Here is a 40,751-nt window from a genome sequence, read left to right as displayed (position 1 = left end):
TATCCTGATTGAATAGAGCATTAGCCATATCTTTGGTAAAATCATTCATGAAGGAATCTCTTTTCTAGTATGTTTTTCGTTCAAATCAATCATACGGGAAAAGGATTCCTTTTTCTAATATTCAGGGAAATAAAATTAAGGAAATATTCATCCTTACACAAACTATTTTACGGTCTCTCTTTGTGGCTTTTTTTAGGAATACTGTTATATTTATTATATAGCAGTATTTTTTGTTTTATAAAAAAGAGGAAAAAGGATGTTAAAAGAAGGAACATATAGTGCCAGTGCACGCGGCATGGCAGGCTTTGTAGGTGTGACATTAACTGTAGCTGATAATAAAATTTCAACTGTAGATTTAGATTTATCTACGGAAACGCCGCAGTATGGTCAAAAAGCAGAAAAAACATTAAAGCAGGAAATTTTGGATAAACAATCTGCTGATATCGACGCTGTTACTGGTGCAACATTTACTTCCAATGGGGTTAAAGAGGCTACAAGCGAAGCCTTAAAACAGGCAAAGTAGGAGATAACTGTGCACGTTACTACATATTTCATCATTGCTGTAATTATTCTAGTAGTATTTTTGTTATTCAGATCAGAGCACAAGTTTGAATTCTTAAAGGCTGCAATTTTATTTGTCATTCAGCTGTGTTGTTCAACAATTAATTTCTTAATTTTCATGGTAATTGCGTATTTGATCATGAGTCAATGGGACCATGTTAATTTGGGAAACTTGTTTTTGCTGTTAGCAGCATTTGTTGTACTTTCAGGTGTTTTTGTTTATTGGGGGATGCGACTGGCTAGCAAAATTTTTAAGTTTTCGACAACTACACTCACTTTGGTAGAATATTATATTCAGTGGTCGTTAATATATGTTACAGTTTATCAAGCGATATTTAGTAACATAAAACATATTACTTCAATTACAAACTTCATCAGAGTAGGTAATTTTTTAGATCCAAATTTGTTTGTAGTTGTGATACTGCCATCATTCATTTCAGTTTGGATTGCGGTAATTCTTTACAAAAAGTCAATTAAGGCAATATAAAAAAGAGGCGTGAGCCTCTTTTTTGTTATTTTCTTTCTAAAATTTCATCCATCTTTTGGAAGAAGAGATCCTTATTGGCTTTAGTAACAAGGGTTACTTCTCTTCCTTTAGGATCCCGTACAAAGCTTCCTGCACTTAACCCATCAGTGATGACTCTTGCTTTAGCCGTTTCGGTTTCAACAACTTCTGGATATAGTGCGCTGATTGTAGTTAGCACATCCCAAAGGTAGAGTTCGGCTGATGGTATAGATACGATTAGACTATAGCCTTGTCCTATCAAGTCCATTGCAGGATATTTGCGTAAACTTGCCCAGTGCTGGCGCAACTCATCGTTAAGTGGTAATTCTTCCGTACTTTCTAATCCGACCATCTGAATTGGAATATTTGATTCAAATACGCGTTTAACTGCGTATGGATCCCAAAACGAGTTCCATTCTTGACTACCGTCAGCGTTAACCATAGCAACGTTGCCGTGCCCATCAAGAGAACCACCCATCCAATAAAGTTTTTCAATGTTTTTCTCAATGTCGGGATCGACATCTAAAGCGCGAGCTAGGTCAGTTAACGGACCTGTCATAACTAAAGCGATAGGCTCGTCTGCTTCTTTAATTTTTTCGACCATGTCTAAATGAGCAGGAAGCTTTGCCTGTTGCGTATCAATCTTGCCACTTTCATTGAGCATGGGAAGATAATTAAATGAATAAGTTGCCATCCGCCACTCGTGAGGAAATTGGTTGACTGCACGTGAGTTGGAACGAGCAATAGTCAAATCATCACCACGTAAGTTAAAAAGATCGGTCATTTTGCGACATGCTTCAACACTAGGATCAATGTAGCCGTCTGCATCAATTGCACCAACGCCTAAAAGTTTGATATCTGGTGCTTGTAGTAAGAGCAGATAAGATACTAAATCATCGATATTACCATCATGGTTAAAATAAATTTGTTTCATTGTTTATGCCTTTCTTAATATAGATACTTTTATTCTACCAAGATTTTAGTTGAAATGATCGGGAAGATGATTATTTTTACGATAAGCGTCTCTAGAATTTGGAGACCTCTTTTTGTGCTAAAATAAAAAAATGAATATTGAAACATTAAAAAAAGAATTTAGCGCTCGGGCAAATGAAGAAAAGGCCAATCATCTTGTTGGTTACATGCGAAATCAATTTCTATTCTATGGCCTACAAACACCAGAACGTAGGGCGATTTCTCATAATTTTTTGAAAGATGAAAAGAAGAAAAAAGAAGTTGACTGGAAGTTGCTAGACCAGGCATGGGATGAAGAACAACGCGAATTGCAATATTTTGCCTGTGATTATTTATTGGCAATGAAAAAGTATATTGTTTTTGATGATTTAGCTAAAATTGAGCGTTTTGTTAGAACAAAGCAATGGTGGGATACGATTGACTCATTAATCAAAATTTATGGCTATGTTGGCTTAACGGATAATCGAGTAGACGATCTAATGCTCAAGTGGTCGCAAGATCCAGATTTCTGGGTAAGAAGGGTCGCGATTGAGCATCAATTATTGCGTAAAAAGAAAATGAACACCGCGTTATTACAAAAAATTATTGAAAATAATCTTGATAGTCAGGAGTTTTTTATCAATAAGGCAATTGGCTGGGCTTTGCGTGATTACTCTAAGACCAATCCAGATTGGGTGCGTAACTTCATTGAACTGCATCGAGAGCATTTAGCTAAATTGAGTATTAAAGAAGGCAGTAAATATTTATAAAATAAAAAACTGATATTCAATGATTAAAGTCTGAATATCAGTTTTTTGCTATTAATAGTTTAATTAATCTAAGTCTTGACCGTTAGATTCGATAACTTTCTTGTACCAGAAGAATGAGTCCTTACGTGAACGAGCCAATGTACCTTCACCAGCATCGTTTTTATCAACGTAGATAAAGCCGTAGCGCTTATCCATTTGACCAGTACCTGCAGAAACAAGGTCAATACAGCCCCATGGTAAGTAGCCCATTAAGTTAACTCCATCGAGTTCAACTGCCTTTTCCATTTCTGAAATATGGTTTCTTAAGTAGTCAATTCTGTAGTCATCGTGAATTGACCCATCAGTTTCAACTTTATCGTAAGCTCCAAGACCATTTTCAACGATGAATAATGGTTTGTGATAACGGTCTTGCAATTGATTTAATGCAATTCTTAAGCCTTCTGGGTCAATTTCCCAGCCCCAATCGCTACGCTTTAAGGTTGGATTCTTAGCAACAGCTTTAGCCAAATCAGTTAATTCATCAGGTTTAACTTTTTCGCTAGAAACGGTAGTAGTCTGATAGTAGGAGAAGCCAACGTAGTCAACGGTGCCTTCCTTTAGGACAATTTTATCTTCATCAGTTATATCAGGACGATAGCCATTTCGTTCAATGTAGGCTTCAACTGCATTTGGATATTCACCAAAAACATGTACATCTGAGAACCAGTCACGGCGTTGCTACCATTTATCAGCTAAAAGGACATCATCACTTGATGGAGTGAGCGGACGTACAGGTGAGTAGTTAATCATACAACCGATTTGGAAATCAGGATTAATCTTGTGACCAATCTTAACAGCTAAGGCTGAAGCAACCAATTCATAGTGACCTGCTTGATACATGGCGGCTTCTTTATCTCTGTCAGTCATGCCATCTTTGAACAAAATGCCTGAGTTAGTAGCCATCAAGAAATCATTATTGAATGCAGACTGATTATCAATTTCGTTAAAGGTCATCCAGTACTTAACTTTATTCTTGTAGCGTTTGAAGCAAACTTCTGCAAAACGAACGAAGAAATCGATTACTTTTCGGTTGGTAAAACCACCATAGTTTTTAGCTAAATTAAAAGGCATTTCAAAGTGGGAGAGGGTAATAACGGGTTCAATGCCGTATTCATGACAAGTATCAAATAAATCGTCATAGAACTTTAAACCTTCCTCGTTAGGTTCGGCTTCATCACCATTAGGAAAGATTCTTGTCCAGGCAATTGAAGTTCTAAAAGCCTTGAAGCCCATTTCAGCCATTAATTTAATGTCTTCTTTGTAGTGATGATAAAAATCAATGGCTGAGTGATTAGGATAATTCTTGCCTTCAAGAACACCGTCAGTAATTTCACGTGGCCTAGTAGCTGAACCAACGGTCATTACATCAGCAACAGAAGTACCTTTTCCTCCTTCTTTCCAAGCACCTTCAAGTTGGTGGGCAGCAACTGCACCACCCCATAAAAAGTTTTTAGGCATTTTTGCTGAATACATTAAATTTTTCCTCACTTTCTTGTATGTAATTGGAAACGCTTACGAGAGCCATTTTGCCATAATTGATTTTTTTAATCAAGTAACACTTATTTGCCATTAACTGTTAAATCACCACGGTCATAGCGATTACGTGACTCAGAAATTTCAAAAGGTCGTCCGTCTTCAAGGAATGCCTTTTGCTGAATACATAAAACAGGATCATCATTTTTACATTCAAGATACTTCATATCATATGCATCAGATTTTTCAGCTGTAATAATGCGATCTGCTCGGCCGATCTTAAGCCCAAGATCATTTTGAATATAAGAGTAGATTGACTTGTGCAAAATATCTAGGGTGATACCGGGGATGCGGCTAACTGGCATAACGGTATATTCTAATTTAGCTGGCTTTTTATTTAAAATTCGTTGTCTAATAATATCGTAAACTTCGTCATCTTTTTCTAAACAAAGAGCTTTTCGTTCACTAATACTAGGTTTGCGAATGTTAAAGGCAATCACATTACTGGTTATTGCGAGAGCATTATTGACATGACGAGTAAAGCCGGTATGCTCATTGACATCAGAATTAAGAAAAATGTCGGGAATAGACTTGCTTGTAATAAAGGTCCCATGTCCCTTGACAGTCCGTATTAATTTTTTATTTTGTAAAATCTTTAAGGCGTGAACGATTGTGACCCGACTAGTTTGATATTTTTGGGCCAGTTCAAATTGTTCAGGTAGTTTTCTTGTATATTTTTTCTCAATAATATCTTCCCGGATTTAAAATTGAAGTGCAACACTAAGTGTTAAACAAAAAGGCCATGAAGACCTAAACTTGAAGTGACGAAAAATCAAGAAAGGAAGATCTTCATGACCAATTCAAATTCTAGCATTTCTAAACAATATCATCAATTAACTAGCGTACAACGTGGTCAGATTCAGGCAATGCTGGATTCTGGCATAACTTCCCGTACTGTCATCGCTCAAGAAGTTGGCTGTCATAAATCGACAATCAGTCGCGAAATCAAACGCGGAAGCGTCCTGCAAAGAGACAGCAGCTATGTCTTGTATGAGCACTATTACGCTGATACTGCACAAATTTATCATGAAAAGCGCCGCAGAAACTGCTATAAGCGTAATCCACTGCAACACTATGCCGTCTTTTTCAGAATGCTAAGCAGACGCTTTAAAGCCAAATTTGATGCCACCAGCATCGATGAATTTGTCGGTGAATTTCACAGGATTATGCCAAATTATCCATGTCCTAGCACGCCCACTGTCTATCGTTATATTGATCAAGGATTGCTGGATATAAGCAATATCGACCTGCCAATGAAGCTTAAAAGACGCAGAAACAAACGCCATCATAGTCATGGTGGCCATGCTCCGCATAAAAAGAATCTTGGCAATTCGATTGAACAGCGGCCTAAAGAAGTTGAAAACAGAAAAGTTCCCCTGCACTGGGAAGGCGATTTGGTTAAAGGTGTCAGACGTAAAAATCAACCTGCCTTAATGACACTGACTGAAAGAACCACTCGTTTTGAGGTTGTTATCAAAATTCCTGACTATCGGGCCAGTACTTGTCAAAGACTGCTTCAAAAGGAGATTGACAGACATCCTGCCTGGTTTAAATCAATCACGTTTGACAATGGCTCTGAGTTTGCGGATATGACCAAGATCAAGGGCTGCCAGATTTACTTTGCTCACCCATATTCTCCATGGGAAAGGGGCACCAATGAGAACTGCAATGGTCTTTTGCGTCAATTCTTCCCTAAGGGCAAGAGCATGAAAGACAAGTCAAAAGCTTATGTTCAACAGGCAACTGATGCCATTAACCACAAATATCGCCGAATCCTCCAATATCACACAGCAGAGGAACTCTTCAAGCAATATATTTCTTCATAGCCTAACTGTTGCACTTAATTTGACAATTCAGGTCAATAATATCTTTTTCTATATCATTGGCAATGTCTTGATAGCGACTCAAGATTCTGCCTCCTTTCTATTGTAAAGGAATAAATTACATATACATTCTAACAGTATTCATTTATTAATTGAAAGCGTTTGCTAAAAAATAATTTATTTTTTATGTTAAAGCATACGTATGCAAAGGACTTTGCTTAACATGCTGAGGATATGTATTTGAAAATGCTTACAAAGGGTATATAATATTGGCTGTCAGGAGATAAAAGTATATATCTTTTGCTTGAGATGATTATATAAGCATGGTAAGACTAAGCCGTGCATGTATAATTTTTTGTTTACAAATCAATGAAAGCGTTTTATAATAATTGGTATAGATCAATAAAAGCTAATTAAACTATAAAATAAAAATTTCAGGAGGAAATTTATTATGGCTGAACAAACTATCATGTTAAATTGTAGTGCTGGTATGAGTACTTCACTCTTAGTAACTAAGATGCAAGCTGCTGCTAAGGAACAAGGTATTGATGCAGAAATCTTTGCTTGCCCAGCATCAGAAGCTGATGACAAGATGGCACAACAAGAAATCGATTGTGTACTTCTTGGGCCTCAAGTAAGTTACATGAAGGGTGACTTCGAAAACAAGGTTAAAGGTAAGGGTAAAGACGGTAAGGACATTCCTTTAGACGTAATTAATATGCAAGATTACGGCATGATGAATGGTGCTAACGTTTTGGCACAAGCTGAAAAATTGATCAAAGGTGAATAATTAATTAGCTAAAATAGCTAAGGAAAGTGAGACAGATTTTATGGCAGAAGAAAAGAAAACTCCAGAACAAAAAGAACAAGAAACTTTAATGGCTGCTATGGGTTTAATTGCCAATGGTGGTAATGCAAAGAGTTTAGCCTTTGAAGCAATTCGCTTGGCTAAAAAAGGCGATATTGCAGGTGCTCGTGAAAAGTTGAAGGAAAGTGACAAATCACTTCTTGAAGCTCACAATTCACAAACTGGCATGTTAACTAAAGAAGCGCAAGGCGACCACATGCATGTAACTTTGTTGGTAGTTCACTCTCAAGATCACTTGATGAATGCTATCACTTTTAGAGATTTAGCTGGAGAAATGGTTGATCTTTACGAAAAGCTGTATGAATCTGGCTCTCTTAAAAAAGAAGATAAGTAATCGCTGAAAATGAAAATAACTCCTGCGAATGCGGGAGTTATTTTTTTCGATAATTTTTGCCTGATTTGTGCTTAAATATAATTATTAGGCAAGAAATGAGACGAAGAAAGACCATAACTACAACACAATTAGAAGTAGTTATGGTCTTTTTGCTGCTGAGATGGCGATTTTAAGCTGCAATATTAGCTAAAACATTGTCACCCATTCGTCTTAATTCTTTCTTTGCGCCCATCTTTAATTGGAAATTGTAAAACATAGTTTGGAGTTTGCCGTGTTTCTCGCGGTCAAAGCTAAGCATGTCTTCAGAAAAGGTGATTTTTACGCCTTGATCGTTATCCTCAGTGACATATTTAATCACTAATTCCATTCGATCTGTCTTAAAATGAGCCCCATAGACCTTGTTTCTTTCGTAATCGGTTAATTCTACTTGGGCACCATCCACCTCGTATTTAGTACCTTTAGCAAGCGTTACCGGCATGTCATTACCACGAGCTTTTTTAATAGCAGGAATTAATTGTTCTTCAAGGTAATCAAAGAAGTCCTTAGCCTTGAAGTTGAATTGTTTAGTAATTGTAATCATACTTTTCCTTCTCTCATCTATATTACTTATGCTTTCATCATATCTTTTTAGAAAAATAGAGTCTAGCACTTTTTAGCTAGGCTCTACTTATAAATAAAAGTTTTAGTCTAAATCCTCACCATTTGAGGTGATAACTTTTTTATACCAGTAGAATGAATCTTTAGGATAACGCTTGAGTGAGCCATTGCCACGGTCATCACGATCAACATAGACAAAACCATAACGTTTCTTCATCTCACCAGTCCCATTTGAGACAAGATCGATTGCTGACCAGGTAGTGTATCCCATCAAATCGACACCATCAATTGTGACAGCATCCCGCATTGATTTGATCTGGTCTCGTAAGTAATCAATACGATAGTTATCATGAATTGATCCATCTTTTTCAAGGGTGTCAGCAGAACCTAAACCATTTTCTACTACCCATAGAGGCTTGTGGTAACGATCCCAGAGCTCATTTAGGCCGATTCGTAAAACATCTGGATCAGTTGCCCAGCCCCAAGCATTACTCTCAAGATATGGGTTAACTACACCACCAGCAGAAACATTACCGTTAGCTTTAGCATCAGCTTCATGAGTGGTTAAAACGTTTGAAGTATAGCAAGAAAAACTTAAGAAATCTGCTGGATATTTAGCGATTAATTCATAATCTTCTGGTGTATCATTAAGCTTAATCCCATCACGTTCATATTTCTTAAGACGATAGTTAGGGTAGCGGCCGCCAGTTTGAACATCACTGTAGAAGAGCATCTCTTGCTTGGCTTCCATCACTTTAAGTTGATCAGCAGGATCACAAGTGTAAGGGTAGTAGGCAGAATAAGCTAGCATTTGGCCAACACGGTTGTTGGGGTCAATTTCATGGGCTAATTTAACTACCTTAGCGCTAGCTAAGAATTGATTGTGAGCACCTTGAGCACGATTTTGTTCGCTACCATCGATTAAACCGCCACCCATATAAGGAGCCATGTCCATGGCGTTGATTTCGTTAAAAGTAAGCCAATATCTAACTTTGCCTTTGTAGTGCTTCATCACGATATCAGAGTAGTGAACGAAAGCATCGATTAAATGGCGATCTTTCCAGCCACCGTAGCGGGTAATTAAAGAAAGAGGTGTCTCATAGTGGGATAAAGTTACCAGTGGTTCAATGCCATACTTAGCACATTCATCAAATACTTTATCGTAAAAGGCTAATCCGTCTTCATTAGGTTGTTCGTCATCACCATTTGGCAAAATTCTGGACCAGTTCATTGATAGCCTGAAAACATCAAAGCCCATGTCGGCCATTAATTTAATATCTTCTTGATAGTGGTGATAAAAGTCCGTTCCTTGGTGGCTAGGGTAGTAGTAACCGTCTAAAATAGTTGGAACAGCACCTTCAGGCAGTTTGAAGTCTTTGCCCCAAACTAGGGGAGTAGCACCTGTTTCGCCATTTGGCTTTTTCCAAGTAACCTTACGTGGTTCAGTTGCTGAACCATTAGTTAAAACGTCAACGGCATTTAATCCTTTACCGCCTTCATCATATCCACCTTCATATTGGTTGGCAGCAGTAGCGCCGCCCCAAGTAAATTCTTTTGTAAATGACATATATTACCTCTAAAAACGATTATTATCTAACAATACATAATCACGGGTATCGTAACGATTCTTGCTGACAGAATATTCGACAGGTTGACCATTAGTAAGCCAAATAATCTGTTCTAATTCAAGAATAGGATCATCTTTTTTGGCATTTAAATATTTTTGATCATATTCGTCTGCTTTATTAGCACGAATCTTACGATAAGCGTGTCCAAATTTTAAATTAAGATTCTTATGGATGTAATCATAAATTGATTTATGCAAAATGTTTTCATCAAGATCAGGAATTAATTTAACCGGCATGTAAGTATGCTCAAGGGTAAGTGGTTTATCATTATAAAGTCTTAAACGAACAATATTATAAATCGGTTCTGTTTTTTTGATTTCAAGATTTCTTTGCATTTGTTCATCAGGAAACTCTACAGAGAAATGAATAATTTGACTCTTAATGGCATCTTTACCCATTTGATTTCTTAAACCAATGAATGCGTTAGCTGGAGCATCAACTTTTTCCTTAATTGGAATTTCTCCAGTAACGAAGGTGCCAAGTCCGGATTGTTTATAAACCAGACCCTGTCGTTCAAGACCATCAAATGCTTTTTTGACAGTTAAGCGACTGACATTAAATTCTTGAGCAAATGTCTCTTGATCGGGAAGAGGCTCTTGCTTATTGTAGATGCCTTGTTTAATTCTTTTTCTTAATTCATTTGCTACTTCTAGATATTTTGCCTTTGCCATGTTTTTCCATTCTATTTCTATATTAGATTTATATTTTTATTATATAGCAAAGTCTATACTTTAGTAAAAAAGAGACATTATTTTACTATTTTTATAGCCTAACAACGTCTCTTTTTATGAATTATTTCAAATCTTTAATACCTTGATCAATTGCATCATCACAGTCAATAGGGAGTCGTAAAACCATTTGACCATCGATTTCAATTCCTTTAGGGATTTGGATAACACCAGGGAAGTGATATCCATGATGAGCTTTGGTTTCATCATCTAAGTATACAGATACTTGACCATCGGCTTTGACGCCAATTTTATAATGATGACCGTCACGATCAAATTCATTTACAATTTTTTCTTCATTATTCAATTTTAAATACCTCTTTTATTATTTAGTTTCGTTTGCTTGTTCACGTTTAAGTAAGATATTGTCATACTTCTTAGCAAATGGCCAATAGATCAAAGTAGAAATTACTAGAGTACATGCTTGCCAAATGGCCATCTTCCAACCTCCGATTAGGAATCCGGAAATAACAGCTGGCGTAGTCCAAGGTGCAGCCATACCATTTAATGGTGGAACAATACCAAATCTGATTACGCAGTAAGTAGAGATAGCTACGACAATTGGAGTTAAGAAGAATGGAATTGCAAGGAATGGGTTCATAACGATAGGCATACCGAAGAGGAATGGTTCGTTAATGTTGAAGATACCAGGTACTAATTCCAATTTACCTAATGATTTCATTTGTGCTGATTTAGCAGCAATTAAGATGAAGATAACTAAACCGATAGTAATACCAGAACCGGTTAAGTTAATAAAGTTGTTGTAGAATTCGTTAGTAACAACGTGAGCACCGTTGGCAATAGTTAATTTGCCGGCTCTGTATAATTGAGCGTTGTCAAATGAGTTTGCTTGAAGAAGTGAACCAGCAATGGAACCAACAATCAAACCACCGTGAACACCGAAGAACCAGAAGAATGGCACTAAGAAAGCGATAACAACTGCACCACCAAATGAATCTGATACACCTTGTAATGGTGATTGAATGGTTTTGTATACCCATTGTAAGAAGTCAGTGTGTGCAAAGTTATTAAATGCACCGAAGATAAGCATAGTAACAATTAAGATTACACCAGCTGGAATCATAGCAGTAAATTGGTTAGATACTGCAGGTGGAACTTGCTTAGGAAGCTTAATAGTCCAACCAGCTTTCATCATTGCTGAGTAAGCCCAACCAACAATCAAACCTACGATAATGGCAGCGATCATACCGTCACCACCAAGCCAATTGATGTTGATAACACCAGTTACAGGAGCTTCCAAAAATGTTTGTAAAGCATGAGGTAACTTATCAATATTTTCAGCAACCACCTTGCCGCTCATTTGACCGTTATTGATACCGGAAGTTAAAGCGGCTTTTAATGGGCTGTCGATTGCTAAAGTTTGGAGCATTAAGAAGGAAGCACATGCAGTAAGCCCACCAGCTAATGGTTCATAGCCTTCATTTTTAACATAAATATAAGCAATACCAATTGAGCCCCAAAGTGCCATAACGTTAAAAGTTGTGGTGTAGGCTTGATTGAAAATTGCCCCCAACCAGAAGCATTAATTGCATTAGCCACTGCTGGAATAGGGATGTTGGATAAAATTAAGAAAATAGAACCAACAATAATGAATGGCAAAGTATAGATCATACCATTCTGTAAAGCAACAATAGCTTTAGTATTAACAAATTTCATAATGGGTGGCAGAATTTTGCTGTTCACAAAATTACTGAACCCAGATTGTTTTTGATCAGTCATTATAATTCATCTCCATTATCTTTAAGTACCTTTTGAAACCAATAGAATGATTTCTTAGGCACACGTTTTAAATCTTTTAAATCGTGGTTTGATCTGTTGACGTAAATAGCACCGTAGCGCTTTTCCATATCAGCATGAGAGCTTGGAATATCGATTAAGCCCCAGCCGAGATAGCCAAGAACCTTAGCACCATCATCAAAAATGGCATCCTTCATGGCTTTAATGTGATCGCGATGATATGCAATTCTCTCATCATCTTCGATCATATTCTTGCCATCCCATGTTTCTTTAAGACCAATCCCATTTTCAATAGGGAAAATAGGAATACGGTAGTAGTTATACATGGTAGTGATTGCATTTCTGAAGCCAAGTGGATCGATTGCCCAGCCCCAATCGTTAGTTTTTACGTATTTGGCTTCTACGCCGCCTTGGTTAAGGTAGCGGTTAGGAGCCTCACCGGCAGGAATTTTGTCACTTGATAATACCCATGATGAGTAATATGAAAAGGCAAGGAAGTCAGCTTTAGCTTTTTTCATAATTTCTTTGTCTTCATCAGTGATATCCATGTTGATGTGATGGTTCTTGGCATATTGCATTACTTCTGGTGAGTAACCACGACCAGTATCAGCATCATAAATATTGAAGTTTAAAAATTCTTGAACTTGTTTGGCAGACCAAATATCTTTAGGTTTGCTGGTAGCTGGATAAATTTGTTGGTAGGCAAGCATACCGCCAATTTTTACATCAGAATAATTTTCGTGGATGTAATTAGCTAATTGAATGTGACACATCATCGTATGGTGGAAGATGGTGTACATATCATCTAAGCTCTTTTCACCATGTTCATAACCTGAAATATTGAAAACTTCATCTTGGAAGTAAAGGTTATGTTCATTGAAAACGATCCAATACTTTACCCGGTCACCGAAGTGATCAATCATCTTTTTACCAAAGCGAACGAACGCGTCAACTACATGCGGTGACATAAAGCCATTGTATTTCTTAGCTAAATTCAGTGGCATGTCGAAATGGTAAAGACAAATCATTGGTTCAATGCCACGTTTAAGCATCGCATTGATTAAACGATCATAAAAGTCGATACCTTTTTCGTTGAAGTCGCCGTCGCCATCAGGACATACACGTGACCATGAAATTTGAATTCGATACATGTTCAGGTGCATATCTTTCATTAAGTCGAGGTCTTCATCGTATCTATGATATTCATCAATTGCTACATGCCAATCAGTTGTTTTGTCAGTAGCAGGGCGAACATCATAAACGGAGAGACCTTTGCCATCTTCATTCCAAGCACCTTCAGTTTGCATACTTGAAACTGAGTTACCCCAGAAAAAGGTGGATGGCAATTTGCGCTTTTCAGTCATCTATTTCCTCTCTTCCTCTGTAAGCACTTTCATTTATCTACATAAATAAGTATATCAGATTAATAATGAAAATAAAGATCTAATTAGTTAAAAATCTATACTTTTACTTTACATAAAGAAAAAAGCCCATTTATATAGGCTTGTAGAAAGATTATTTTAGATAAAATAACAATTATAGTTTGATTAATTTTGATGCTTTTGCTCGAAATTAGCAACTGCTCCACGCAAGTTGGCATCGCTTTTTAGTGAACAGAGGGCAATGACAGGCTTTAAGGTATGTAAGTCTGAATTTGCTTCAATTTGATCAATTTCTTTGTTTAGGAGAGGAATTAACTCAGGGTTGTTAGAAATGCCACCACCTAGAACTATTTTTTCAGGATCAAAGCTGTGTTGAATATTGTAGATGGCAACTGCCAGGGAATGAATTAGAGTAGAGCGGACATCGCTTGCAACGGGATCATCTTGATCAGCTAAGGCAAAAACGGTTTTACCATCAAGATTTTTACCGGTTCTTTCATTATAATGGTTAGCCATTGTAACCGGAGAAGCAAGTTCGCTTAAAGTATGTGTTCCCATTAGCATGTAGCCAAATTCACCGCCAAAAAGATGAGCCCCGTGCCAAACTTTTTGATTAATAATTAAGGCTCCACCAATTCCGGTACCGATAACAAAAAAGGCCATTGAATTGCAACCTTTTCCAGCACCAGCAGCTAATTCACCTAAGGCAGCAGAGTTAGCATCATTTTCGATAGATACAGGTAATTCAAATCTTTTTTCTAATTCGTCAACAATCTTAAAATTATGGATGTAAGGCAAGGCAGATGAGCCACCAATGATTCCAGTCTTTTGATCAACGGCACCGGGTGAGGAGATAGCTACTCCTTCGATTTTAGTATCTTGTTTGATTTTATTAATTTCTGCTGTTAAAACATCATAAAAGCCATTTAAATCCTTAGGAGTATCAACTGCATGGTTATTTTGTAATTTGCCATCTTTCCAAGTTGCGAGTTTAATCGTTGTACCACCAATATCAATTGCTGCTAAATTCATTATGTATTCACCTCATAAAAATCTATACTTTTTACCACCATCATAATTATTCATGAAAACGTTGTCAATAAAATCTTGAATGCTAAAATAGGCATGTAAAGTAAAAACGGAGGCATATATGGTTAATTCAATTTTTACAAATCGGAGAGCTGTTAGAAACTTTAGCAGTGAATAGACGATGAGATTAAGAGTCTAATTGCTGCTTTTCAAACGACTCCTTGTGGAATGCATCAGACAGATGTAATGAGCTTGGTGGTTGTTAAAGATGAAGCATTGCGCGACAAGATTGAGACGAAGACCGATAATGCGTGTTATCATGCCCCAGTATTATTTATAATTAATACTAAAAAAGACAGCATGTTTGGCGAGCGGTATGCATCCTGTGGTGCAGAGAACATTATGCTTGAGGCGACAGACTTAGATCTTGGCTCAGTTTATGTAATGGGCGGCGCAGCTAGATTAAATGATGACAGCGAATTGCAGAAGGAGCTGGGGATTGATCCTGCCTTTCAGACGAGTGTCATCGTGCCGGTTGGCAAGATTGGAGAAAAACCGGAAGCAACGGATCGTTCAAATCGTTATCAAGTTACAATTTATTAATTAAAAAGAGCTAATGTGAAAATTAGCTCTTTTTTTGTTTAAACAGCGGTTAAAGAGGGAGGTTTTGTGTGATAATAGACATAAGAAATAACAAATGGAGCTATTTATGAATAGAAAAATTTTTGTAGGTATTGCTGCAGTCACTTTAGCTGTGACTTTGACGGGTTGTAGTCAAGTACATTTTGGTAAAGATGCAGTGACGATTGGTGAAGTAAAACAAAATAAGAAAACAGTAAACGTAAAAAAGGCTAAATCTGCCAAGGTACAGTCTTCAAGTTCCAAGAAGATTAAGCCTAAAAAAGACTCGAAAAAGAAAATCAAAGAGAATAAGAAAAATAAGACTAAAAAGTCGGCTGTTGTAATTTGGAATACAGCTAAGACAGCCAAGTTAAAGACTGCAGTCAATAACTGGGGTAAAAAGTCCGGTCAGACCTATCAGTTTTATGATGGGAAAAAGAATTTAAAGACCAAAAAGGGTGCAACTTATCCTGGAGTGCTAGCAACTAATCGGTTTGTTTTGAATGAAAAGTCAATTAAGATAGGCTACAGTCCAACGGGCAAGGCAAAATATGATTATAATGTGCTGGCAATAGCTAATGATGACTTTAAATCTTGGCACAATACTTACTTATTCTGCCTTAAAACTAACAAACCAATTATCTTGCTTGATCAATCTAAGAATGGTAATCCAATTATAGTTAAAGTAGTCAAAGATACATCTTTGAATAAAATCTTTAGTCAATTAGTAAAATAAAGATTAAATGAGTAAGCAAAAAAGCATGAGAAAATTAATTCTCATGCTTTTTTTGAAATTGTACTCGGTTAACTCGAAATTAATCGTGATCAACATCGTCTGGGAAGAAGGCAAGACGTTCACCATCGCCAAGTTCTTCTTCGATTTCAAGTAAGCGGTTGTACTTTTCAACACGTTCTGAACGAGCTGGAGCACCGGTCTTAAGTTGACCACCGTTAACAGCAACAGCTAAGTCAGCGATAAAGGTGTCACCAGTTTCACCTGAACGGTGAGAAATCATAGTGTTGTAACCGTTCTTACGTGAAAGACGGATAGTTTCAAGGGTTTCAGTAACAGTACCGATTTGGTTCAACTTGATAAGTGAAGCGTTACCAGCACCTTCCTTGATAGCCTTAGTCAAAAGTGCAGGGTTAGTACAAATGAAGTCGTCAAGAACGATTTGGATACGGTCCTTGTGGCTCTTAGTGAACTTAACCATACCGTCAACATCGTTTTCGTCGTATGGGTCTTCCATAGAAATTAATTCTGGGAATTCGTCCAAAAGCTTGTCGTAGTAATCTGCTAATTCTTCATCAGTAAGAACCTTACCTTCAAGGTGGTACTTGTGATCATCCTTGTTGTAGAAGTATGAAGCAGCACAGTCACATGCAATAGCGATATCTTCACCTGGCTTGTAACCAGCCTTGATGATTGATTCGTGAAGAGCCTTCAAAGCTTCTTCTGAGTTCTTCATGTTAGGAGCGAAACCACCTTCGTCACCTAAACCAGTTTCGTAACCCATGTCTTCAAGAACCTTCTTCAAGGTGTGGTATACGTTAACGATCTTTTCGAAACCGTCACGGAATGAAGTCTTAGCAACTGGAGTGATCATGAATTCTTGAATGTCGATACCGTTGTCAGCGTGTTCACCACCGTTGATAACGTTGTGGAAAGTTTGTGGCATTTCAAGATCAGTACCGCCAAGGTATCTGTACAATGGAAGGTGAGCATCGTTAGCAGCTGCAACTGCAACAGCCATAGATACACCTAAGATAGCGTTGGCACCAAGACGACCCTTGTTTGGAGTACCGTCTAAGTCAATCATGGTCTTGTCAATCTTTGGTTGGTTGTATGGGTCCATACCCTTAAGAGCATCGTTAATTTCAGTGTTAACGTTGTTAACAGCCTTTGAAACACCCTTACCACCAAGACGTGAACCACCGTCACGTAATTCAACAGCTTCGTTTTCACCAGTTGAAGCACCTGATGGAACTTCAGCCTTACCTACGACACCGTTTGAAAGAGTAACGTGAACTTCAACAGTTGGGTTACCACGTGAGTCGAAAATTTCAAGTGCGTGTACATTTTCAATAACTGATTTGAGCATTAATAAACCTCCTCAAAAATTATGGTATGTTTTTCATACCATACGGAACAATTTTTGCTCCGCTTTACATCTCAAATTTTAGCCTAACTTTGTGACGGTGTAAACATATGAAAGCGGTTTACATTTTAAAAATTAGTAAAGCAGCCTAAAAAACTCTATATCAAAGGACTATAATATATGTATTAAAATAAATACAAAAAATAAGGAATCTAAAATGGAAAATATTAAATTAATTGTTGACTCAAGTGCCAATATGAATAATGATCCGGCGCGTAATTTGGAAGTAGTGCCTCTGACAATTTCTTTTGGTGGTAAGGACTACCTTGATAATCAAGATTTGAATATGAAGGAATTTTTGTCCAATATGAACCAAAATAATGTGGCAGGCAAAACAACTTGTCCAAGTATTCAAGCATGGCTTGACGCACTTGAAGGAACAGAAAAAGCGATTATCGTCACAATGACCAGCGGGATGAGTGGCACTTTTTCTTCAGCCCTTCAGGCAAAAGCAATGTATGAGGAAAAACATCCCTTGAGTAAAATTATAGTAGTTGATTCAAGAAGTGCGGGACCTGAGCTAGCAATCATAGTCCATGGTATTGAGAAAATGCTGCAAGGTGAAATGCGCTTTGTAGATCTAGAAGAAGCAATTGCTAAGTTTAGAATGCAGACTCATTTGCTTTTTGTTTTGCAATCACTACATAATTTATCTTTAAACGGTCGTGTTTCACCAGCTGTAGCCAAAATCGCAGGTTTGCTCAAAATCAACTTGATCGGAACAGCAAGTAAAGAAGGAAAACTTGAGCCACTTACTAAGGCTCGTGGAATGAAAAAGGCCATCCGTGAAATTATCAAGTATATGAAGGAAGATAATTATCACGGTGGCGAAGTGATAATCGATCATTGCGAAAATGAAAAAGATGCAGAAATAATTAAAAATAAAATATTGGAGGAATACCCTGAAGCTCAAATTACTATTCGTCCAATGCATGGTTTATGTAGTTTCTATGCTGAAGAAGGCGGCATTATGGTAGGCTTTCATGAATAAAAAAAGGATCACGCTCAAGTGCTGAACGTGATCCTTTTTAAATCGCTAAAAATAGTTGCTGCGAAATACTGAAACAAACGATTGCTAAACTAGTAGCACCAAGAACATCAGAAGGATAGTGGGCCTTTAAACTTAAACGAGAGAAAATTACCATTGCCCAAATAGCTACTACGGCAATAACAAATCCGGTTCCAAGATCTTTGGCAAATAGTTGTAGTACGATTAAGCCCATGGTTGTGGCACCTAAAACATGACCGCTGGGAAAGCTATAGCCATCTTCTTTATCGGAATGTAATAATGGTCGCTTGCGCCGAATAAGTTTTTTTAGAATAATACCAGAAATGTCAGCAAATCCTAGAGTTCCTAATACCCAAAGAGCGGTTAGATTTCGTTCTTCGTTTAAAAGTAGGCCTGCTAATAATACATCCCAAACGACCATTAGTTTAGGATCATTAATAAAAGCGATAACCTGCCAGCTGTAGCCATCATGACGTTTGACCAATTGGTGGTGAAGCCAGTGATCAAATAGATTGAAACGACGTGAATTTTTGATATTAAAAATAAGCCAGAGCAAAACTGCCGCAGACAGTAGCAGTACAAAATAATTATTCATTAATAAAAAAATCCCCAATTACTATATAAGTACAATCTATTTTAACCGGAAAAACAAAAATAATGCTAATCTTTAAATAAAATTAACATTATTTTTCAATTATTTAGTTTTGGTGATTAAATGTTGGTTTAGTTAACATATCATACTTGATTAATTCCTTAGCATCGAGGTCTTCTTTGTTTATGTCAACGACATTAATTTGCTGATTAGTATAAGTAGTGTAATAGAAAATCCCCTTGTCAAGGTTGGTACCATCAGAGTAAATAGTGTATTCAAATGAATTAGGGCCAACTTGATCAAGTCCTTTTTGTTGTTCAACAGAATGCAAAATATGGAAGTAATTGTCTACGTTTTCTTCCTCACTTTTACCAACAGGAGCGTTGAACTTGTTAAAAGCTACACGAACAAAGCGCGATTCTGAATCCATCCCACCTGGCAAATTGCGTGAACCAAGCCCACGGCTGTAGCCATTCATATTGACCTCTTTTGAAAAGTTGTTCTTAGGCATTGCAGGTGAAACATCAGCATAATTATTTAAATTAAATAATTGACATGAAAACTGAGGATTGTTAGTCAGGCAACCGACAGGATTATCATAAACGTGCATTCCATCTTTATCGGTTTCAACGACAATTGAAACACCTGTCTTATCGGCAATTAACCAATGAAGTGGGGATGCCTGCATCTTGTCAGAGAAATTAAGGTTAACAATGTTGATCTTTTTAAGTAATACCTTAGCATCCGCTACAGTTGCGCATTGACCCAGAATCCAGGGAATAAATTCAAATGAAGCAATGTTGTCTTTATTGGCAACTTCATCATAGTAGGTAGCATTGTCAGGGTAGTTAAGTCCTGCCATGCCTAAACCTTTTTCATTAGCTGCGTCAAAGTAGAGCGGATAATTACCAGCATCAAGTGCAATACCAACCATAGCATAATGATGCTTCATTTCAGGCATCTTGCGGAAGTTGAAAGTATAATTGCGTGGGGTAACTACAACTTGTTGGCCGAAAGTAATCTCAAGATCGAGGTTACGTCCAAAATAGTGATCTTGTGGACTGAAAATAATTGAAGTACACATAATATATAATCTCTTTTCTATATCTTCAAATAATGTGCTATTAGCAAGTATAGCATTTAAATATTAAAAAATGACTAAGATAAAAAAGACCAAGCACTGCACTTGGTCTTTTCCACATATTGACAAAAGGAGTGTACAGGATTTGAACCTGCGCGCCAAGGAAAACTTGGTTCGCCGGATTTCGAGTCCGGTGCATTACCACTCTGCCAACACTCCGTAACAAAAGTATTATAACCTACTTAACTAAATAATGCCAAAATATTTTATTTTTAGTTAATGTGAATTTATTAACAATTTACCTTGTCAAAAATAGAAAATAATAGTATACTTATTACTATCATCATAAAGGGAGTTGTGTTTGTCAAATTAAACAGATCACATATGGAGGGATTTTTGTTGACAAACATAATTAAAACTAAATCATTCTGGTTAGCTACGGCGATGACCTTATTTTGTTCTGTAGCAGGAATTTTCTTGGCTAAATTGCCATACGTAAACTTAATCGGGGCATTGGTAATTGCATTGTTATTAGGGATTGCATTGCAAATAACGCCTCAGAGCGTACAAGCTGAAGCGAAAGCTGGCATGGGTTTTATTTCCAACAAGTTTTTAAGATTAGGGATTATCTTGTTAGGATTTAGACTCAATTTGACTAAGTTGGCTGATGCAGGAGTTAAGACTATACTGGTTGCGGCGCTGGCAGTTAGTGGAACAATTGTGCTTACTTATTGGCTTAGCCGTAAGTTTGGTGCTGAAGATGAGTTAGCTATTTTGTCGGCTTGTGGTTGTGGAGTTTGTGGTGCAGCTGCCGTTATGGGCGTGTCACCACAAATTGAGACAAGCGATGAAGAAAGAAAAAGAGAAAACGAAGTTCTAGCGGTGGCCGTTGTTTGTGTCATGGGAACGGTGTTTACATTACTTGAAATCGTGCTCAAACCGCTTCTTGGCTTAACTGATACACAATATGGAGTAGTAGCGGGTGGATCTTTACACGAAATTGCTCATGCGGTTGCAGCGGGAAGTGCTTTTGGTGAAGTCAGTTTGGATAGCGCTCTAATTATGAAGTTATCTCGTGTATTACTTTTAGCACCGGTTGCTTTAATTGTGGGCTATTGGTACCAAAAGCGTTTGGTTACGGAAAGTGAAGCAGAACATATTAGAGCACCGAAGAAATTACCAATTCCTTGGTTCTTGGGTGGATTTATCTTAACTAGTATTATTGGTACATTTTTACCAATGTCTGCGCGGACTTTAGACTTCTTAGTGCAAGCAGCATATGTCTTTTTAGGGATGGCAATGGCTGCATTGGGAATTTCCGTTAACTTCAAGGTAATCTTTAAGCGTGGCGGTTCAGTCTTTGGGGCTGCCGCAGTTAGCTCAACTTGTTTGTTGGTATTCATGATTATTATGAGTAAAATTTTCTTTTAAACTTACTTAAAAATGTGCTTGTTCGGGCACATTTTTTATTACATAAAACATATAATTTGATGAAAGCGATAACAAAATATATAATAGTTATATAAAGCAAGTTACTAATTGAAAGAGGGCTAATTTATGAAGTATCCTAAAACCAAAGAAATATTAAATCAAGCTGTTGCTGATACTACTCAATTAATGATGGTTGTCCGCCAACAACATTGGTATATGCGTGGACCTGAATTTTTAAAATTGCACCCATATTTAGACGAGGTAATGGATGAACTTGATGAACAACGTGACTTGATCTCTGAAAGATTGATTACCATTGATGGGTCACCATATTCAAGCTTACAGGAAGTGCTTGATCATACTAAGATCGAAGCTCATCCTGGCGAATGGGGAATTTCAACTAGAGAAAGATTTGCGACTATCATTGCTGGTTATCGTTATTTGGAGCACCTTTATGAAGAAGGGATCAAGGTAAGTGACGAGGAAGGCGACTATGGCTCAAATGATATCTTAACGTCATGCCATACAGATATTGAAAAGAGAATCTGGATGATGCAAGCTCAAATCGGCAAGGCCCCTAAGATTGATGAATAAAATATAGATTAAATGAATGCGTCCACATCCTACTTGGGAAGGGGATGCATTTTTGTTATAATCGAAAACTATAGAATATAAGGGGATTTTTTTGCAAATAAGAACTGCTACTGTTCAAGATTTAAGCCAAATTTGTGCTTTTTACAAACAAGTTTGTCTTGATCAAAAAACGGATGATTATAGTCCCGACTGGCATTGGGGTGTTTACCCGAGTGAAGAAGGATTAAAGCAGCAAATTAATAATGCGACTGTAATTATAGCTACCGACAATGATAAGGTTATTGAACTTTGTCGATCATGTTAATAAAAATGCAACTAAGGAGCACGATCAAAAATTCTTAAAACAATTGTTAGAAGAGTCTGGAAAAACATTTGATGATTTAGTAGCCTTAACAAATTCGCAAGTAAGTATTTTTTCTGATAGTCCAATTATTATTGCTAATTTCACTAATGGCGCACATTTAGCAGAAATGCTGGCTAATTATATTAAAGAACATGGCGGCGGGTTTTATTTGAACAGTCGGGTTACAAAAATAATAGATGATGGAACCAAAGTATCAGGGTTGCAAGTGAGAAATTCAGCAGGTGAATTTACTATTAGTGCTAAAGCTGTAGTAATTGCCACAGGCAGTGCTTCTTATGAAAAGGATGATCTTCTTAATAAGGTCACACCATCTGTTGCTAAGGTTCATGTCTTTAACGAAGCTAGTCCTGCCAATACTGGTGATGGTTATAGTTTACTGAAAGCTGTTAATGCAGAGTTTTCAAATAATGATGTTTATAAGAATGGAACGATTGATTTTGCCCCACAATTATTTATCACTTGGAATACTGTACCTGATTATTCAAAAACAATGTTAATTGATGAGAATGGCAAACGTTTTTCTAATGAGGCACCATGTAATTTCTTGAATTTAACAACGGAAATGTACAAGCATGGAAGTGAAAAGTATTATTTGATTTATGATGGCAAAAAAATGGATTCATCATTTAAGGAAAAACTAGATAAAGTAGAAGAAAATCCCCAAGTATATGTACATGCCAATTCAATTGTTGAACTAGCTAATAAATTGAAGATTGATGCAAATAGTCTAAAAGATACTTTTGTAAAATATCAAAATGCTACTGAGACAGGTAAGGATGAATTTGGCAAAGACAAAACGCATCTTGAAAAGTTTACTGGCAATGACTTTTATGCAGTATATGCAATGCTAGGGTCATGGGAAACAATTAACATGAAAACGAAAAGTGGAGCAACGAAGCGAGCAATTAAACTGCACCAATTTGGTAGAATATCCAATAGAAGATAGCTGTAGATATGATCAAAGATCATAAACACAACTGCTAAAGTTTTTAATTGATTGCCGTCTAGGCTGAATGCTTTTTTATTCAAAATCATCATCCTTTTTATGTAATTGATAATAATCATTATACTGTATTATGTGTCTGTTACAATGCTCTTGGCTAAAAGATTTAATGATTTCACTTATCCTGTGTTTATTTGATAAAAAGAAAAAGTCAATTTTTATTTTTCTTTCGCAGTGATACAAGAAAGCATAAAATTAAGATGTGAATTAAAAGTATTAGAAGGGACATTTTATGCTAAAGAATATTATTTTTGATTTCGGTAATGTCATCATGAATTACAATCCTGATGAAATCCTCAATCATTATGAACTGACTCCACAAGAACATGATTTATTGAGAAAAACGATTTTTGAATCAAAAGAATGGTCTGAAATTGATGCAGGAAAAATCGATGAAAAAGAAGCAATGGAGATTTTCATTGGTCGCGTACCTGTGGAGTTAAAAAATAAGGTAAGGCAAATTATGCTTACTTGGCCACAAAATGTTGATTTTTATGAATCAGTTTTTCATTTTATTAATGAGCTAAGAGAAGATGGTTATAAAATCTACGCCTTGTCTAATACAGGGATGGAATTTGCTAACTTTGTTAAAAATTCTTCGATGGGTGATTATTTTGATGGTTTTGTCTTTTCTGCTCAGGAAAAAATGATGAAGCCTGATAAGCAGATTTATCAATGTTTGTTAAAACGATATGATTTAAAGCCAGAAGAATGTTTATTTGTTGATGATTTGGGAAATAATACCAAAGCTGCAAGTGAATTAGGGATACAGGCGTTCACGTTTAAAATTGATCGTTTAGACGAATTGAAAAAGAAAATTTTAGGATAAAGGATAGACGACTTAAGTTAAAACTTAAGTTGTCTATTTTTGCATTTCAGCCGCAAATTCTGACCACTTAGTAAATTACGGTTGAAAAATAGTAATATGATAGTAAACTTAAAGAAAAATAAGAACAATAACTAAAAGGTAAAAATGAGGAGAAAGAAAATGTTTTTTGACAAAAATGAAGACAATGAAGTGAAAATTGTTGATGAAGTTTTAAGTAATGATAGCTTTGACAAGTTAAGCGTTGATTTAGTAGATATTGATTTTACATTGGTTGGCGGCGATCAGTTCGAGGTACATTACCACGGTCCAGAAGATAAGAAGCCGATTGTAACTAATACAGACAAAGCACTTGAATTAAAAGAACCTAAGGTTGAACGCAAGAATGGTAAATTCTGGAAAAGAAAGCATGTTGAAATCAGTATTGTGAGTCAAGATGATATTGGTGCATTAAAAGTTATAGTGCCGGTAGAACATAAATTAGTTAACGCTACTTTGAAGTTGACTAGTGGTGACACTGTTGTAAAACAAGTTGAGTTAGAGACATTAACATTTACTGCTCTTAGTGGTGATCTTCATTTGAAGAAAGTAAAAGTAGATGAAGTTGCAATAACTGAAACTTCAGGTGATATTAAATTAAAGAAGGTATTGCTAAATCGTGGTAAGATTAAGCTAGTTAGCGGTGACTTTACCATTAAAGATAGCCAAATTCTTGATGATCTTGATGTGGCAACGACTTCAGGTGATAATTTGGCTGAAAATATTGAAGTGGATCAATGTGATTTGAAGACTGTAGTCGGTGATAATTCAATCTTTGGTGGTAAGGCAACTCATGCACAGGTAGGTAAGGAGACAAATGGCAGTCACTTAGGGATGCACACAGTGTCAGGTGATAATACAGTAAAATAATTAGAATATTAAAAAGAGACCAGCTGTCTTCATAGACAAACCGGTCTCCTTTTAATTAATGCTACTGGTTGTTATTAGCAACTAATCATTTTTGCATCCAACGTTAGAAAAATATGCTTTTCATACTTTTCTTTTCTTTATTCAGCCATAGGATAACAAGACCGCCCACAGATTAGCTATTTCTGCTTCTTTCTTGCGTTGGGTTCAAAGAACCTACCGAAGTCCTAAACGGATTGCTTACCGTAAACTTTCACTTGATGTGCGTTCTATATATTGTACCTAATAGTATCATTTAATCTTGCCGATTAAGCTACTCGTTCTTTTCTGACCTGTTATAGCATACTTTTGATCGCATACGTCACAGCAAACAAGCTTGTTGGTCATTACATTGAGGTTCCAATTAAGTTTTCCGCCTTAATTATTAGGTCAAAAACCCTGATGCAAGCTGATTTTCACATCAACTTATTGTGCTTGCCAGCTCAGAAAAAGCCTTACGCTGAAATACATTGACTACCATCGCCTGGCAGAAAGTCTTTTGGACCTATCTCTGATAAGAATATCTCCAAGATTCAGAAAACAGCAGGTATCCTTGCTGTTCGCCTTATCTGACTTACAGGTAATTTACGGAAAGGATTATCAGTCCGTTATACATCCGTATCAGCAGCGTCTTCTATAATATAGAAGAATGCGTTGTTAGACAAATGATATTACTCGAAAATTAAAAATATTTTTGTCAAGGGAAAAAGGAATAACTAAATATAACTGTTTACTACTTTTTTTTATCCAACTTCATCCTCAAAATTGGATAGGGATTGCCCTGATCATCAGTTGCAGATCGTTCTACTACTTTAAATCCCATGTGTTCATAGAAGCCAACTGCTTGTGGGTTTTGTTCATTGACAGCTAATTCATCAATGTTTAACTCTTGAATACCGTAATTCAATAATTTGCTGCCATATCCCTTGCTGCGTGTTTGCGCATCAATGAAGAGCATTTCAACTTTTTGGTCATTGATTCCCATAAAACCTTTAATTTGCTCATGATCGATAATTATTAATAAATGCTCCACTTGTTTAAATGCTTGTGGTACATAGTTGCGTATTTGCAAGATTTCATCATTGTTTAAAAATTTATGTGTGGCGTGGACACTGTTTTCCCAGATGGTTAAAGGTTTTTGTTCAGTTGGTTGATTAAGTTTACTGATTTCTTTAATTTGCATAGTAATTTCCCTCAAATATTTTGGTAATAGTTTAGCATAGATGGAGATTTCTCTGAGGCTATAAACAAAAAACAATGACACTTACCGAATTAAAAACGCCATTGCATCTAATCAAAGAATTTGTTTAAATTAACATATAATACATGAATATCAAGTAACATAAGTGACCTAGAATCATGAGGATGACTCCCAAATAATTTTTTAGGTTGCTTTTTCTTTTGAGGCAAACAAATGGACGAATTATTTGCAAAGGCACCAATTAAGCAAGTTTATTTTAAATTATCGTTACCTGTAGTCTTGGGTATGATCACTACCATGATTTATAATCTGGCAGATACAATGTTTGTTGCCAAAACAGGCGATACTAATCTAGTTGCAGGAATTACGATCGGTGCGCCACTTTTTACTTTTTTAATAGCTGTTGCCGACATTTTTGGTTTAGGTGGTTCGTCAGTTATTTCTCGCTTATTTGGTGAGAAAAAATACGAGCTCAGCAAAAGAATCAGTAGTTTTTGTCTGTATGGTGGAGCGATTACTGGGCTGCTTTTGACAGTAATCTTGCTAATCTTTGAACATCCTATTTTAACTATATTAGGAGCCAAGGCGGCAACTTATAGCGATGCAGCTGATTTTTATCGTGTGCTTTCCATTGGAGCAGTCTTTATTATTCTGAGCCTTATTCCACAGAACTTAATTCGAACAGAGGGATTGGCAGTTGAGGCGATGATTGCCACAATGACAGGAACTATTTTAGCTATCATTTTAGATCCAATTTTTTTATTTGTTTTAAAGTGGGGTGCTACAGGAGTAGGAATTGCCAATATTTTAGGTTATGTTGTAACTGACTTGATTTTAGTAATTATGATTCTGCAAAAAGCAAGATTCATTACTCTAGATCCCAAGTTAATTAAAATTAATGCTGAATCAATCAAGGAAGTAGTAGCAATCGGTATTCCTGGATCAATTACTAATTTTGCTCAAAGCTTTGGCATGGCTTTATTGAATTCGTCACTGGCAATTTATGGTGCTGATAAGGTCGCTGCAATGGGGATTACACAAAAAATATATGGAATTGTGATTTTGGTGATTGTTGGTTTTGCCTTTGGTGCACAACCTTTATTAGGCTACAACTATGGTGCTCAAAATTGGCGGCGGCTTAGAGATATTCTTCGCTTTGATATTTTAGTTCAAGTTGTATATGCGGTAATTGTTGGTGGATTATTAATTGTTTTTGCCCGTCCTGTCACAGCATTATTCATGAATCAGCCGGATATTGTTAGTGCCGGTAGTTACATGTTGTTAGCTACGATTGTTACTACGCCTGTAGTAGGAATCGTATTGGTTTATACAACTGTTTTCCAATCTGTTGGTAATGCTTGGGGTGCCTTTATTATGGCAATCGCTAGACAAGGTGTGATTTATTTTGTGGTTCTAGAATTGATGAAGATGACGCTGGGCTATCACGGTATTGTTTGGTCTCAAGCAATTAGTGATATATTGACATGTGTAATTGGTTTCTTTATTTATGAAAAAGCTTTGGATTTAAAAGATAAGATTGAAAGCGCAAAAAATAAAGAGTAAATAAAAATGAGAGAAAAGTTAGTGCAGATATTTCTGATTCAGATGATGCAAGTAACTACAATATAGTTAGAGAATTAGTAGAAGGATAACGTTGAGATGATGAGTGCCTTTTCTGACCTTAGAATTAATTTTTTGCACTATCTGGTCTTGATCATTGATGATGAATAATTTTTTGATCATAATTAGCATAAGAATTGGTTAAATCAAAGCATCATAATGACCGTTTAGCATGTAAATAGACTATCGAAACATTATTTAAATATTCAATAACTGAAAAATAAATCTTTTTATAGAAAAATATATAACCAAACCTAGTGATTGAACTGAGACCTAAAAGTGTCTAACTTTTAGGTCTCAGTACAAGAGGCAAAATTTACAACCTTTCTTTTTGTTTCCCATATCTAAGCGATTATCGTAACGGAAAATGGAATTATCATCCCTATAATGATTAAGGGGAAAATCGTAATCTTGCAGTCAGCGATTATCAAGCTGAGATCTACGCTCCAAAATCTTACAAAGTCGTAACAAGTGGTGAAAGTCATACCAAAGATGGTAAAACTACGGTTGTTGCTAAAGATATACGTGATTTTGTAATTGTGGCTTCTAACAAGTTCAAGGTGAGTTCTACCAAGGCAAATGGCATTAAGATCAATAATAATTATTATGCTGGTAAAAGTGCCAAGATTTATAACCAACTTGCAAAGCAGACAGCAGTGGATAGTATCAAGCTATTTACTAAAAAATATGGGCCATATCCATATTCCGAATTAGATCTTACCGAATCGCCATTTAGTAGCGATACTGGAGGTATGGAATATAGTGGCTTAGTAATGATTGCTCAAGATACTTTTGCTCGCAAAAAAGCAGCTTCTAAGGAAGATTATGACAGCGTCATTGAAGATGTTAGTCATGAAGTAGCACATCAATGGTTCTTTAATACTGTGGGTAATGATGAATATACTGAACCTTGGCTTGACGAAGGAATGGCAGAATTCTCAGAAGATATTATTTTCGATCTAACACCTACCAAAACTAGTGCCCTTTACCAAGAAATGATGAAAACCAAGCAAGATGCTTCGCTTATGAAGGACGTCAAAAAATTATTGAACCAACAGTTAAAGACTGCCGTTAAAAACAAACAAGGAATGATAATAAATTATCCGCTTAACAAAATCCCTAAGAAATATGATGAAGCTGATACTGCCTATAATGGTGGAAAAAGTTTTTATTCCCTGTTGCGTTATCTAATGGGTGAAAAGAAATTCGACCAAGCTATGCGGGATTATTATCAAACCTATTATCTAAAACAAGCAACCGGTAAAGACTTTATTGCGATCATCAAAAAACATGATAATTCCAAAGCTGTCAATGATTTGATTAAGCGCTATATTTCACCGAAATATTTACAATAAGTTTTAAGCTAGTAGAGAAAATCTACTAGTTTTTTTCTATTCTTGCATTTCTTTGCTTAAATTATTACAATAAAAATTTGTAAATAAATAGCATAATTGAGGATGATGTTATAAAAATGACTAGAAAGTATTTTAAATTAGCAGGTTTAGCTTATCTTGCCAGCGTTACTTTCCCGATATTGTTATTATGGCTAGCAAGATTATACCCAGCTAATGTCTTTAATGGCCTAGTAATGATTTTGATTTTGGCGATTTTAACTAGCTTAATCTTTTCAAGAGTCGATGTTACTTGGCTGATTTTAATTCTTACCACGATTGGAGCAGGATTCTTACTGTTAGGCTATGTAGTAATGCCAGTTAAGGAAAAATTTTTATTATTGATTGCTTATCCCATTGAGGCTAGTCTAGTTACCGTCATTAGACAGCACATCATTCGCTGGAGCTTTTTTACCAATCGCAATGACGAAATTCGGTATTATAATTCGCTTTATGACCGGAGGTTAAAGCTAAGAACTTTCGATAGTGCGGAAAAATTTTATCAGAATGAACTACATAAAATTGAGCAGCATCCCGAACTCGATTTATGGTCCAACGTTCAAATTGTGAGTTGGGATCAACATAAGCAGTATGCGGAAGCTCATCCTAATAGTCATGATCGGATCCTGAAGCAGATTACTAAAGTTTTGAAAAATAATCGACTTAAGGGGGAGTTTATTTACTTTATGGGAGATGCGACTTTTTTGATAATTTCGCCAGAAATCCCCAATGAATTAGTAAAAAAGGTCAATCACATCGTTGATACAAAATTAAGCGAGTTAGAGTTGCCGATTCCTGTTTCGCTAAAACATGCGAGTGTCTATATTAATGTCGACAATAGTGATAGATTTCCTGATTTGATAGCTGTAATTCGTTTTTTGCGTCGTGAATTGGAAACTGAAATTGTGACTGAATACATAAAGGAAAGATAGCAAAATGAACTGGTTTTATTATTTGTCCGTGATTATTTCTGTAATCTTTGCAATTGCATTTTTAGTGATTTTTTTCTGTGCTTATAAAATTTATGGCAATATCGAACAGGCATTAATGAAGAGTCAGAAAGGAGAATTGGATGACTGAAGGCTTTCAGATATTGACTTTGATTTCAATTTGGTTATCGATTCTATTTTCATTAATTACGCTTTGGGGAGGAGTGCTTTTCTGGTTAAAACACAGTAAAGAAATTGCTAAAATTACACCACTTGAGTATTATCCTACCGTTTCTATTGTTGTACCGGCTCATAATGAAGAAGCCGTTATTCAAAAAACTAGCAAAGCAATTCTGAACTTGAATTATCCAGAAGATAAAGTCGAAATTTTGATTTTTGCTGATAATTGCACTGATCGAACAGCGGAATTGGCTGAAGCCATTGGCAATCGGACTGAATATCAGAAACGACAGTTTAAAGTGATCAGAAGAACTGGTGAAGGTGGTAAATCAGGAGTTTTGAACGATGCGCTTAAGATGATCCACGGCGACTACTTATGCGTTTATGATGCCGATGCGATGCCTGAAGAAAATGCCTTGTATTTCTTGATCAAAAAGGTATTGGAAGATCCAGAACGTTATGTGGCTAGCTTTGGACGAAATAAGACGCGGAATGCAAAGCAAAACTTTTTGACTAGCTGTATAAACTTGGAAATTGTGGTAACGCATCGAATTCAGCACTGCGGAGTTTGGCAATTATTCAAAATTGGGCGCATTCCGGGCACTAACTTTGTGATTAAGACGGCTTTTTTAAAAGAGTTAGGTGGTTTTCGTTCTGGTGCTTTAACTGAAGATACTGATTTGTCATTTACGATTTTGGGCACTGGTAAATTAATTGCCCTAGCACATAATTCTGAAGCCTTTCAACAAGAACCAGAGAAGCTAAAGGACTATTATTATCAGCGTTTGCGGTGGGCTAAAGGTAATTACGAAGTAGTAATTAACAATTTTCGGCATTTATTTGACCATAGTAATTGGCGGGTCAAACTTGAAACTTTTTATATGTCCAGTATCTTTTTCTGGTTTAATGCAGCAGTAGTCTTATCAGATATCTTTTTCATTGTTAATCTGATTTTTGCAGTAATAAAAATTTGGGTACCAACAGTTGAGATGCCATTTACTTTTACTGCTGGGAATCTATTGCTCAGTCAAGTATTACTTTTTAATTGGTTGTTGATGATTCTACTCTATGTACTCCAAATCAGTGTGGCTGCCAGTACCCAATTTGGTCAGGTTACAACTAGACAACTTTGGCTTGCTGTGGCATCATATTTTACATACTCACAGCTGTTTATCATTATATCGATTAATGCGGTTTGGTCAGCAATTGCTGACAGACTTTTCCATCGCGAAGCAACGAAGTGGGTAAAAACAAAGAGGTTTACAGATTGATGTTAAAAAACAAAAACAGGATTACCCCAATTTTGATCTTACTGACTATTGGGCTTTTTATTGCCATCATGTTTTATGTCCGTGGTAGCAATAACCGCACCTTGTATCGCAATTTGTACCGCCAATGGGAGGAAGACTATGTGGTTGAAGAAAGTGATGGAAAAACTTGGATAAAAGCTGCACCACGCACAAGCTTGTCTGAAGGTCAAGGCTATGGCATGTTGATTTCTGCTATGGCTGGTGAAAAGGGGTGGGCTAAAAAAGAAGATTTTCAACGGTTATATCGGTTTTACCTGGCTAATCGGTTGACTATCGATGATCAACAAACTGAATTAATGTCATGGAAGCAAGTGGATAAAAAAGTTTATTCTACTAATGCAACTGATGGCGATTTATACATTGCAGAAAGTTTGATTAAAGCGGGAAAACTCTGGAACGAACCCAAGTACTTGCAGCAGGCTAAGCTATTATTAGCTGATATCTTACGTTATGATTATAATTCGACTACTCAGACGCTGACTGTTGGTGATTGGGCTAATAAGAAATCGAAGTATTATTACTTAATGCGAACCTCTGACGTGTTACCGACGTACTTTGATGATTTTTATCAGTTGACTGGTAATTCTCAATGGTTAACGATCAAGAAGGTAATGCTGACAAAACTATATCAATTGAGCAAGCAACATTCTTCTGGCTTAGTTCCAGATTTTGCTTGGATTAGTAAAAAAGGTGTTAGACCAGCTAAAGCTAATGAAGTAGCTGGAAAAAACGATGGTGATTATTCTGGCAATGCTTGTCGCGTACCATTATTTTTAGCTACTAGCAAAGATGCACGAGCAAAAAAAATTGTTACTAAAATGTTACGCTTTTTCAGCAAGCAAAAACAAGTGACTGCTGGCTATCAATTGAATGGTAAAGCGTTAAACAATTATGCTTCACCGAGTATTAGTGCTCCGATCTTTTTTGCAGTGCAACAATTAAAGAAACCGGAATTTGATAATTTATTTGTTTCACAACAGTATGTTTTTACTAATCGTTTGACTGATACGAATTATTACGATGCAGCATTAATTACATTGGTCGCTATGATGGAATAGTTTTTTTTATAAAGAAACAGTATCTTTTAGTAATTATAGTTGAAAGATACTGTTTTTAGAGACTGTAAAATAGTTTGTGTAAGGATGGACGATTCCTTAAATTTTATTCCCTAAACATTAGAAAAAGGAGCTCCTTTCTCGTATGATTGGTTTGAACAAAAAACAACATACAGAAAGAGGAACTCCTTCATGAATGATTTTACCAAAAATATTGCTCAAGCTCTATTCGATCAAGACAAAAACATAAAAACAGTGAAAAAAATATGAGTCCTGGATTTAAAATTGAAGTGCAACACTAAGTGTTAAACAAAAAGGCCATGAAGACCTAAACTTGAAGTGACGAAAAATCAAGAAAGGAAGATCTTCATGACCAATTCAAATTCTAGCATTTCTAAACAATATCATCAATTAACTAGCGTACAACGTGGTCAGATTCAGGCAATGCTGGATTCTGGCATAACTTCCCGTACTGTCATCGCTCAAGAAGTTGGCTGTCATAAATCGACAATCAGTCGCAAAATCAAACGCGGAAGCGTCCTGCAAAGAGACAGCAGCTATTTGTTGTATGAGCACTATTACGCTGATACTGCACAGATTTATTATGAGAAGCGTCGCAAAAACTGCTATCAGCGTAATTCATTGAAGCATTATGCTGTCTTTTTAAGAATGCTCTCAAGACGCTTCAAAGCTAAATTTGATGCCACCAGCATTGATGAATTCGTTGGTGAATTCAAAAAGACTATGCCAGGCTATCCTTGTCCCAGCACGCCTACTGTCTATCGTTATATTGATCAGGGCTTGGTGGACATGATCCGCCTATGAAGCTCAAAAGACGCAGGAACAAGCGTCATCACAGCCATGGCGGTCACGCTTTGAAGTAGTTATCAAGATTCCTGACTATCGGGCAAGCACATGAAAGACAAGTCAAAAGCTTATGTTCAACAGGCAACCAATGCCATTAACCACAAATATCGCCGAATCCTCCAATATCAGACAGCAGAAGAACTCTTCAAGCAATATATTTCTTCATAGCCTAACTGTTGCACCTAATTTGACAATTCAGGAAGAATTAATTATCATATTTCCCGCAAAAAAGTTGTTATGCAAAATTATCCTATCAAAGAAACGGGAGCTACCTACTTGCTAAAGCCATATGAGCTACTAGTAGAAAAAACTTATAATTAGACCTTTGAGTCACCAAGCCTATTAGTGCTTCGGTGGCTTTTTACTTGTGTGTCGGGCATGACATTTCATCTAATCCAATGAAAGTTTGGATCACGGGTAGTTGTCGCCAAGTGTAGTGAACCACAAGCTAGTAACAGTGATGTTATGGATGGAGGAAGTGGCTAGCGAGTTTTCCTAGCCTACGTACAGAAACCTGGTTAGGCCAAATGGCGGATAAGGCTGCGATACAGGTCGAAGTCCAACAGGCAATCGCTCAAGTACTAATGAGGATCTATGATCCTCACTTTAGCGAGCATAGCTATGGCTTTAGACCAAATCGCAGTGCGCATGATGCCATTGAACAAGTATTGGAATATCTTGATGATGGATATTAATGGGTAATTGATTTAGATATTGAGAAATATTTTGACACGGTCAATCATGATAAATTAATTTCAATAATTAGAGAACGAGTAAATAACAAAACCACCCTTCATTTGATTCGGTCATTCTTAAAAGCCGGTATCATGGAAGATGGTTTGGTTAAGCCCAATAAGATTGGCGTGCCTCAAGGCGGACCACTTTCGCCAATCCTGTCCAATATTTACTTGGATAAAATGGATAGAGAATTGGAACAAAGAGGTTTACGCTTTGTGCGTTATGCCGATGACTGCAATATCTTTGTCAAAAGCGAAAAGGCAGCTAATCGTGTGATAAAATCAATTTCATCATGGCTGGAAAGAAAGCTTTTCCTGAAAGTCAACGCAACCAAAACAAAGGTTGTCAGACCAACGAAGAGCAATTTCCTAGGCTTTACCTTCTGGAAAACGGGCGAACACTGGCAAGCAAGGCCGGGAGACGACCGTAAGTCCAAGCTTTATAACAAGATTAGAGAGCTTCTTTGTCGCAGAAAAGCAGCTGCTCAACCTCTATCGTTAGTCTTTACTAAGGTAAATCAAGTGGTCAGAGGTTGGATTAACTACTTTAAAATTGGAAACTGCCAAGAAGAATATACACTAATTTAATGCGGATTAACAAGGCATTAAAGTGTAATTTTAGCGACGAAGATATTCATAAAGTAGCTAATACGCGATTAGGTTGGTATAAACGCAGTACCGGACATGTCGTTAACTTTTTGCTTAGCCCAAAAGTATTGGGCATAAGCAAAGCGGATCGCCCAGGTTTGGTCGATCCGCTGAAATACTATTTAATTCGTAAAGAATTACAAATGTAGCGCCGGATACGGAACCGTACGTCCGGTGCAATGAGAGGGGGCGAGAATTAATCTCCCTCTACTCTATTACTTTATTTGTTTATTTAGCGAAATCATTTCTAATAGACTCTGAGCAGTAGAGGAACCTTCATTGCCAGCTTTTAAGCCGGATCGTTGCAAGGCTTGATCAATATTCTCAGTGGTTAAAATACCAAAAGTTATTGGGACTTCTGCTTTAAGATTCATCTGCATAATTGCGTTTGTAACATTCTGAATAATCATGCTGTAATGATCAGTCTCACCTTTAATGACAGCGCCTAAAGTCATAATACCATCGTAGTTATTTGAATTGAGAAGCTTATTAGCAGTAAAACCAATTTCAAAAGCACCTGGGACCCAATAGATATCGATCTGATCTTCAAGTACTCCAAATTGTTTTAAGCTAGCAATAGCACCATCAACTAAATGATGGGTAACAATTTCGTTAAACTTAGATGCAACAATTGCGATATGATAATTATTGTTTTTAAAATTTCCTTCGTAAATATTCATTTCTATGTTCCTTACTATAATGCTCCTAATAAATGATGGAATTTATCTCGTTTGGTTTCTAAATAGTCATGATTTACCTCATTAGCAGGAATCTCCAGGGGAATTCTTTTTTCAATAGTAATACCGTTATTTTCTAATTGATCAATTTTATCAGGATTATTAGTAAGCAAATTGATATGACTAATACCTAGATCTTTTAAAATCTTGGCAGCAATAATATAATTTCGTTCATCTGGCTTAAAACCTAAAATTTCATTTGCTTCATAAGTGTCATAACCTTGGTCCTGTAAACCATAAGCTTTTAATTTGTTAATTAATCCAATTCCGCGTCCTTCTTGTCGTAAATAAAGAATTATGCCACTACCATTTTTATTAATTTGCTTCATGGCAGTATGTAATTGATCACCGCAATCGCAGCGCATTGAGCCAAACGTATCACCAGTGAGGCATTCTGAATGAAGACGTACTAAAACTGGCTTTTTAGGATCAATCTTTCCTTTAATAATAGCTAAGTTTTCATTGGCGAAAGCCTTAATTTTGAAATTGCCATATTTAGTAGGAAGGTTTACAAATTCTGAGCGCTTACTCACTGGACTATTAATATATTCTTGTAATTCCGCAATTGTCAAGAATGGTAAGTGATATTCTTTAGCAATTTCTTTCAGTTGGGGACGACGAGCCATATGGCCATCAGCTTTCATAACTTCACAAATATATGCAACTTCTGGTTCGCCAGCAAGATGAGCTAAGGCAATAGAAGCTTCTGTGTGACCATTACGATTCTTGATTTGATCATCTTTAGCGACTAATGGAAAACAGTGACCTGGTCTAAAGAAGTCTTCTGGCTTGGAAGTAGGATCAGCAATTGCCTTGATAGTTGCCGCACGATCATAAGCAGAAATACCAGTAGTGGTGGTTTTGTAATCAACACTGATTGTAAAAGCTGTACCGTATGGATCAGTATTATTTTGTTCCATTTGGTAGAAATTTAAACGTTGGGCAATTGTTTTGCTTACAGGGGTGCAAAGTAAGCCACGAGCATGTTTGGTCATAAAGTTAACATTTTCAGGAGTAACTTTAGACCCTAAGCCGATCATATCACCTTCAGATTCACGATCTTCATCATCAGCAACAATCACTAAACCACCATTTTTCATCCATTGAATTGCATTTTGAATTTTTCTAACATCCATTTTAATTTCTCTTTTCTAAATTTTTTGCAACATATTTTCCGATAATGTCGGTTTCCAAATTTACTTCATCATTTATCTGTAAGTTGGCTAAATTAGTTTCGTCTTGAGTATGTGGAATTAGACCTACCGAAAAACTGTTATCTTTAACATCCATCACTGTTAATGAAACGCCATTTAAAGCAATACTACCTTGAGGTACGATCTGTGTTGATAATCGGGCAGGAAACTTAAACCAAATTTCAATTGCATTTTCATTCTGTGCTATTTTAGTAACTGTTGCCAAATCATCAATATGTCCCGTAACAAGATGACCTTCTAAACGTTGACCGACTTCTAATGAACGCTCAACGTTAAGTTGATCACCATTATGCAAATTCTTAAAAACAGTTTTCTTATAAGTCTGAGGCATCATGGTTACAACAAAACTAGTTTCAGTAAAACTTTCAACCGTCAAACAAGTCCCATTAATTGCAATTGAATCACCGATCGTTAGCTCATTAGTAAAGTCTGCAGGGCACGAAACGGTTAGCTTAATTGTTTGCTTGTGTTTATCAATTTTTTTAATATGAGCATCCCCGCGAACTAGACCACTAAACATGTTTTAATTCACCTGCAATTCGTTCATTGTTGCCAAAGGCTGTTTTTTTAACATTTGTTAAAGGAACAGTTTCGTTTGGTACTAAACCTGTTACGCCTTCATCTCCAAGAAAGATCGGCGCCGTATATTTAATTACTTCATTAACAAAAATTTCATTCATAATTGCTTTTTCCAAAGTAGGGCCACCTTCTACATAAACTGACTGGATTTCTTTTGTACTCAAATAATCAAATACTTCTTGGATCTTGTTTGTTGCTAAATGAATAATTTTGATTTTAGAATTAGTAAAGTTGTTTTTAGACATTTGCTTATTTTGAGTGAAAATCCAAGTGGGATTTGTATCACTTAATAAGCGAAGTCGTAAATGATTTAACAGCCGTCCGCGACGATCAATGATAATACGGATTGGCGGATAGTCACTTTTGACATTAGTTCTTAAAATAGGGTCATCAATGATAGCAGTCGAAGAACCAATCATAATTGCTTGATAATCAGCACGTTCAGAATGAACTTGCTGATACACTGCTTGATTAGTGATTGGAGTTCGCTGGCCGCGCATTGCAACTTTATTATCTAAACTAGTTGCTTCTTTGACTGTGATCCAGGGAAACCCATATTGGTAAAAATAGCTGTAGAATTTATTAAGTTTACTTGCGTCATCAGCTAAAACACCAGTAGTTACTTGAATCCCATTCTTTTGTAGTTGGGCAATTCCTTTTCCAGTAACCAGTTTGTGTGGATCGATTTGTCCAACTACAACACGTTTAATCCCACTTTTGATAATTAAATCTGAGCAGGGAGGCTGTTTACCATAATGGTTGCATGGCTCAAGGGTGACATAGAGAGTTGAATTAAATAATTGTTCTGGGGTTAATTTTGAAATGGCATCGCGTTCTGCATGATTTTGTCCATAATGGTGATGATAGCCAGTAGCTAAGACTTGACCGTTTTTAACAATTACGGCACCAACCATAGGATTTTTCCATGTTTGATAGCGACCTTTTTTAGCTTCTTCTAAAGCTAAATTCATATAAAAAGTATCTTTTTCCATTAAAATCACTTCCTCGTAGAGCAAAAAAGAACCTCGAGTATTCTCGAGGTTCAGTAATAATATTCAAAGTCAAATAATCAAAGTAAATGCAAATAAGCGTTACTTATTGGTTATCATTCTTCTATCATCTAGACTATACTATCGGTACCGATTATCGGATTCCACCGCTTTCGCGGGTTGCGGACTTCACCGCCGGTCAGGAATTTCACCTTGCCTCGAAGAACATTTATTTAATTCAACTTTATCGTAAAACTGAACTAGCTAAATGTCAATAATTAATTTAAGCGGTTACAAACAAAAACAGATTAAAAGCCTGTAGTTATCGTAAGTTAATCAATTAAAATTATTTAACTGTCACGCTTTACTTACTTTTTAGAAGCTAATATAATAGCTAGAAAGAAATTAATTATGTTGAGGTAACGAATTATGAAAATGAATCTTGAAGGGAAACTAGCTTTAGTTACAGGTTCTACTAAAGGTATTGGTAAAGCTATTGCGATTGAACTTGCTAAAGAAGGGACGAATGTCATTATTAATGGTCGTCAAAAAGTAACTGTTGATAAAATAGTTGCTGAAATTAAAGAAAATTATCCTGATACCGACCCACAATCGGCGCCATATGATCTTTCAGATGCCAAGCAGCGCAAGGAGTTATTTGAAAGATTCCCAGATATTGATATTTTGGTCAACAACATGGGTATTTTCAAACCAATGAATTATTTTGATATTGATGAAGCTACTTGGCAAAAATTTATTGATGTAAATGTGTATTCAGGTAATGCCTTAGCTAAGTTTTATTTACCAAAGATGCTTGATCAAGACTTTGGCAGGATTATTTTCATTGCTAGTGAAGAAGCCATTATGCCATCAGGTGAAATGCCACAATATAGTTTAACTAAGACAATGAACTTATCAATTGCCAAGAGTTTGTCTAAATTGACTGCAGGGACACATGTAACTGTGAATACAATTATGCCAGGATCAACTCTTACTGAAGGTGTTGAAACGATGATCAATGACATGTATAAAGATTCTAATCTGCCAAAAGAAGAATGGGAAAGTGACTTTATGAAGAATCACCGCCCACTTTCACAAATTCAAAGACTAATTCGTCCAGAAGAAATTGGTCGCTTTGTAACGTTTGTAGCTAGTCCATATGCGTCATCATTTTCAGGTGAAGCACTTAGGCTTGATGGTGGATTAGTACCAACAATTTTTTAATTCTGAAATTTAATAACGTACAAAAAGATGTGAACTACTAATGATGAACAGTTCGCATCTTTTCTATAGTTTCTGATTTACTTTTTGAATTTGAGCTTTAACTTGATGGTAAATGCACAGCCAAATGATGACGTAACCAACTATGTAACAAATTGTAAAAACAATTAATGGCGTAAAACTCATTTCAACCCAATCATTGAACAGATAAAAGAAAAGATAATCTATGTAAATTACCACTGCATTAATCAAAGTAGCAATGCCAAGTGACAGCTTTTCTACTTTAAAGATTGCACTAATACCTCCGGCAATGAATACTAGAAGCAAACTAGAAAGAATATTTTTGTTTATTTCTAGAACTGAAGTTGGATTATAATGAATGGCTAAATAGTAAGCATAATAGAAAATAGTTAAAATAAACGGTCCAAAACCAGCAGCAATTAGACCTCTTTTGGTAAAATTTGAGATAAATTCTTTCATTTTATTTCAGCTCCTTTCGAATTTTGCTAAAGCAGCGTCTGGAAACATAATCGCTAAGTCCATTTTTCATAACAATGTTTACACCAGCAGTCTTAGTTTCTTCAAAGCGATCAATATATATTTTGTTAACGATTGAAGACTTATTAATTCGCCAGAAATTATTTGGTAATTCATTGGTTAATTGATAAATACGCTTGCGGAGATGATACCTTTTGTTGTTTATGCAGATTGCAGTAATTTTATTATCAAGTATCGTGATTATCACAATGTCTTCTAGCTGTAAAATCACATGATCCTTATCATCATAGCCAATGATTGAATTCGAGTTGCCATTAGTTAAAACAAATTTTTCTAAATTATCAGTAAAAATACTTTTTTGATGAACTTGTGCTTGAACTATTTCATTTTTGTGAGGATTAATTAATAGTTTGAATTTCATTTTTGACTCCTTTCAAGATAGAT

Annotated in this window: 38 protein-coding genes, 1 tRNA gene, 6 pseudogenes and 1 riboswitch; of the genes and pseudogenes, 23 read left to right on the top strand and 22 right to left on the bottom strand. The window is 36.2% G+C overall.

Annotated features, from left to right (window positions below):
* Nucleotides 1–256: 256 nt before the first annotated feature.
* Both CP352_RS05665 and CP352_RS05660 read left to right on the top strand, forming a co-directional pair.
* Entirely contained in the window at nucleotides 257–523 is a 267-nt protein-coding gene (locus CP352_RS05665) for an FMN-binding protein (protein ID WP_061204626.1), read from the top strand.
* A gap of 9 nt (nucleotides 524–532) precedes the next feature.
* Nucleotides 533–1,048: a hypothetical protein gene (locus CP352_RS05660; protein WP_013086193.1), complete on the top strand. Its 516-nt coding sequence runs from the start codon at nucleotides 533–535 to the stop codon at nucleotides 1,046–1,048.
* Nucleotides 1,049–1,073: 25 nt separating this feature from the next.
* Here CP352_RS05660 and CP352_RS05655 read toward each other — a convergent pair whose 3' ends face one another.
* Nucleotides 1,074–2,000 (bottom strand): nucleoside hydrolase, encoded by a 927-nt coding sequence (locus CP352_RS05655; protein ID WP_005728111.1) that lies wholly within the window; start codon nucleotides 1,998–2,000, stop codon nucleotides 1,074–1,076.
* Between the two features lie 130 nt (nucleotides 2,001–2,130).
* On the opposite strand from CP352_RS05655, the gene CP352_RS05650 reads away from it, so the two are divergent.
* On the top strand, nucleotides 2,131–2,787 hold the full coding sequence (locus CP352_RS05650; protein WP_023488392.1) for a DNA alkylation repair protein: 657 nt from the start codon (nucleotides 2,131–2,133) through the stop codon (nucleotides 2,785–2,787).
* A gap of 63 nt (nucleotides 2,788–2,850) precedes the next feature.
* Here CP352_RS05650 and CP352_RS05645 read toward each other — a convergent pair.
* Nucleotides 2,851–4,299: pseudogene (locus CP352_RS05645) on the bottom strand (6-phospho-beta-glucosidase).
* Nucleotides 4,300–4,385: 86 nt separating this feature from the next.
* Nucleotides 4,386–5,060 (bottom strand): GntR family transcriptional regulator, encoded by a 675-nt coding sequence (locus CP352_RS05640; RefSeq protein ID WP_089145223.1) that lies wholly within the window; start codon nucleotides 5,058–5,060, stop codon nucleotides 4,386–4,388.
* A 90-nt stretch (nucleotides 5,061–5,150) separates the two neighbouring features.
* On the opposite strand from CP352_RS05640, the gene CP352_RS05635 reads away from it, so the two are divergent.
* The 3 genes from CP352_RS05635 to CP352_RS05625 all read left to right on the top strand — a co-directional run bounded on the left by CP352_RS05635 (nucleotide 5,151) and on the right by CP352_RS05625 (nucleotide 7,384).
* Nucleotides 5,151–6,185, top strand: a complete 1,035-nt coding sequence (locus tag CP352_RS05635; protein WP_098034886.1) for an IS30 family transposase — start codon at nucleotides 5,151–5,153, stop codon at nucleotides 6,183–6,185.
* A 448-nt stretch (nucleotides 6,186–6,633) separates the two neighbouring features.
* Nucleotides 6,634–6,972 carry a PTS sugar transporter subunit IIB gene (locus CP352_RS05630; protein WP_005718920.1) on the top strand — a complete coding sequence of 113 codons (339 nt, stop codon included), beginning with the start codon at nucleotides 6,634–6,636 and terminating at the stop codon, nucleotides 6,970–6,972.
* 40 nt (nucleotides 6,973–7,012) lie between these two features.
* Nucleotides 7,013–7,384 carry a PTS lactose/cellobiose transporter subunit IIA gene (locus CP352_RS05625; protein ID WP_005728116.1) on the top strand — a complete coding sequence of 124 codons (372 nt, stop codon included), beginning with the start codon at nucleotides 7,013–7,015 and terminating at the stop codon, nucleotides 7,382–7,384.
* A gap of 169 nt (nucleotides 7,385–7,553) precedes the next feature.
* Here the strand turns inward: CP352_RS05625 and CP352_RS05620 are convergent, their stop codons facing one another.
* The 7 genes and pseudogenes from CP352_RS05620 to CP352_RS05590 form a co-directional block, all read right to left on the bottom strand.
* The gene (locus CP352_RS05620) at nucleotides 7,554–7,964 is read right to left on the bottom strand and encodes a DUF3284 domain-containing protein (RefSeq protein ID WP_005721311.1); all 411 of its coding nucleotides are present in this window, start codon (nucleotides 7,962–7,964) and stop codon (nucleotides 7,554–7,556) included.
* A gap of 102 nt (nucleotides 7,965–8,066) precedes the next feature.
* Nucleotides 8,067–9,548, bottom strand: a complete 1,482-nt coding sequence (locus CP352_RS05615; protein WP_089143403.1) for a glycoside hydrolase family 1 protein — start codon at nucleotides 9,546–9,548, stop codon at nucleotides 8,067–8,069.
* Between the two features lie 9 nt (nucleotides 9,549–9,557).
* Nucleotides 9,558–10,280: a GntR family transcriptional regulator gene (locus CP352_RS05610; RefSeq protein ID WP_057726970.1), complete on the bottom strand. Its 723-nt coding sequence runs from the start codon at nucleotides 10,278–10,280 to the stop codon at nucleotides 9,558–9,560.
* A gap of 121 nt (nucleotides 10,281–10,401) precedes the next feature.
* Nucleotides 10,402–10,644 (bottom strand): hypothetical protein, encoded by a 243-nt coding sequence (locus CP352_RS05605; RefSeq protein WP_013437702.1) that lies wholly within the window; start codon nucleotides 10,642–10,644, stop codon nucleotides 10,402–10,404.
* Between the two features lie 18 nt (nucleotides 10,645–10,662).
* Nucleotides 10,663–12,077 (bottom strand): annotated as a pseudogene (locus CP352_RS05600) (PTS sugar transporter subunit IIC).
* Nucleotides 12,077–13,459 carry a glycoside hydrolase family 1 protein gene (locus CP352_RS05595; protein WP_089143404.1) on the bottom strand — a complete coding sequence of 461 codons (1,383 nt, stop codon included), beginning with the start codon at nucleotides 13,457–13,459 and terminating at the stop codon, nucleotides 12,077–12,079. Before CP352_RS05595 ends, CP352_RS05600 begins: the two are co-directional and overlap by 1 nt.
* Before the next feature lie 183 nt (nucleotides 13,460–13,642).
* Nucleotides 13,643–14,509 (bottom strand): ROK family protein, encoded by an 867-nt coding sequence (locus tag CP352_RS05590; protein WP_089143405.1) that lies wholly within the window; start codon nucleotides 14,507–14,509, stop codon nucleotides 13,643–13,645.
* 118 nt (nucleotides 14,510–14,627) lie between these two features.
* On the opposite strand from CP352_RS05590, the pseudogene CP352_RS05585 reads away from it, so the two are divergent.
* Nucleotides 14,628–15,109: pseudogene (locus CP352_RS05585) on the top strand (nitroreductase family protein).
* Nucleotides 15,110–15,215: 106 nt separating this feature from the next.
* Complete coding sequence (locus CP352_RS05580) at nucleotides 15,216–15,863, top strand: DUF4767 domain-containing protein (protein WP_061204964.1); 648 nt, start codon at nucleotides 15,216–15,218, stop codon at nucleotides 15,861–15,863.
* A gap of 79 nt (nucleotides 15,864–15,942) precedes the next feature.
* On the opposite strand, the gene eno is transcribed toward CP352_RS05580, so the two are convergent.
* On the bottom strand, nucleotides 15,943–17,229 hold the full coding sequence (gene eno, locus CP352_RS05575; protein ID WP_005718938.1) for a phosphopyruvate hydratase: 1,287 nt from the start codon (nucleotides 17,227–17,229) through the stop codon (nucleotides 15,943–15,945).
* Nucleotides 17,230–17,443: 214 nt separating this feature from the next.
* Here eno and CP352_RS05570 point away from each other — a divergent pair, with 214 nt between their 5' ends.
* Nucleotides 17,444–18,277, top strand: a complete 834-nt coding sequence (locus tag CP352_RS05570; protein WP_061204631.1) for a DegV family protein — start codon at nucleotides 17,444–17,446, stop codon at nucleotides 18,275–18,277.
* A 37-nt stretch (nucleotides 18,278–18,314) separates the two neighbouring features.
* On the opposite strand, the gene CP352_RS05565 is transcribed toward CP352_RS05570, so the two are convergent.
* The 3 genes from CP352_RS05565 to CP352_RS05555 form a co-directional block, all read right to left on the bottom strand.
* A complete protein-coding gene (locus CP352_RS05565; RefSeq protein ID WP_013086209.1) occupies nucleotides 18,315–18,890 on the bottom strand; it encodes a phosphatase PAP2 family protein in 576 nt (191 codons plus the stop codon).
* A gap of 103 nt (nucleotides 18,891–18,993) precedes the next feature.
* Nucleotides 18,994–19,971, bottom strand: a complete 978-nt coding sequence (bsh, locus tag CP352_RS05560) for a choloylglycine hydrolase (protein WP_089143406.1) — start codon at nucleotides 19,969–19,971, stop codon at nucleotides 18,994–18,996.
* Between the two features lie 127 nt (nucleotides 19,972–20,098).
* Nucleotides 20,099–20,187 (bottom strand) — tRNA-Ser (locus CP352_RS05555).
* A gap of 165 nt (nucleotides 20,188–20,352) precedes the next feature.
* Between CP352_RS05555 and CP352_RS05550 the strand changes: the two genes are divergently transcribed.
* The 4 genes from CP352_RS05550 (at nucleotide 20,353) to CP352_RS05535 (ending at nucleotide 23,303) form a co-directional block, all read left to right on the top strand.
* A complete protein-coding gene (locus tag CP352_RS05550) occupies nucleotides 20,353–21,399 on the top strand; it encodes a YeiH family protein (RefSeq protein ID WP_049764564.1) in 1,047 nt (348 codons plus the stop codon).
* A 126-nt stretch (nucleotides 21,400–21,525) separates the two neighbouring features.
* On the top strand, nucleotides 21,526–21,993 hold the full coding sequence (locus CP352_RS05545) for a DNA starvation/stationary phase protection protein (RefSeq protein ID WP_089143407.1): 468 nt from the start codon (nucleotides 21,526–21,528) through the stop codon (nucleotides 21,991–21,993).
* Nucleotides 21,994–22,084: 91 nt separating this feature from the next.
* A complete protein-coding gene (locus CP352_RS05540; protein ID WP_013086213.1) occupies nucleotides 22,085–22,297 on the top strand; it encodes a hypothetical protein in 213 nt (70 codons plus the stop codon).
* Complete coding sequence (locus tag CP352_RS05535) at nucleotides 22,263–23,303, top strand: FAD-dependent oxidoreductase (RefSeq protein ID WP_089143408.1); 1,041 nt, start codon at nucleotides 22,263–22,265, stop codon at nucleotides 23,301–23,303. The genes CP352_RS05540 and CP352_RS05535 overlap by 35 nt, the downstream gene beginning before the upstream one ends.
* On the opposite strand, the pseudogene CP352_RS11555 reads toward CP352_RS05535, so the two are convergent.
* Nucleotides 23,279–23,392, bottom strand: a pseudogene (locus tag CP352_RS11555) (hypothetical protein); the annotation flags it as partial. The gene CP352_RS05535 and the pseudogene CP352_RS11555 sit on opposite strands and share 25 nt — an antisense overlap.
* A 200-nt stretch (nucleotides 23,393–23,592) precedes the next feature.
* On the opposite strand from CP352_RS11555, the gene CP352_RS05525 reads away from it, so the two are divergent.
* A complete protein-coding gene (locus CP352_RS05525) occupies nucleotides 23,593–24,189 on the top strand; it encodes an HAD family phosphatase (protein ID WP_089143409.1) in 597 nt (198 codons plus the stop codon).
* A 159-nt stretch (nucleotides 24,190–24,348) separates the two neighbouring features.
* On the top strand, nucleotides 24,349–25,095 hold the full coding sequence (locus CP352_RS05520) for a DUF4097 family beta strand repeat-containing protein (protein ID WP_089143410.1): 747 nt from the start codon (nucleotides 24,349–24,351) through the stop codon (nucleotides 25,093–25,095).
* 769 nt (nucleotides 25,096–25,864) lie between these two features.
* Here the strand turns inward: CP352_RS05520 and CP352_RS05515 are convergent.
* Entirely contained in the window at nucleotides 25,865–26,314 is a 450-nt protein-coding gene (locus CP352_RS05515; protein WP_089143411.1) for a GNAT family N-acetyltransferase, read from the bottom strand.
* A gap of 231 nt (nucleotides 26,315–26,545) precedes the next feature.
* On the opposite strand from CP352_RS05515, the gene CP352_RS05510 reads away from it, so the two are divergent.
* From CP352_RS05510 to ltrA, 7 genes and pseudogenes are all read left to right on the top strand, one after another.
* A complete protein-coding gene (locus CP352_RS05510) occupies nucleotides 26,546–27,895 on the top strand; it encodes an MATE family efflux transporter (protein WP_089143412.1) in 1,350 nt (449 codons plus the stop codon).
* A gap of 617 nt (nucleotides 27,896–28,512) precedes the next feature.
* A complete protein-coding gene (locus tag CP352_RS05505) occupies nucleotides 28,513–29,307 on the top strand; it encodes a M1 family aminopeptidase (protein WP_233186913.1) in 795 nt (264 codons plus the stop codon).
* Nucleotides 29,308–29,423: 116 nt separating this feature from the next.
* Nucleotides 29,424–30,275: a hypothetical protein gene (locus tag CP352_RS05500; protein ID WP_089143414.1), complete on the top strand. Its 852-nt coding sequence runs from the start codon at nucleotides 29,424–29,426 to the stop codon at nucleotides 30,273–30,275.
* A 140-nt stretch (nucleotides 30,276–30,415) separates the two neighbouring features.
* The gene (locus tag CP352_RS05490) at nucleotides 30,416–31,723 is read left to right on the top strand and encodes a glycosyltransferase (RefSeq protein ID WP_023488544.1); all 1,308 of its coding nucleotides are present in this window, start codon (nucleotides 30,416–30,418) and stop codon (nucleotides 31,721–31,723) included.
* Nucleotides 31,723–32,820, top strand: a complete 1,098-nt coding sequence (locus CP352_RS05485) for a glycosyl hydrolase family 8 (protein WP_060462562.1) — start codon at nucleotides 31,723–31,725, stop codon at nucleotides 32,818–32,820. Before CP352_RS05490 ends, CP352_RS05485 begins: the two co-directional genes overlap by 1 nt.
* Before the next feature lie 366 nt (nucleotides 32,821–33,186).
* Nucleotides 33,187–33,852 (top strand): annotated as a pseudogene (locus CP352_RS05480) (transposase).
* A 389-nt stretch (nucleotides 33,853–34,241) separates the two neighbouring features.
* Nucleotides 34,242–35,218: pseudogene (gene ltrA / locus CP352_RS11550) on the top strand (group II intron reverse transcriptase/maturase); the annotation flags it as partial.
* 66 nt (nucleotides 35,219–35,284) lie between these two features.
* Here ltrA and ribH read toward each other — a convergent pair.
* Genes ribH through ribD form a run of 4 tightly spaced genes read right to left on the bottom strand, consistent with a single transcriptional unit; the run spans nucleotide 35,285 to nucleotide 38,591 of the window.
* Entirely contained in the window at nucleotides 35,285–35,749 is a 465-nt protein-coding gene (gene ribH / locus CP352_RS05470; protein WP_005722846.1) for a 6,7-dimethyl-8-ribityllumazine synthase, read from the bottom strand.
* A 14-nt stretch (nucleotides 35,750–35,763) separates the two neighbouring features.
* Nucleotides 35,764–36,942, bottom strand: coding sequence for a bifunctional 3,4-dihydroxy-2-butanone-4-phosphate synthase/GTP cyclohydrolase II (locus CP352_RS05465; RefSeq protein ID WP_060462467.1), 1,179 nt, complete (start codon nucleotides 36,940–36,942; stop codon nucleotides 35,764–35,766).
* 1 nt (nucleotide 36,943) lies between these two features.
* On the bottom strand, nucleotides 36,944–37,540 hold the full coding sequence (locus CP352_RS05460) for a riboflavin synthase (RefSeq protein ID WP_057726819.1): 597 nt from the start codon (nucleotides 37,538–37,540) through the stop codon (nucleotides 36,944–36,946).
* On the bottom strand, nucleotides 37,533–38,591 hold the full coding sequence (gene ribD, locus CP352_RS05455) for a bifunctional diaminohydroxyphosphoribosylaminopyrimidine deaminase/5-amino-6-(5-phosphoribosylamino)uracil reductase RibD (protein WP_013086230.1): 1,059 nt from the start codon (nucleotides 38,589–38,591) through the stop codon (nucleotides 37,533–37,535). Before ribD ends, CP352_RS05460 begins: the two co-directional genes overlap by 8 nt.
* A gap of 112 nt (nucleotides 38,592–38,703) precedes the next feature.
* Nucleotides 38,704–38,818: riboswitch (FMN riboswitch) on the bottom strand.
* Nucleotides 38,819–39,017: 199 nt separating this feature from the next.
* Between ribD and CP352_RS05450 the strand changes: the two genes are divergently transcribed.
* Complete coding sequence (locus CP352_RS05450; RefSeq protein WP_089143415.1) at nucleotides 39,018–39,812, top strand: SDR family NAD(P)-dependent oxidoreductase; 795 nt, start codon at nucleotides 39,018–39,020, stop codon at nucleotides 39,810–39,812.
* A gap of 63 nt (nucleotides 39,813–39,875) precedes the next feature.
* Here CP352_RS05450 and CP352_RS05445 read toward each other — a convergent pair whose 3' ends face one another.
* Nucleotides 39,876–40,289 (bottom strand): DUF3021 domain-containing protein, encoded by a 414-nt coding sequence (locus CP352_RS05445; RefSeq protein ID WP_089143416.1) that lies wholly within the window; start codon nucleotides 40,287–40,289, stop codon nucleotides 39,876–39,878.
* 1 nt (nucleotide 40,290) lies between these two features.
* Nucleotides 40,291–40,728, bottom strand: coding sequence for a LytTR family DNA-binding domain-containing protein (locus CP352_RS05440; RefSeq protein ID WP_060462470.1), 438 nt, complete (start codon nucleotides 40,726–40,728; stop codon nucleotides 40,291–40,293).
* Nucleotides 40,729–40,751: the final 23 nt, after the last annotated feature.

This window comes from Lactobacillus sp. UMNPBX1 (genome assembly GCF_002554085.1).
Classification (GTDB): domain Bacteria; phylum Bacillota; class Bacilli; order Lactobacillales; family Lactobacillaceae; genus Lactobacillus; species Lactobacillus crispatus.
The sequence above is the reverse complement of the archived record's forward strand: the minus strand, read 5'-3'. Positions and strand labels throughout refer to the sequence as shown.

Excerpts from the sequence above, each read along its gene's own strand:
- CP352_RS05665 (WP_061204626.1), top strand. The coding sequence starts at position 257 with ATGTTAAAAGAAGGAACATATAGTGCCAGTGCACGCGGCATGGCAGGC.
- CP352_RS05655 (WP_005728111.1), bottom strand. The coding sequence starts at position 2,000 with ATGAAACAAATTTATTTTAACCATGATGGTAATATCGATGATTTAGTA.
- CP352_RS05650 (WP_023488392.1), top strand. The coding sequence starts at position 2,131 with ATGAATATTGAAACATTAAAAAAAGAATTTAGCGCTCGGGCAAATGAA.
- CP352_RS05635 (WP_098034886.1), top strand. The coding sequence starts at position 5,151 with ATGACCAATTCAAATTCTAGCATTTCTAAACAATATCATCAATTAACT.
- CP352_RS05630 (WP_005718920.1), top strand. The coding sequence starts at position 6,634 with ATGGCTGAACAAACTATCATGTTAAATTGTAGTGCTGGTATGAGTACT.
- CP352_RS05625 (WP_005728116.1), top strand. The coding sequence starts at position 7,013 with ATGGCAGAAGAAAAGAAAACTCCAGAACAAAAAGAACAAGAAACTTTA.
- CP352_RS05620 (WP_005721311.1), bottom strand. The coding sequence starts at position 7,964 with ATGATTACAATTACTAAACAATTCAACTTCAAGGCTAAGGACTTCTTT.
- CP352_RS05615 (WP_089143403.1), bottom strand. The coding sequence starts at position 9,548 with ATGTCATTTACAAAAGAATTTACTTGGGGCGGCGCTACTGCTGCCAAC.
- CP352_RS05610 (WP_057726970.1), bottom strand. The coding sequence starts at position 10,280 with ATGGCAAAGGCAAAATATCTAGAAGTAGCAAATGAATTAAGAAAAAGA.
- CP352_RS05595 (WP_089143404.1), bottom strand. The coding sequence starts at position 13,459 with ATGACTGAAAAGCGCAAATTGCCATCCACCTTTTTCTGGGGTAACTCA.
- CP352_RS05590 (WP_089143405.1), bottom strand. The coding sequence starts at position 14,509 with ATGAATTTAGCAGCAATTGATATTGGTGGTACAACGATTAAACTCGCA.
- CP352_RS05580 (WP_061204964.1), top strand. The coding sequence starts at position 15,216 with ATGAATAGAAAAATTTTTGTAGGTATTGCTGCAGTCACTTTAGCTGTG.
- eno (WP_005718938.1), bottom strand. The coding sequence starts at position 17,229 with ATGCTCAAATCAGTTATTGAAAATGTACACGCACTTGAAATTTTCGAC.
- CP352_RS05570 (WP_061204631.1), top strand. The coding sequence starts at position 17,444 with ATGGAAAATATTAAATTAATTGTTGACTCAAGTGCCAATATGAATAAT.
- CP352_RS05565 (WP_013086209.1), bottom strand. The coding sequence starts at position 18,890 with ATGAATAATTATTTTGTACTGCTACTGTCTGCGGCAGTTTTGCTCTGG.
- bsh (WP_089143406.1), bottom strand. The coding sequence starts at position 19,971 with ATGTGTACTTCAATTATTTTCAGTCCACAAGATCACTATTTTGGACGT.
- CP352_RS05550 (WP_049764564.1), top strand. The coding sequence starts at position 20,353 with ATGGAGGGATTTTTGTTGACAAACATAATTAAAACTAAATCATTCTGG.
- CP352_RS05545 (WP_089143407.1), top strand. The coding sequence starts at position 21,526 with ATGAAGTATCCTAAAACCAAAGAAATATTAAATCAAGCTGTTGCTGAT.
- CP352_RS05535 (WP_089143408.1), top strand. The coding sequence starts at position 22,263 with ATGATAAGGTTATTGAACTTTGTCGATCATGTTAATAAAAATGCAACT.
- CP352_RS05525 (WP_089143409.1), top strand. The coding sequence starts at position 23,593 with ATGCTAAAGAATATTATTTTTGATTTCGGTAATGTCATCATGAATTAC.
- CP352_RS05520 (WP_089143410.1), top strand. The coding sequence starts at position 24,349 with ATGTTTTTTGACAAAAATGAAGACAATGAAGTGAAAATTGTTGATGAA.
- CP352_RS05515 (WP_089143411.1), bottom strand. The coding sequence starts at position 26,314 with ATGCAAATTAAAGAAATCAGTAAACTTAATCAACCAACTGAACAAAAA.
- CP352_RS05510 (WP_089143412.1), top strand. The coding sequence starts at position 26,546 with ATGGACGAATTATTTGCAAAGGCACCAATTAAGCAAGTTTATTTTAAA.
- CP352_RS05500 (WP_089143414.1), top strand. The coding sequence starts at position 29,424 with ATGACTAGAAAGTATTTTAAATTAGCAGGTTTAGCTTATCTTGCCAGC.
- CP352_RS05490 (WP_023488544.1), top strand. The coding sequence starts at position 30,416 with ATGACTGAAGGCTTTCAGATATTGACTTTGATTTCAATTTGGTTATCG.
- CP352_RS05485 (WP_060462562.1), top strand. The coding sequence starts at position 31,723 with ATGTTAAAAAACAAAAACAGGATTACCCCAATTTTGATCTTACTGACT.
- ribH (WP_005722846.1), bottom strand. The coding sequence starts at position 35,749 with ATGAATATTTACGAAGGAAATTTTAAAAACAATAATTATCATATCGCA.
- CP352_RS05465 (WP_060462467.1), bottom strand. The coding sequence starts at position 36,942 with ATGGATGTTAGAAAAATTCAAAATGCAATTCAATGGATGAAAAATGGT.
- CP352_RS05460 (WP_057726819.1), bottom strand. The coding sequence starts at position 37,540 with ATGTTTAGTGGTCTAGTTCGCGGGGATGCTCATATTAAAAAAATTGAT.
- ribD (WP_013086230.1), bottom strand. The coding sequence starts at position 38,591 with ATGGAAAAAGATACTTTTTATATGAATTTAGCTTTAGAAGAAGCTAAA.
- CP352_RS05450 (WP_089143415.1), top strand. The coding sequence starts at position 39,018 with ATGAAAATGAATCTTGAAGGGAAACTAGCTTTAGTTACAGGTTCTACT.
- CP352_RS05445 (WP_089143416.1), bottom strand. The coding sequence starts at position 40,289 with ATGAAAGAATTTATCTCAAATTTTACCAAAAGAGGTCTAATTGCTGCT.
- CP352_RS05440 (WP_060462470.1), bottom strand. The coding sequence starts at position 40,728 with ATGAAATTCAAACTATTAATTAATCCTCACAAAAATGAAATAGTTCAA.